General features: G+C 69.4%; 47 protein-coding genes and 1 riboswitch (1 of these 48 running past the window's edge). Of the genes, 20 read left to right on the top strand and 27 right to left on the bottom strand.

From position 1 onward, the window contains the following. The 3 genes from IJ15_RS0120250 to IJ15_RS0120240 form a co-directional block, all read right to left on the bottom strand. Positions 1 to 515 carry the 5' portion of a YdcF family protein gene (locus IJ15_RS0120250; RefSeq protein ID WP_031940163.1) on the bottom strand. 106 nt of this gene lie to the left of the window's left edge, so the window shows 515 of its 621 coding nt (coding positions 1-515); the start codon lies at positions 513 to 515; its stop codon lies beyond the left edge, outside the window. 103 nt (positions 516 to 618) lie between these two features. After that, on the bottom strand, positions 619 to 1,302 hold the full coding sequence (locus IJ15_RS0120245; protein ID WP_051919286.1) for an O-methyltransferase: 684 nt from the start codon (positions 1,300 to 1,302) through the stop codon (positions 619 to 621). 9 nt (positions 1,303 to 1,311) lie between these two features. Next, complete coding sequence (locus IJ15_RS0120240) at positions 1,312 to 3,051, bottom strand: acyl-CoA dehydrogenase family protein (RefSeq protein WP_031940161.1); 1,740 nt, start codon at positions 3,049 to 3,051, stop codon at positions 1,312 to 1,314. 201 nt (positions 3,052 to 3,252) lie between these two features. On the opposite strand from IJ15_RS0120240, the gene IJ15_RS0120235 reads away from it, so the two are divergent. From IJ15_RS0120235 to IJ15_RS0120210, 6 genes are read left to right on the top strand one after another with little or no spacing between them, the layout of a single operon-like run. Next, positions 3,253 to 4,206 (top strand): oxygenase MpaB family protein, encoded by a 954-nt coding sequence (locus IJ15_RS0120235; protein ID WP_031940160.1) that lies wholly within the window; start codon positions 3,253 to 3,255, stop codon positions 4,204 to 4,206. Between the two features lie 9 nt (positions 4,207 to 4,215). Further along, positions 4,216 to 5,559 (top strand): cytochrome P450, encoded by a 1,344-nt coding sequence (locus IJ15_RS0120230; RefSeq protein WP_031940159.1) that lies wholly within the window; start codon positions 4,216 to 4,218, stop codon positions 5,557 to 5,559. Positions 5,560 to 5,580: 21 nt separating this feature from the next. Continuing rightward, a complete protein-coding gene (locus tag IJ15_RS0120225) occupies positions 5,581 to 6,171 on the top strand; it encodes a TetR/AcrR family transcriptional regulator (protein ID WP_031940158.1) in 591 nt (196 codons plus the stop codon). A 13-nt stretch (positions 6,172 to 6,184) separates the two neighbouring features. Next, positions 6,185 to 7,729, top strand: a complete 1,545-nt coding sequence (locus IJ15_RS0120220; RefSeq protein ID WP_051919282.1) for a succinic semialdehyde dehydrogenase — start codon at positions 6,185 to 6,187, stop codon at positions 7,727 to 7,729. An 8-nt stretch (positions 7,730 to 7,737) separates the two neighbouring features. Next, positions 7,738 to 9,327 carry an AMP-binding protein gene (locus tag IJ15_RS0120215; protein WP_031940156.1) on the top strand — a complete coding sequence of 530 codons (1,590 nt, stop codon included), beginning with the start codon at positions 7,738 to 7,740 and terminating at the stop codon, positions 9,325 to 9,327. Further along, the gene (locus IJ15_RS0120210; RefSeq protein WP_031940155.1) at positions 9,324 to 10,139 is read left to right on the top strand and encodes an SDR family NAD(P)-dependent oxidoreductase; all 816 of its coding nucleotides are present in this window, start codon (positions 9,324 to 9,326) and stop codon (positions 10,137 to 10,139) included. Before IJ15_RS0120215 ends, IJ15_RS0120210 begins: the two co-directional genes overlap by 4 nt. Before the next feature lie 34 nt (positions 10,140 to 10,173). On the opposite strand, the gene IJ15_RS0120205 is transcribed toward IJ15_RS0120210, so the two are convergent. Continuing rightward, positions 10,174 to 11,919 carry a proline--tRNA ligase gene (locus IJ15_RS0120205; RefSeq protein ID WP_031940154.1) on the bottom strand — a complete coding sequence of 582 codons (1,746 nt, stop codon included), beginning with the start codon at positions 11,917 to 11,919 and terminating at the stop codon, positions 10,174 to 10,176. 298 nt (positions 11,920 to 12,217) lie between these two features. Between IJ15_RS0120205 and IJ15_RS24930 the strand changes: the two genes are divergently transcribed. From IJ15_RS24930 to yaaA, 3 genes are all read left to right on the top strand, one after another. Then, positions 12,218 to 14,347: a hypothetical protein gene (locus tag IJ15_RS24930; protein WP_231569611.1), complete on the top strand. Its 2,130-nt coding sequence runs from the start codon at positions 12,218 to 12,220 to the stop codon at positions 14,345 to 14,347. A gap of 190 nt (positions 14,348 to 14,537) precedes the next feature. Beyond that, entirely contained in the window at positions 14,538 to 15,893 is a 1,356-nt protein-coding gene (locus IJ15_RS0120195; RefSeq protein ID WP_031940152.1) for a hypothetical protein, read from the top strand. 93 nt (positions 15,894 to 15,986) lie between these two features. Further along, positions 15,987 to 16,730 (top strand): peroxide stress protein YaaA, encoded by a 744-nt coding sequence (yaaA, locus tag IJ15_RS0120190; RefSeq protein WP_031940151.1) that lies wholly within the window; start codon positions 15,987 to 15,989, stop codon positions 16,728 to 16,730. Positions 16,731 to 16,748: 18 nt separating this feature from the next. Here yaaA and IJ15_RS0120185 read toward each other — a convergent pair whose 3' ends face one another. From IJ15_RS0120185 to mqo, 9 genes are all read right to left on the bottom strand, one after another. Continuing rightward, positions 16,749 to 19,277, bottom strand: coding sequence for a polynucleotide kinase-phosphatase (locus IJ15_RS0120185; RefSeq protein WP_031940150.1), 2,529 nt, complete (start codon positions 19,275 to 19,277; stop codon positions 16,749 to 16,751). Beyond that, entirely contained in the window at positions 19,278 to 20,678 is a 1,401-nt protein-coding gene (locus IJ15_RS0120180; protein WP_031940149.1) for a 3' terminal RNA ribose 2'-O-methyltransferase Hen1, read from the bottom strand. It abuts the gene before it with no gap. Between the two features lie 68 nt (positions 20,679 to 20,746). Further along, a complete protein-coding gene (locus tag IJ15_RS0120175) occupies positions 20,747 to 22,150 on the bottom strand; it encodes an MFS transporter (RefSeq protein WP_081880841.1) in 1,404 nt (467 codons plus the stop codon). Positions 22,151 to 22,236: 86 nt separating this feature from the next. After that, positions 22,237 to 23,463 (bottom strand): uroporphyrinogen-III C-methyltransferase, encoded by a 1,227-nt coding sequence (gene cobA / locus IJ15_RS0120170; protein WP_031940147.1) that lies wholly within the window; start codon positions 23,461 to 23,463, stop codon positions 22,237 to 22,239. Between the two features lie 66 nt (positions 23,464 to 23,529). After that, a complete protein-coding gene (locus IJ15_RS0120165) occupies positions 23,530 to 23,892 on the bottom strand; it encodes a cobalamin biosynthesis protein (RefSeq protein WP_031940146.1) in 363 nt (120 codons plus the stop codon). Continuing rightward, positions 23,885 to 25,267 carry a cobyrinate a,c-diamide synthase gene (locus IJ15_RS0120160; protein ID WP_231569610.1) on the bottom strand — a complete coding sequence of 461 codons (1,383 nt, stop codon included), beginning with the start codon at positions 25,265 to 25,267 and terminating at the stop codon, positions 23,885 to 23,887. Before IJ15_RS0120160 ends, IJ15_RS0120165 begins: the two co-directional genes overlap by 8 nt. Continuing rightward, on the bottom strand, positions 25,264 to 25,878 hold the full coding sequence (cobO, locus tag IJ15_RS0120155) for a cob(I)yrinic acid a,c-diamide adenosyltransferase (RefSeq protein WP_031940144.1): 615 nt from the start codon (positions 25,876 to 25,878) through the stop codon (positions 25,264 to 25,266). The genes IJ15_RS0120160 and cobO overlap by 4 nt, the downstream gene beginning before the upstream one ends. Positions 25,879 to 25,906: 28 nt before the next feature. Next, the gene (locus IJ15_RS0120150; RefSeq protein ID WP_031940143.1) at positions 25,907 to 27,850 is read right to left on the bottom strand and encodes a VWA domain-containing protein; all 1,944 of its coding nucleotides are present in this window, start codon (positions 27,848 to 27,850) and stop codon (positions 25,907 to 25,909) included. Positions 27,851 to 27,901: 51 nt separating this feature from the next. Then, a riboswitch (adenosylcobalamin-variant (AdoCbl-variant) riboswitch) is annotated at positions 27,902 to 27,999 on the bottom strand. 134 nt (positions 28,000 to 28,133) lie between these two features. After that, the gene (gene mqo, locus IJ15_RS0120145; RefSeq protein WP_197059873.1) at positions 28,134 to 29,672 is read right to left on the bottom strand and encodes a malate dehydrogenase (quinone); all 1,539 of its coding nucleotides are present in this window, start codon (positions 29,670 to 29,672) and stop codon (positions 28,134 to 28,136) included. A 224-nt stretch (positions 29,673 to 29,896) separates the two neighbouring features. Here mqo and IJ15_RS0120140 point away from each other — a divergent pair, with 224 nt between their 5' ends. The 4 genes from IJ15_RS0120140 (at position 29,897) to IJ15_RS0120125 (ending at position 34,234) form a co-directional block, all read left to right on the top strand. After that, on the top strand, positions 29,897 to 30,916 hold the full coding sequence (locus tag IJ15_RS0120140; protein WP_031940141.1) for an alpha/beta hydrolase: 1,020 nt from the start codon (positions 29,897 to 29,899) through the stop codon (positions 30,914 to 30,916). Next, complete coding sequence (gene mtr, locus IJ15_RS0120135) at positions 30,913 to 32,316, top strand: mycothione reductase (protein WP_031940140.1); 1,404 nt, start codon at positions 30,913 to 30,915, stop codon at positions 32,314 to 32,316. Before IJ15_RS0120140 ends, mtr begins: the two co-directional genes overlap by 4 nt. Before the next feature lie 146 nt (positions 32,317 to 32,462). After that, the gene (locus IJ15_RS0120130) at positions 32,463 to 33,767 is read left to right on the top strand and encodes an alpha/beta hydrolase (RefSeq protein ID WP_231569609.1); all 1,305 of its coding nucleotides are present in this window, start codon (positions 32,463 to 32,465) and stop codon (positions 33,765 to 33,767) included. Between the two features lie 98 nt (positions 33,768 to 33,865). Beyond that, positions 33,866 to 34,234 (top strand): hypothetical protein, encoded by a 369-nt coding sequence (locus IJ15_RS0120125; protein WP_031940138.1) that lies wholly within the window; start codon positions 33,866 to 33,868, stop codon positions 34,232 to 34,234. Positions 34,235 to 34,305: 71 nt separating this feature from the next. Here IJ15_RS0120125 and IJ15_RS0120120 read toward each other — a convergent pair whose 3' ends face one another. From IJ15_RS0120120 to IJ15_RS0120090, 7 genes are all read right to left on the bottom strand, one after another. Beyond that, positions 34,306 to 34,974 carry a methionine ABC transporter permease gene (locus tag IJ15_RS0120120; protein ID WP_031940137.1) on the bottom strand — a complete coding sequence of 223 codons (669 nt, stop codon included), beginning with the start codon at positions 34,972 to 34,974 and terminating at the stop codon, positions 34,306 to 34,308. After that, entirely contained in the window at positions 34,971 to 36,005 is a 1,035-nt protein-coding gene (locus tag IJ15_RS0120115) for a methionine ABC transporter ATP-binding protein (protein WP_031940136.1), read from the bottom strand. Before IJ15_RS0120115 ends, IJ15_RS0120120 begins: the two co-directional genes overlap by 4 nt. Then, positions 36,005 to 36,838, bottom strand: coding sequence for a MetQ/NlpA family ABC transporter substrate-binding protein (locus tag IJ15_RS0120110; protein ID WP_031940135.1), 834 nt, complete (start codon positions 36,836 to 36,838; stop codon positions 36,005 to 36,007). The genes IJ15_RS0120115 and IJ15_RS0120110 overlap by 1 nt, the downstream gene beginning before the upstream one ends. Before the next feature lie 31 nt (positions 36,839 to 36,869). After that, positions 36,870 to 37,868 (bottom strand): isopenicillin N synthase family dioxygenase, encoded by a 999-nt coding sequence (locus tag IJ15_RS0120105; protein WP_031940134.1) that lies wholly within the window; start codon positions 37,866 to 37,868, stop codon positions 36,870 to 36,872. 365 nt (positions 37,869 to 38,233) lie between these two features. Continuing rightward, on the bottom strand, positions 38,234 to 39,730 hold the full coding sequence (locus IJ15_RS0120100; protein WP_031940133.1) for a SulP family inorganic anion transporter: 1,497 nt from the start codon (positions 39,728 to 39,730) through the stop codon (positions 38,234 to 38,236). A 56-nt stretch (positions 39,731 to 39,786) separates the two neighbouring features. Beyond that, entirely contained in the window at positions 39,787 to 40,353 is a 567-nt protein-coding gene (locus IJ15_RS0120095; protein ID WP_031940132.1) for an alpha/beta fold hydrolase, read from the bottom strand. 41 nt (positions 40,354 to 40,394) lie between these two features. Beyond that, the gene (locus tag IJ15_RS0120090; protein ID WP_051919292.1) at positions 40,395 to 41,657 is read right to left on the bottom strand and encodes a serine hydrolase domain-containing protein; all 1,263 of its coding nucleotides are present in this window, start codon (positions 41,655 to 41,657) and stop codon (positions 40,395 to 40,397) included. A 202-nt stretch (positions 41,658 to 41,859) separates the two neighbouring features. Between IJ15_RS0120090 and IJ15_RS0120085 the strand changes: the two genes are divergently transcribed. Genes IJ15_RS0120085 through IJ15_RS0120075 form a run of 3 tightly spaced genes read left to right on the top strand, consistent with a single transcriptional unit; the run spans position 41,860 to position 43,882 of the window. Next, positions 41,860 to 42,225 carry a GntR family transcriptional regulator gene (locus IJ15_RS0120085; RefSeq protein WP_407984096.1) on the top strand — a complete coding sequence of 122 codons (366 nt, stop codon included), beginning with the start codon at positions 41,860 to 41,862 and terminating at the stop codon, positions 42,223 to 42,225. Continuing rightward, a complete protein-coding gene (locus IJ15_RS0120080; protein WP_031940129.1) occupies positions 42,222 to 43,142 on the top strand; it encodes an ABC transporter ATP-binding protein in 921 nt (306 codons plus the stop codon). The genes IJ15_RS0120085 and IJ15_RS0120080 overlap by 4 nt, the downstream gene beginning before the upstream one ends. Further along, positions 43,139 to 43,882 carry a hypothetical protein gene (locus IJ15_RS0120075; protein WP_031940128.1) on the top strand — a complete coding sequence of 248 codons (744 nt, stop codon included), beginning with the start codon at positions 43,139 to 43,141 and terminating at the stop codon, positions 43,880 to 43,882. The genes IJ15_RS0120080 and IJ15_RS0120075 overlap by 4 nt, the downstream gene beginning before the upstream one ends. Here IJ15_RS0120075 and IJ15_RS0120070 read toward each other — a convergent pair. Together IJ15_RS0120070 and map are read right to left on the bottom strand one after the other, a co-directional pair. Then, positions 43,863 to 45,389, bottom strand: coding sequence for a cobyric acid synthase (locus tag IJ15_RS0120070; protein WP_031940127.1), 1,527 nt, complete (start codon positions 45,387 to 45,389; stop codon positions 43,863 to 43,865). The genes IJ15_RS0120075 and IJ15_RS0120070 overlap by 20 nt on opposite strands. A 1-nt stretch (position 45,390) precedes the next feature. Beyond that, on the bottom strand, positions 45,391 to 46,248 hold the full coding sequence (map, locus tag IJ15_RS0120065) for a type I methionyl aminopeptidase (protein WP_031940126.1): 858 nt from the start codon (positions 46,246 to 46,248) through the stop codon (positions 45,391 to 45,393). Between the two features lie 139 nt (positions 46,249 to 46,387). Between map and murJ the strand changes: the two genes are divergently transcribed. Both murJ and IJ15_RS0120055 read left to right on the top strand, forming a co-directional pair. Further along, positions 46,388 to 47,995 carry a murein biosynthesis integral membrane protein MurJ gene (gene murJ / locus IJ15_RS0120060; RefSeq protein WP_269321488.1) on the top strand — a complete coding sequence of 536 codons (1,608 nt, stop codon included), beginning with the start codon at positions 46,388 to 46,390 and terminating at the stop codon, positions 47,993 to 47,995. 105 nt (positions 47,996 to 48,100) lie between these two features. Continuing rightward, the gene (locus IJ15_RS0120055) at positions 48,101 to 48,418 is read left to right on the top strand and encodes a hypothetical protein (protein WP_031940124.1); all 318 of its coding nucleotides are present in this window, start codon (positions 48,101 to 48,103) and stop codon (positions 48,416 to 48,418) included. Here IJ15_RS0120055 and IJ15_RS0120050 read toward each other — a convergent pair. The 5 genes from IJ15_RS0120050 to ppk2 form a co-directional block, all read right to left on the bottom strand. Beyond that, complete coding sequence (locus IJ15_RS0120050) at positions 48,351 to 49,685, bottom strand: diacylglycerol/lipid kinase family protein (RefSeq protein WP_231569607.1); 1,335 nt, start codon at positions 49,683 to 49,685, stop codon at positions 48,351 to 48,353. The genes IJ15_RS0120055 and IJ15_RS0120050 overlap by 68 nt on opposite strands. 29 nt (positions 49,686 to 49,714) lie before the next feature. Then, positions 49,715 to 51,130: a DUF2252 domain-containing protein gene (locus IJ15_RS0120045; protein ID WP_031940122.1), complete on the bottom strand. Its 1,416-nt coding sequence runs from the start codon at positions 51,128 to 51,130 to the stop codon at positions 49,715 to 49,717. Between the two features lie 113 nt (positions 51,131 to 51,243). Next, positions 51,244 to 52,950, bottom strand: coding sequence for a SulP family inorganic anion transporter (locus IJ15_RS0120040; protein WP_031940121.1), 1,707 nt, complete (start codon positions 52,948 to 52,950; stop codon positions 51,244 to 51,246). A 1-nt stretch (position 52,951) separates the two neighbouring features. After that, positions 52,952 to 55,735, bottom strand: a complete 2,784-nt coding sequence (locus tag IJ15_RS0120035) for a cation-translocating P-type ATPase (protein WP_031940120.1) — start codon at positions 55,733 to 55,735, stop codon at positions 52,952 to 52,954. 33 nt (positions 55,736 to 55,768) lie between these two features. Beyond that, positions 55,769 to 56,572: a polyphosphate kinase 2 gene (gene ppk2, locus IJ15_RS0120030; RefSeq protein WP_031940119.1), complete on the bottom strand. Its 804-nt coding sequence runs from the start codon at positions 56,570 to 56,572 to the stop codon at positions 55,769 to 55,771. Between the two features lie 403 nt (positions 56,573 to 56,975). Here ppk2 and IJ15_RS0120025 point away from each other — a divergent pair, with 403 nt between their 5' ends. Further along, on the top strand, positions 56,976 to 57,425 hold the full coding sequence (locus IJ15_RS0120025; RefSeq protein WP_031940118.1) for a DUF6325 family protein: 450 nt from the start codon (positions 56,976 to 56,978) through the stop codon (positions 57,423 to 57,425). Between the two features lie 16 nt (positions 57,426 to 57,441). After that, positions 57,442 to 57,671: hypothetical protein (locus IJ15_RS26770; RefSeq protein WP_081880838.1), on the top strand; the 230-nt coding region annotated here is incomplete at its 3' end.

The raw sequence follows: 57,671 nt of genomic DNA, 5'->3' as shown, positions 1-57,671 counted from the left end.
CCGTCCGCACCGGCCGCCGAGAGGATCTCGGTGGTGTTGCGGGCATTCTCGACCGTCGAGTACGAGGCGTTCTCCAGCACGATGCTCGCCGGATTGACGCCTCGCAGAACGAGACCGGCGAACATCGCCTGCGATTCGCTGTAGGGCAGCGCTTGCGTCGGCCCACCCGAGACGATCACCTTGTTCTGCGGGTGGATGCGCGCGATCGCGGCCGCGGCGTCCAGTCGCGCGTTGAGCACCGCCGGCAGCAGTCCGTCGGCGTTGAGGCGCGCCCCGAGCACCACGATGTAGCGGGACGCCGGGTCGCCGGTCGTGAGGTAGGCGTGCGCGGCGGCGTACTGCCCCAGTGACGAAACGGTGTCCGAGACACCGGATGCGGCCGTGTACTGGAGGGTATCGATGCCCTGATCGATCAGTCCCGGGATGTTCAGCGCGGCCGCGTTGGCCGGTGCGGTCGCAAGGAACGGGATCACGGCCAGGCCGGCCGCGGCAATAGTGGTTCTCAGCTTGTGCATTCGCCTGCGTCTCTCGAGGTTCGACGGTCAGATGGTCGCGCGCGTCACACCCTACGTGGACGACGCCGAACCGTCAGCGCAAGCGGAAAACGTGGGGCCGGTTTCAATTCACCACCAGCGCAAGAGCGAAACCGTCCCATCCCTTCGAGCCGACCGTCTGCAGCGCGGTGGCATCGAGGCGCGGTTCGGCCGCCAGCAGTTCGAGGACCTCGCGACTGGCGCGGACGGCCTCGTCGTCGAGGTCGGGGTTGGACACCGATCCGCCGCGCACGACATTGTCGACGACGATCACCGTGCCGGGCCGCGACAACCGCAGGGCCCACCGCACGTAGTTGGAGTTGTTCACCTTGTCGGCGTCGATGAACACCAGGTCGAAGGGCGCGATGCCGTCGGCCTCGACACCCGGCAGCACGTCCAGCGCCGCACCGACCCGGATGTCGACCCGGTCGCCGACACCGGCCCGGTCCACGTTGTCCCGGGCGACGGCGGCGTGGCGAGGTTCGTACTCAACCGTGACGACCCGCCCCGACTCCCCGACCGCGCGGGCGAGCCAGATGGTGCTGTACCCACCGAGCGTGCCGATCTCGAGCACCCGCGTCGCACCGGCCATGCGCGCCAGCAGGTTCAGCAGCTTGCCCTGCGCCGGCGACACGTCGATCGGCGGCAGCCCCGCCGCGGCGTTGGCCGCGAGGGCGCGCTCGAGCGCCTCGTCCGCACCCAGAACCGTCTCGGCCAGATAGTGGTCGACCTCGACCCACCGATTCACGTCATCCATGCTGTCCGTCATACCGACAGCCTAGGGCCGCATCTCGTATGCGCCGTCGTACCCGACGACCTGCTCCCACACCCGATCGAAGCGGTCGGTGTCGGGCACGGGCTTGCGGATAGCACCGATGGACCACTCCTGCTGGGCCGCCGTCGACGACGGCTTACCGTGCAGGGCGACGGCGTACCGGGAGAAGTCACGGATCTGAAAGTCGAAGATCTGCTCGAGCAGATCGCGGTCGAGACCGACGATGTCGGCCTGCTCGAGGATCAACTGCCCGTAGACGACCAGCTCGAACAGATGCCCGACGGTGAGCAGGAAGTCCAGGTCCTCCCGCTGCACTGCGTCCGGCGCCGCCGTCGCGAGCAGCTCCCGGAGTTCGAGTGCCTGCTCGTGGAACCGGGCGACGTTGGGGATGTCGGCGTGGGCGTCGTACACCCGGGTCCAGTCCTGGAACTGCACGTTGCCCGCACCCCGGGTGGGGCCCTGCCTCCAGAAGAATGCGTCGTCGGTGGGGTCGGTACGGGTGGCGACATCCGGATACGACGCCGGATCGAACAGGTACTTCGGCATGAACTTGAGGATCAGCGCGACGTTGACGTGGACGGTGCCCTCGAGTTTGGGCAGCGTGCCGATCAACTCGGCGGCCTCCCGGAAGTACGTGTCCTTCTCGTAGCCCTTGGCCGCGATGACGTCGTGCAGCAACGCCATCACCGTTTCCCCCTCCGAGGTGACCTTCGCCTTCGTCATCGGGTTGAACAGCAGGTACCGGCGATCCTCCGGTCCGGCACTGCGGAAGTAGTCGACGGCGCGGGCACTGAACAGTTTCATCGCGACGAGCCGGGCGTAGGCGTCCACGAAGTTGGCCCGCACGTGCGGGAAGTCGGTGACTCGCTTGCCGTACAGAATTCTGTTGTGGGCGTGCGTGATCGCCTCGAAGAAGGCGTGCTCACAGATCCCGATCGAGGCCGTGCACAGGTTGAACTTGCCGACGTTGACGGTGTTGAGCGCCGCCGAGAACGCGTCCGGTCCGGTGTGCAGGATGTCCTCCTCCCGCACCGGGTAGTCGCGCAGCGCGAAAGTGCTGACATACATCTGCCCGTGCACGACGTTGTCGATGAGGCGGTAGTGCAGGTGCCGACTGTCGACGGTGAAGAAGACGTAGCCGTCGGCGCCCTCGACGTCGGTGCGGCGCCCGAACACCGACACCGTGCCGGCGACGTTGCCGTTGCCGATGTAGTACTTGGTGCCGTTCGCGCGGAACGCGGCGGTGCCGTCGGCCGTGCCGACGCACGGGGCGAGCAGCATGTCGGTCGAGTAGACGTCGGCGCCGTGCTCACGCTCGGACAGGCCGAACGCCATGACCCCACCGGCGTCCAACTGGTCGGCGGCGCGCCGTCGGGCCGCCGGATTGTCGCTCATCCAGACCGGCCCGAGGCCGAGCACCGTCACCTGCCACAGGTACCAGTAGGACAACCCGTAGAACCCGAGGATCTCGCTCAGCGCGGCGTTTCGCGCGGCGTCCCACCTCTTGTTGGGATCGCCGTTCGCCTCGGCGGCCGGGGTGAGGAACGTCGCGAACAGACCCTCGCGCCCGGCGAAGTTCATGAAGTCACCGGTCCAGATCGCATGGAGGTCGTCCTGCAACAACCGGCGTTTACCCCGGGCCTCGAACCAGTCGATCGTCGCGCGCAGCAATCGGCGCGTGTTCGGATCGAAATCCTTGGGGTCGTAGTCGTGCGGATTCAGCAGTAGCTCGCCCACTGTCATCACCCTCCGGGTCACGGAAGCGGCGCCCCAGGAAGGGGCTCGCCGTCCACTCTTCCCGACACCCGCCGCACGCGGGGAGGTTCTCGCGAAGCCGATCACCGGACGCCACCGACATCCTTGTGTCGTGGGTCACTCGGTGCTAACTTCTGACACAGCGAGACAGTTTTGTTCCACCGTCCCACCGCAGACAGGGAACCACCCATGCCGCTCGAGCCGCTCGACTTCGATTCCGCCATCCGTGAGGCGGTCCCCATGCTCGTAGACAACCCAGACAACCCAGACGCCCCAGACGCGCCGCGGCTGGGTCCCGATTCGCTGATCTGGAAGTACTACGGCGACATCCGAGGACTGCTGGGGTTCCAGCGGCTGGCCGGTACCGAGAACTGCATCGAGCAGCTCGGCAAGGCTGTCGAGGACCATTCGGTGATCTTCTCCGACACCCTCGGCCGGGCCCGCCGCAGTGGCCCGCCGATCATGAAGACCGTCTACAGCGACGCCCCCCACCACTGGGGTCGCACGGTTCGCGACTTCCACAAGCCGATCAAGGGCACGATCGACGACGGCTCGCGCTATCACGCCCTCAACCCGGAACTCTTCTACTGGGCGCACGCCACCTTCGTCGACCAGGTCCTGTACGTCACCGACACCTTCATCCGCCGGCTGTCGCACGAGGAGAAGGTGCAGATCTTCGAGGAAGGCCGGACCTGGTACCGGATCTACGGGGTCAGTGACCGGAGTCAGCCGCAGACCTACGAGGAGTTCCAGGAGTACTGGGCGCAGATGCTCGACCGGTTCGTGCCGACCGCGACGATCGTCTACGCCACCGGGTACATCCGCAAGGGCGTGCCGGGCCCACGGCGGATTCCGGCGCCCGTGTGGAACGTGCTGTCCGCCCCGATCAACGCCTTCATGCGAACCGTCGTCGTCGGCACTCTGCCCCCGCAGATGCGCGAGGTGTGCGGTCTCGACTGGAATCCGAAGAAGGAGAGGCAGTTCCAGCGTTTCGCGGCGTTCTCCCGCCGCATCAACCCGCTCGTCAACAGGTTGCCGTTGCGCGCGTTGTATCTGCCCTGGGCGGCCGAGGCCTGGCGCCGGGTCGGGATCGACCCACGACCGTTGATGAACTCCCGGGCCGTATCCGCCCCCACCCGCTAGGAGACTTCCGTGCGCACCAAGCAGTTGGCACCACCACCGGCCGGCAGTGGTCTCCGGCCGATCAACGGCACCGGCGATCCCGGCGTCGTCGAACTCCTGCGGTTCTTCCGCAACCCGGTGCGGCTCGTCGCGCAGCGACGGGAAGCCTTCGGCGACATCACCTACATCAACGCATTCGGCCAGAAGTTCGCGGTGCCGCTCACCGCCGACGGCGCCGAGGCGGTTGCCGCGAACCGGCAGAAGGCGCTGGCCGCGGAGCCGGCCTGGGGGTTCCTGATCGGGCCGTTCTTCCGCCGCGGGATCCTGTTGATGGACTTCGAGGAGCACCGACACCACCGCCTGATCCTGCAGCAGGCCTTCAACAACAAGCACCTACGCGGCTACCTGGACGACATGCAGCCGATGCTGCGTGACGGTGTCCGGAGCCTGCCCGTCGGCGAGAGCATCCCGATTCTCGACCGGTTCAAGGAACTGACCCTCGATCTGGCGCTGGAGATCTTCCTGGGCATGGATCTGCCGCGCGCGGAGGCGGATCGGATCAACAGGGCGTTCATCGACTGCGTCAACGCCGGGATGTCCCTCGTCCGCAGGAACATCCCCGGGACCAAGTGGTCCCGCGGTCTGGCCGGGCGCACCGTGCTCGAGGAGTTCTTCCGCGAGCACCTCCCGGCCAAGCGCGCCACCGAGACCCCGGACCTGTTCTCCGTGCTGTGCCGGGCACGGTCCGAGGAGGGCCACACCTTCACCGACGAGGACGTCGTCAACCACATGATCTTCGTGTTGATGGCCGCGCACGACACCTCGACCATCACGCTGACCACCATGGCCTACTACCTGGCCAAGAACCCGCAGTGGCAGGAGAAGGCCCGCGCACAGTCCCGCGCGCTGCCGCGCGAGATCACGTACGACAACCTGCCCGAGTTCACGGTGCTCGACGCCGTCATGAAGGAGTCACTGCGCCTGAACTCGCCGGTGCCCGGTCTTGCCCGGCGCGCGTTGGAGGACACCGAGATCGACGGTCACTTCGTCCCGAAGGGCACGTACGTCAGCGCGATCGGGATGGTCAATCACCACAACCCCGCCCTGTGGACGGACCCCGAACGGTTCGATCCGGACCGCTTCTCCCCCGAACGTGCGGAGGACAAGTCGCACCGGTACGCGTGGATGCCGTTCGGCGGCGGCGTGCACAAGTGCATCGGCCTCTACTTCGCGCAGATGGAGATCAAGACGATCATGCACAACCTCCTGCTCGACTTCGAGTGGTCGGTGCCCGACGGCTACACGTGGAAACTCGACAACACCACGCTGCCGGTTCCGAAGGACCGCCTCCCGGTGACGCTGCGGGCGATCTGACGATGGATATGCTGACCCGTGATGACCACGCGCCGCACCCCCACCGCACCGCCCGCCTCCTCCGCGGAGCAGGCGATGCTCGACGCCGCGCGGGAGGAGTTCGAGCGCTACGGGATTCGGCGCACCAACATGGACGACGTCGCCAAGCGTGCGGGGATCAGCCGCAGCACCCTCTACCGGCGGTTCCCGAACAAGGACGCGCTGGTCGAGGTGCTGGTCCTGCGCGAGGCGGGACTGTTCTTCGATCAACTCGACGCCCTGGCCCGCAATCTCGACCCGGCGCAGGCCGTCGTGGAGTGCTTCGCCCGGGGAGTTCAACTGACTCGCGAGATCCCGCTGATCGGCCGGATCCTCGAGAGCGAACCGGAAATGATGGTCGAGGTGACCTCCCGCACCGAGGGTGCACCGATCGCGGTCACCGCCGCACGGGTCGCCGCCACGCTGCGCCACAGCGGGGCGTCGATGCCCGAGGAGGATCTGCTGGCCGCGTCCGAGATCCTCATCCGCATCGCGATGTCGCTGATGCTGCACCCCCACGGGCAGTTGGACACGGCCGATCCCGCTGCGGTACGCCGCTACGCCGAGAGGTACCTCACCCGCCTGGTGTGGTGACCGCCGCCGGCACGTGCGCAGGTACGCCGTGCTGATCGCCGGGTACGACGACCTGCTGGCCCAGCTGCCGCCCTCCACCGAATACTCGTGCGCCACCGCACCGTTTACCGGCGAGTCGCTGCCGCCCGTCCCGCAGACGTCCGCCGGGTCGGTCGCCGCGGTTGCCGCGGTCGGCCGGTCGGCGCAGCCGGACTGGGCGGCGCGGCCGATCCGGGAGCGCCGGGCCGTCGTGGCGCGGTTCGCGCGCCTGCTGGTCGACCACCACGACCGCCTGTGCGACCTCATGCAGTGGGAAACAGGCAAGGCCCGCGTGCACGCCGCCGTCGAGGTGCAGGGCGTCGTGTCCACGGCACTGCACTACGCCGCCCACAGCGCCGACTACCTGCGCGAACGCCGGGTCCGGGGCGCGGTGCCGGGGCTGGTGTCGGCCCGGGTCGGCTACCTCCCCAAGGGTCTCGTCGGGGTGATCGCGCCGTGGAACTATCCGCTGTTCCTGGCCGTCGGCGACGTTATCCCGGCCCTGCTCGCCGGCAATGCGGTGCTCAGCAAGGCCGATTCGCAGGCCCCGCTCACGCTGCTCCACGCCCGCCGCCTGGCGGTTCGGGCCGGGGTGCCCGAGGCGGTGTGGCAGGTGGTGGCCGGTCCCGGCCGCCGCATCGGTCCCGCGGTGGTGGACGAGGTGGACTACGTGAGCTTCACCGGGTCGACGGCGACGGGCCGGGAGATCGCCCGCAGGTGCGCGGACCGGCTGATCGGGTCCTCGCTGGAGTTGGGCGGGAAGAACCCGATGATCGTCTGCGCCGACGCCGACGTCCCGGCGGCCGCCCGCGGCGCCGTGCAGGCGGTCTTCTCCAACGCCGGGCAGATGTGCATCGGCATCGAACGGATCTACGTGCACGAGAGCGTGTTCGACCGGTTCGTGCGCGACCTGGCCACGCGCACCGAGCGGCTTCGGGTCGGCGCCGGGTACGGCTACGACGTGGACATGGGGTCGCTGACCTCCCGTCGCCAGCTCGAGACGACCGAGAAGCACGTCGCGGACGCACTGGCCAAGGGCGCCACCGTCGTGACCGGAGGCCGAGCGCGCCCCGACCTCGGCCCGCTGTTCCACGAACCGACCGTGCTCACCGGTGTGACGGCCGAGATGACGGTGCACACCGAGGAGACCTTCGGCCCGGTCGTCTCCGTCTACCCGGTGACATCGGAGGAGGAGGCGGTGCGCCGCGCCAACGAGGGCGAGTACGGGCTGAGCGCGAGTGTGTGGACCCGCGACGTGGAACGCGGACGCGGGATCGCCGCCCGGGTGGTCGCGGGTTCGGTGAACGTCAACGACGGCTACCTGTCCGCGATCGCGTCGTTGGGCGCCCCGATGGGCGGCATGCGGTCCAGCGGGACCGGCCGCCGGCACGGCCGCGACGGCATCGTCCGCTACACCGAACCGCAGACGGTCACCACCCAACGCGTCCCGACGGCCTACCCCGACCGACTCCGCGGCGCCCTGCTGGCCGCGATGAATACCGGCACCCGTGCCCTGCTCGCGGTGCGGCACCGATCGTGAGGAGAGCGATGCGCATCGTCGACGAGGTGGCCTCGGCCGGGGTCCTGTGGCGGGCGGGCATGGTCCCGCGAAACCCGAGGGCCGCGGCGGTCGGGGCGCGGGCGGTGGCCCGCCTCGGACCGTTCGGCGGGTTGGCGGCCTTCGGCGCGGCCGTGTACCCGGACCGCGTCGCGATCGTCGACGAGCGGGTTCGGTTGACGTTCGACGACTTCGCCCGGCGCACACACCGTCTGGCGCACGCGCTGCGCTCGCGACTGCCCGGGCCGCAACCGGGGATCGGGATACTGTGCCGCAATCACGCCGACGCCGTCGTCGCGCTCTGCGCGGCATCGGCCGCCGGCGCCCGTGTCGTGCTGCTCAACTCGGACTTCGGGCGCCGTCAGGTGTCCGAAGTGGCCGCCCGTGAACGCCTGGACGCGATCATCCACGACGAGGAGTTCGCCTCTGCGGTAGAGGGATTCGACGGGCCGTGCTGGCGCGCGTGGTGCGCCGATCCCGACGCTCCGGACACGCTGTCCGCGCTTCTCGCGAACGTCCCGGACACGCTGCCGCCCAGGCCGGCGCGACCGGCGTCTCTGGTGATCTTGACCAGCGGCACCAGCGGCACCCCGAAGGGGGCACCGCGCGGGGAGGCGCCGACGCTGCTCCTGCCGGCGGGTCTGCTCTCGAAGATCCCCCTGCGTGGTGGCGAACGAGTCCTGGTGGCGGCGCCGATCTTCCACGGCTGGGGACTGCTGGTCGCGACACTGACGCTGACCCTCGGATCGACGCTGGTGCTGCGGCGACGTTTCGACGCCACGAAGACGCTGCACGACCTGCAAGCCCACCGCTGCGCCGCGTTGATCGCGGTGCCGACCATGCTGCGCCGACTTCTCGGCGCGTCGGATGCCGAGCCGTCAGCCGACCTGTCCGCGTTGCGAATAGTCGCCAGCGGCGGCGCTCGACTGGACACCGCCCTGGTCACGCAGATCACCGACGCGTGGGGATCGGTGCTGCACAACCTGTACGGGTCCACCGAGGCCGCATACATCAGCATCGCGACACCCGCGGACCTCGCCGAGTCCCCGGGGTGCGCGGGGATTCCACCGCGCGGCAACACCGTTCGCATCGCCGACGACGACGGCCGCCCGCTCCCGGCCGGAGCCGAGGGCCGGATTCTGGTGCGCACGCCGGGCCAGATCGAGGCCTACACCGATGGCACCCGCAAGAGCGGCACGGGCGGGTTCCTCGACACCGGCGACCGCGGCCACCTCGACACGGCCGGCCGCCTGCACGTCGCGGGCCGTTCCGACGCAATGATCGTCTCCGGCGGCGAGAACGTCTTCCCCGAGGAGGTAGAGACGACGCTGCTCGCCCACCCGCATGTCACCGACGCCGTGGTCACCGCGGTCCCGGACCCCGACTTCGGCCGGCGCCTGCGCGCCTACCTGGTGTGCACCGACGATCTCGACGAACAGGCGGTCCGCGAGTACCTCGCGGCCGAACTCCCCCGCTCCCGGATGCCACGCGACATCGTGTTCGTCGACGCACTCCCCCGAGGATCGTCCGGAAAGGTCCTGCGCCACACGCTCGACGAACTGAAGGAGAGCCACACGTGAGAAGAACTGACATCGCCGGTCGCGTCGTCGTGGTGACCGGAGGGGCGCGCGGGATCGGCCGGGCGACCGCGATCGCCCTGCGCGACGTCGGCGCGCGGGTCGCCATCGGCGACATCGACGAGGCCGAGGTACAGCACACCGCCGACGCCCTCGGCGTCCTCGGTGAGGTGCTCGACGTCACCGATCCGCGGTCGGTGCAGGCCTTCCTCACCCGGGTGCAGTCGACACTCGGTCCGCCGTGGGGCTGGATCAACAACGCCGGCGTGATGCCGCTCGGCCCGCTGCTCGACCAGGACGATGCGACCGTCGACGCCGTGGTGGACGTCAACTTGCGCGGGGTGGTGCACGGGACCCGCGCCGCGGGGCGGGCGATGCGCGGGTCCGGAGGCGGCCGGATCGTCAACATCGCCTCGATCGCCGGGTGCATCCCGGTGCCGGGCATGGCCGTCTACAACGCCACCAAGGCCGCGGTGTCGTGCTTCGGTGACGCCGCGGACGCCGAACTGTCCGCGCACGGGATACGGGTCGGGACGGTGCTGCCGACGTTCACGAGCACCGGCCTGCTCGCCGGGACCCATCCGGGACGGTTGATCGCCCCGATCGAGCCGGAACAGGTCGCGCACACGGTGGTGCAGGTCCTGCGGACCGGGCGCCGGCGGGCCGTCGTACCGGGCCGGCTGTCCGGGGCGCTGTTGTGGCCGCTGATCCCGAGACCGGTCGCCCACCTGTTGCGGCGGGCAACCGGACTCGAACGGGTGTTCCTGGACGTCGATGCCGGGCGCGCGGCGTACGACGCCCGGATCAGGCGCTGATCCGGGCGTCGGACGACGCGCGAAACCTGCTGCGTCAGCCGCGGATCGCGGTGAGGATCTCCGCGAGCGCGCCCTCGACGGGCACCTCGCGGGACTCGCCGGTGAAGCGGTCGCGCAGTTCCACGTTGCCCTCGGCGAAGCCGCGGCCCACGACCACGACCAGCGGGACGCCGATCAGCTCGGAGTCCTTGAACTTCACGCCCGGCGAGGCCTTGCGGTCGTCGAAGAGGACCTCGACGCGGGCCTTGTCGAGCTCGGCGGCCAGGGCCTCGGCGCCCGCACGGGCGGCGTCGTCCTTGTTCGCGATCACCAGGTGCACGTCGAACGGGGTGACCTCGGCGGGCCAGCGCAGACCCTTGTCGTCGTGGTGCTGCTCGGCGATCACCGCGACCAGACGGGACACACCGATGCCGTACGAGCCCATCGTCGGGCGGACCGGCTTGCCGTTCTCGCCCAGCACGTCGACGCCGAAGACGTCGGTGTACTTGCGGCCCAGCTGGAACACGTGGCCGACCTCGATGCCGCGGGCGGCGACCAGCGCGCCGGCGCCGTCGGGCGACGGGTCGCCGTCGCGCACCTCGGCGGCCTCGATGGTGCCGTCCGGGGTGAAGTCGCGGCCGGCGACCAGACCCACGTAGTGCTTGCCCTCCTCGTCGGCGCCGGTGATCCAGCTGGTGCCGTCCACGACACGCGGGTCGACGAGGTAGCGGACACCGTTCTCCTGCAGCGCCTTCGGGCCGATGTAGCCCTTGACGAGGAACGGGTTGTTCTTGAAGTCGGTCTCGGTGATGAGCACGTACTCGGCGGGCTCGAGCGCGGCCTCGAGACGCTTCTCGTCGACCTCGCGGTCGCCGGGGATTCCGATCGCGAGCAACTCCCACTCGCCGCCGGGCACGCGGGTCTTCACCATGATGTTCTTCAGGGTGTCCGCGGCGGTGACGGTTCTACCGAGGTCGGCGCCGTTGGCCCACTCGACGAGGGTGTCGATGGTCTCGGTGCCCGGGGTGTCGCGCACCTCGGCGGCCGGCTGCCCCTCGAACGGGATCGGCTCGGGGGCAAGCGTCTTGACGGCCTCGACGTTGGCGGCATAGCCGGACTCGAGGCAACGGACGTAGGTGTCCTCGCCGATCGCGCTCTCGGCCAGGAACTCCTCCGACGCGCTGCCGCCCATCGCACCCGAGGTGGCGGACACGATGACGTACTTGACGCCGAGGCGGGCCAGGATCCGCTCGTAGGTGTCGCGGTGCGCCTGGTAGGACGCCGTCAGGCCCTCGTCGGTGAGGTCGAACGAGTACGAGTCCTTCATCACGAACTCGCGGCCGCGCAGGATGCCCGCGCGGGGCCGCTCCTCGTCGCGGTACTTGGTCTGCACCTGGTACAGGGTGACCGGGAAGTCCTTGTACGAGTTGTACTCACCCTTGACGGTGAGCGCGAACAGCTCCTCGTGGGTGGGACCGAGCATCATGTCGTTGCCCTTGCGGTCCTTGAGGCGGAACAGGCCGGCGCCGTACTCGGTCCAGCGGTTCGACGTCTCGTAGGGATCGCGCGGCAGCAGCGCGGGCAGCAGAATCTCCTGCGCGCCCATCGCGTTCATCTCCTCGCGGACCACCCGCTCGACCTCGCGCAGCACGCGCAGACCCAGCGGCAGCCACGAGTACACGCCTGGCGCGATACGCCGCACGTAGCCGGCGCGAACCAGCAGCTTGTGGCTGGCGACCTCGGCATCGGCCGGGTCGTCGCGAAGTGTACGGAGGAACAGGTGCGACATGCGAGTGATCACGGGGCACCAGCGTAGTCGGTTGTCCAGCACAGACGCGCCCAGGGGACGGCCGCGGGGCACTCGACGACGCCGTGCCGGGCCGGCTGCGGCGGCAACCGCGCCGCCGTCGAAGTGCACCCCGAATTCGTAGCGACCCCAAACAGACCAGCACTGATGTAGCTTAGGCTCGCCTGAGCATACTTAGGCTTAGCTGATTCGTCGGTCAGGTCGCCCCAGGACGCCGAGACCGCGGCTGTGACCAGGAAGAAGGAAGATGCGCGCGTTCAGCAGAGCTGCGTTCGCGACCATAGCGGTCGCCATGGCATTGACGACACCGGTCGGCATCGCCATCGCCGCCCCCGAACCCACCGGCGGCAACGACCCCGCCACCCAGACCGATTCCGGCATCCCGGTCACGTCCGAGGCCGGCGCCCCGGTCACGACCACGAGCGCTCCGACCACCACGACTCCGACCACGGTCTCGACCACCGTCCCGACCACCACGGTCTCGACCACGTCCGCCGTCCCCGGCACCGCGTCCACGACCGTTTCCGCGAGGACGGGCCTGAAGGACGGTGACACGATCACCGTGACGGGCACCGGATTCTCCGGCGCGGGCGCCGGCATCTACGTCGGACTCGTCCAGGACGACCAGTTCTCGGCCACCGACGGCAGCGTCTGGCTGACCCAGGAGTTCATCCGGTCGGCCGGCATCGTGGGCGGCGCATGGTCGACCGACATCACCGTCCCCGCAGTCAAGGGCACCTTCGACTGCATCGAGAACGCCTGCTCGATCTACACCGTCGCGGCGCACGGTTCGCCGGACCGCAGCCAGGACACCCGGGTCTCGGTGACGTTTGCGGCGCTCCCGCCGACCACCACCGTGCCGCCGACCACCACGGTGCCGCCCACCACCACGGTGCCGCCCACGACGACGACGAAGCCGCCCACGACCACCAAGCCGACCACGACGACCAAGCCGCCGACGACGACCAAGCCCACGACGACCAAGCCGACCCCGGGCAGCGGACCCCGGGTCGATGCCAGCAAGACCAGCGGACTCGATGCCGCCGGCGACACGATCACCGTTCGCGGCAGCGGGTTCTCGACCACCGGCATGGGCATCTACGTCGGCATCGCGCAGACGAACCGGTACTCGGCCACCGACGCGTCCGTCTTCTACGGCACGCAGTACATCAAGGCATCCGACATGTCGGGTGGTTCCTTCTCCACCTCGATCGACGTCCTGGGCGCGTTCCCCGGCGGCGACTGCATCGCCAACGCGTGCGCCCTCTACACGCTTGCCGCGCACGGGTCGAGCGACCGCAGCCAGGACACCACGACGCCGATCAGCTTCGTCGGCACCGCGCCCCCGGTCACCGGGGGCGGCGGAACCGGCCCTGGAACCGGTGGGGGCGCAACGGGGCCCGGCGCCGCCGGTGCCGCACCCGGCGCCGCGTTCACGGCCAACGGCAACCTGTCGGTGTCGTTGTCGAAGACGAGCGACATCAACCCGGCCGGTGAGACCGTGACGGTGTCCGGCTCCGGGTTCTCCGGCGCCGCACCCGGCCTCTACGTGGGTCTGGTGCAGGACAACGTGTTCTCCGCCGCCGACGCGTCGGTGTGGATGACCTCGGCGTTCGTCAAGCCGGAGCAGATCTCCGGCGGCAACTGGTCGCTCCCCGTGGAGATGATCGCCACGCAGGGCGCGTTCGACTGCATCCGGAATGCGTGCTCGATCTACACCGTCATGGCGCACGGTTCCTCGGACCGCAGCCAGGACACCAAGACGCCGGTGAGCTTCGTCGGCGGAGTCGCTCCGGGCACCGTCACCGCACCTCCGGTGCTGAATGCGGCCGGCGCTCCCGGCGCGGCGAAGACCGTGGCCGTCACCCTGTCGAAGGCGAAGGGCCTGAAGGTCGACGGCGACGAGATCACCATCTCGGGCACCGGCTTCTCCGGTGCGCAGCCCGGCATCTACGTCGGGCTGATCCAGGAGAGCAAGTTCTCCACCACCGACGCCGGCGTCTGGATGACCACCGCATTCATCACGCCGAGCCGGATCAAGGATGGCGCGTGGTCGACCACCATGAAGGTGCAGGCGGTCAAGGGTGACTCGGACTGCACCAAGAACGCGTGCTCCATCTACACGATCGCGGCCCACGGCTCGAGTGACCGCAGCCAGGACACGCAGACTCCCGTCAGCTTCGGCGACGACCCGAACGCCCCCAACGCCGACAAGGCCGAGGAATCGGCGCTGACCGCGGCCGGCGGCGACTCGGGCGACGGGGGCGCAGCCTCCTCGGACAACGCGACCGCCTCGGCGATCCGCAATCTCTCCGACGCGTTCACCGACGGCACCGCATGGATCGCTCCGCTGCTCGTCGGCGGCGTCGTCGGAGCGGGAATTGCAGTGGCCGCAACCTTCGCACTGCGCCGCCGAGCCTAGCGCCATCCCCCGTTCGGTGAGGGCATCCGATCCGGATGCCCTCACCGAAACATGCCCGGACTCAGGCACATTCGCAGCTCGTCGGCCGTGGAGTCCACGTCCGAGCAACCCCTTTACCGCGAACAAAACTAAGGCTAGCGTTACCTAATCGTTCGCCGCGTTTCGGCGACCCACATCAGAAAGTAGGAACATGCGCGCGTTCACAAAGTCCGCGATCGTGGCGGTTGCCGCCACCGTCGCCTGCACGCTGCCGCTGGGCGTCGCGGCGGCGCAGACCAGCCCGTTCGGTTCGCTGGGCAGCCTCGGCTCCAGCAACCCGGGAACCGAGGAACCCGGAGAGGCGACGCCCCTTGTGTCGCTGTCGAAGGCCACCGGGATCGCGGCCGCCGGTGAGACCGTCACCGTCACGGGCAGCGGCTTCTCCGGCGCCGGAGCCGGCCTCTACGTCGGGCTCGTCCAGGACAGCAAGTACTCCGCCACCGACGCCGATGCCTGGATGACCACCAAGTGGCTCACCGCCACCGACATCGTGAACGGCGCCTGGACCGCCGACATCGACCTCGCCGCTCTCGCGGGCGACTCGAACTGCCTCGAGAACACCTGCTCCATCTACACCGTCGCCGCGCACGGTTCTCCCGACCGCACCCAGGACACCAAGACCCCGGTGAGTTTCGCGGCGCCCGTCGTCGTGCCGGCGGGCCCGGCCGTGACGGTCTCGAAGTCCACCGGTCTGACGGACGGGGAGAACATCACCGTCACCGGCACCGGCTTCGGCCGTGACGGCCAGGGCGTCTACGTCGGCCTCGCTCAGGTCGACAAGTACTCCACGTCGAGCATGGCGGCCTACAACTCCGCCGCATGGCTCAAGGCCGCCGACATCGTCGACGGCGGTTTCACCGCCACGGTGAAGGCCACCGCGATCAAGGGCGACGCAAACTGCTTCGAGAACGCGTGCTCGATCTTCACGTTCGCCGACCGGTACACGCCCGACGACCGCAGCCAGGACACCGCGACGCCGGTCACCTTCGCACCGCCGGTCGTCGTGCCCTCCGGGCCCGCGGTGACCGCGAGCAAGACCGCGAACCTGACCGTGGGCGAGACCATCACGGTGTCCGGCACCGGGTTCGAGGGCGCCGCGGCCGGCACCGGCCTGTACTACGGCATCGTCCAGGACGACCAGTACTCGACGACCAATGCCGGCGCGTGGATCACCACCGGATTCGTGACCAAGGCTCAGATCGTGAACGGTGCCTGGACCGCCACCATCAGCGCGACCGCGGTCAGCGGCGCATCGAACTGCTTCGTGAACGCGTGCTCGATCTACACCGTCATGGCGCACGGTTCCCAGGACCGCAGCCAGGACACCAAGACTCCGATCACGTTCGCTCCGGCGGCCCCCGCGAACCTCGTCGTCGATGCTCCGGAGATCGAGAACGCCGCGAGCGTCCAGTCCGACTCGGGCTCGGGCCTGCCGATGGCTCCGCTGGCGATCGGTGGCGCCATCGCCGCCGGCCTGGCAGTGACGGCCCTGCGTCGTCGCGCCTGACCTGACCCAGTAACGCCCAGCGGTCTGGCCTTCGCCCCACGGGGCGGAGGCCAGACCCGTTTGCGGTCGCCGGCACCGGTACGGTTACCCACTGTGCTGGTGCTGCTCCCCCCTTCCGAAACCAAGTCCGACGGCGGCAAGGGTGCGCCGCTCGACCTGGGCGAACTGTCGATGCCGCAACTGACGGAGACCCGCGAGATGCTCGCGGCCGCACTCGTCGACCTCGCGGCGGACACCGAGGCATCGAATCTGGCGTTGGGACTGGGGCCGAAGCAGGCCGACGAGATCGAACGCAACGCCAAGCTCTGGGTCTCCCCCACCCGCCCCGCGCTCGAGCGGTACACGGGGGTGCTGTTCGACGCGCTCGATGCGAAGTCGTTCACGAAGGTGCAGCGGGAGAAGGCGTACCGACGGCTGGGTATGGGCTCGGCCCTGTTCGGCGCGGTGCGGGCCGGGGACCCGATCCCCGCGTACCGGCTGTCGGGTGGATCGAAGCTGCCAGGCTTCGGCACGCTGCAGTCGCTGTGGAAGCCGGAACTGTCCGATGCCCTGGTGGCAGAGGCCGACGGCGGCCTCGTCGTCGACCTGCGCTCGGGCACCTACCAGCAGTTGGGCCCGGTGCCCGGGGCGCTGATCGCGACGGTGCTCACCGAGCAGCCGAACGGCTCCCGAAAAGTGGTGAGCCACTTCAACAAGCACCACAAGGGTCTGCTCGCGCGGGCGCTGACCGTCTCGCGCGCCGAACCGTCCGACATCAGAGGCGTGGCCCGCGTCGCAGCCAAGGCGGGACTGCGGGTGGAGATCGCGTCGGATGCAGAGTTGACCATCCTCACCTGACGACACCTCGTCAGTGGCTCACAGCCGCGGGTCCACCGGCTCCGACTCCAGCGCGAGGACGGCGAACACCGCTTGGTGGATCTTCCACAGCGGCTCGGCCTTGATGAGCCGGTCGATCGCCTCCATCCCGAGCGCGTGCTCGCGCAACGCCATCGACTGTTTGTGGCCCAGGCTCCGGTTCCGCAGCCGGGCCAGGTTCTCCGGCTCGGTGTAGTGCGGACCGTAGATCAGTCGCAGGTACTCGCGTCCGCGCACCTTGATGCCCGGCTGCACGCGTCCACGACCGTCCTGGTTGCGGAACGGTTTGACCACCATGCCCTCACCGCCCGCCGAGGTCAGTTCCTCCCACCAGACGATTCCCGCCGCCTCCGACTCGGGAAGTGTCGTGTCCACGACCATCCGTCGCGTCGTCGTGAACAGCGTGGGTGCGACGTCGACGAGTCGATCCGCGAGGCCGAGGTGCCAACCGTGGTCGCGGTCGCCGTAGCTCGCCCCTTCGGTCGCCAGCAACTGGAACGGCGCGAGCCGTACCCCGTCGAGCCCGTCCGTCGGCCACACGTATCTCCGGTAGGCGTCGACGTAGCGCGCGACGTCGTCGGCGCGGGACCTGGTCCCCGTCAGCAGCGCATCGACGTCGAGTCCCCGCCCGGACGCGGCATCCAGCACCGCCTCGCGTGCGGACAGGGCCGCGGTCGCCGCTGCGCCGACGGCCGCGTACTGCGAACGCAGCAGTGTCTCCGACTTCGCCGACCAGGGCAGCAGTTCGGTGTCGAGCAGCACCCAGTCGGTGCCGAGTTCCTCCCACAGCCCGGCGGCCCCGACGGCATCCGCGATCCTGGCGACCAGCAACTCTGTCTGTGTCTCGCCGAACATGCGCCGACCGGTGCGGGTGTGCACCATCCCCGACAGCCCGTCGCCGACGCCGAAGCGTTCCGCGGCCACGGACGCGTCGCGGCACACCAGCGCCACGGCGCGCGAGCCCATGTGCTTCTCTTCGCAGATCACCTTGTCCACCTTCGCCTTCCGGTAGGCGGCGAAGGCTTCGGCAGGATGTTCGAGAAGCCCCGGAAGGGCTGAGGTCGCGCACGGCGACATCGTCGGCGGAAGATAGGTGAGCCACCGCGGATCCACCGCGTAGCGGCTCATCACCTCGAGTGCGCCGGCCGCATTCTCCGGGCGGACCGAGATTCGCCCGCGAGTCGAGGTCTCCACTCCCCCGATCCGGAGGATGTCGTCGATGTCGAGGGCCTGCGGATCCGGCTCCGACCGGTGCAGCGGCTTCACCGGTCGGTACCACTCCCGCTCGGCCGGCACCGACACCACTTCGCGTTCCGGATATCTCATCGCGGTGAGTGCGCCACCGAAGACGCATCCGGTGTCGAGGCAGGCGGTGCGGTTGATCCAACGCACCTCCGGGACCGGGGTGTGCCCGTAGAGCACGATTGCCTCACCCCGATAGTCCTCGGCCCAGGGATAGCGCACCGGGAACCCGAACTCGTCTGTCTCCCCGGTCGTCTCGCCGTAGAGCGCGAAGCTGCGCACCCGGCCCGACGCGCGGTTGTGGTATTCCTCCTTGAGTCCGGCGTGCGCGACGACCAGTCGGCCGCCGTCGAGGACGAGGTGCGCGACCAGTCCGTCGCAGAAGTCCACGACCTGTCTGCGGAACTCCTCGGTCTCACCGGCCAACTGTTCGAGGGTGCGTTCGAGACCGTGCGTGACGCTGACCTTCCTGCCGCGCAATGCCTTGACCAGTTTGTTCTCGTGGTTCCCGGGCACACCGAGCGCATGGCCGGCGGCGACCATGCCCATGACCAACCGGAGCACACCGGGCGAGTCCGGACCCCGGTCGACGTAGTCGCCCACGAAGACCGCGGTCCGGCCGGTCGGCGGAACCGCGTCCACCGCCCGCCCCAGGTCGTCGCGCAGCACCGTGTATCCCAGTGCGCCCAGCAGTGTTTCGAGCTCGCCGAGGCAGCCGTGCACGTCACCGATCACATCGAACGGCCCGGTCAGGTCGCGGCGGTCGCTGCGCAGGGGCTGCCGGACGATTCGAGCCGACTCGACCTCGTCCACGCCGTCGAGCACGTGCACGACCCGGAAACCCTCACGGGAGAGTCCGCGCAGCGACCGGCTCAGTTGCTGGTGCTGACGCCGCAGCACGGCGCGATCGAAGGCCCGGTCTCCGCGGGCCGCGTTGCGCTCGGCACACACCGGCTCCGGGACGTCCAGGACGATCGCCACCGGAAGCGCATCGTGGCTGCGGGCCAGATCGACCAGCTTCTTCCGGGCCGCCGGTTGGACGCTGGTCGCGTCGACGACGGTCAGCTTGCCCGCGCGCAGGCGCTTGGCCGCGATAAACTCGAGCACCTCGAACGCGTCGGCGGTCGCGGCCTGCGCATTCGGGTCGTCACTGACGAGCCCCCGGCAGTGGTCGCTGGAGATCACCTCGTAGGGCCCGAAGTGCCGGGCAGCGAACGAGGACTTGCCGGATCCGCTGATCCCGACGAGTACCACCAACGACGGTTCGGGAATCTCGACGAGACTCATCTACGAGTCCGCCTTTCGGATGAATTCGGCCATCTGGGTGGGCGCGCCGTGGCTGTCGTCGGGCTCACCGATCCCCGTGAACTGCACGTCGTAGCCGTGCGTGGCCGCGATTTCCGCCGCCCAGGTCTCGAACTGTGTCCGCGTGTACTCGAACCGGTGATCCGGATGCCGGAATCCGCCGGCCCCGAGGCCCGGGTAGAGCACGTTGTACTCCGCATTGGGGGTCGTCACCAGCACCGTCCGGGGCCGCATGTCACCGAACACCGACTGCACCAGCGCCGGCAGTCGCGGCTCGTCGATGTGCTCGACGACCTCCATCAGCACCACGGCATCGAAGCCGCGCAACCGGGCGTCGCGGTAGGTGGCCGAGGACTGCAGCACCGTGATGCGTTCCCGCTGGGCGTCCGACATCTCGTCGAGGCCGAGGCGGCGCTCCGCCCTGCGGAGGGCCCGGTCGCTGACGTCGACGCCGACGATCCTGGTGAACGACGGTCGGGCCACCAGGGCTCGTAGCAGTCGCCCCTCGCCGCAGCCCAGATCCACGACGCGGGCCGCACCGAGCTTCTCGAGAGTCGCCAGCACCGTGTCCTGGCGCAGCTGCGCCAGGCTCGTATCGGGTGCGGGGGCGTCGGCGTCCCGCTCTGCCGCGCCGTCGTCTTCGGCCAGTCGATCGACCACCGACGACACCAAGTCCCGCCTGTGCGCGAGATATCGCGATGCGATCGGCTCGGCCTCGGGGTGCCCGGCGAGCCATTCGCCGGCCATCCGAACCAGCTTGTCTGCCTCGTCCTCGCCCACCCAGTAGTGCTTGACGTCGTCGAGTACCGGCAGCAGCACGTACAGGTGCCGCAGGGCGGACGACAGCGTCGAGACTCCCGTCAGCTCGAGGCGCACGTAGTCGGCGTCACCCCACTGCGGAATGGTCTCGTCGAGGGGCAGCGGAGCCGCCGTCACGTCCCAGCCGAGGGGGCCGAAGAGTCGGCCGGGCAGATCGGCACCGCCGCGGGCCGGCATCGCCGGGATCGTGATCCGCAGCGGCAGCGCGGCCTCGGCAAGTTCCGGTCGCGTCTTGCAGACGCCCGCCAGCGCCGACTTGAACACCCGCGAGAGGGCGACCGCCAGCATCGACGACCCCGCGTACGGGCGGTCGTTGACGTACTGGCCCAGGGCGAATCCGTCAGTGCCGCGGCGGAACCTGCTGCGTGCGAGTTCGATGGGATCGACGTCGAGAAGCAGCGCCGCGGTGCAGCGCGCCTGGGTCGACTCCGGGTAGAGCACGGTCGCGGTGCCCACGGACAACTCGAATGTCTGCACCCGATCAGGGTGCTTGTGCAGCAGGTGGCCGAGGTCCGAGGCGTCCGGGACGTCGTCCGTGGCGGTGGCGGTCAGAGTGAGCAGCACCGAAAGCACGTTACGGGGCAGCGGACCGTTCAGCCAGGACATTTCGGGCGCTACGCGCCCGCCGTCGCCTACACCTCCTGGGCGGCCTTCTCCGCGGCCTGTGCCTGCGCCACCTGTCCGGGAGTGAACCTGATGAACAGGGCGGCCACGCCCGCGAGGAGGGCGAGGACGGCGCAGCCGAGGAGCGCGAACGTGTAGCCCTCGCTGAGCGCGGACAGCTGCTCCGGCGTCATGTGCACCGCGACACCGGAAATCCCTCCGAGCGACAGGGTCTTCGACGTGGCCATGGCGCCGACGATCGCCAACCCGACGGGCCCGAACAGTGTCTGCGCGACCTGCGCGATCGCGGCCAGCGGGCCGATCTCGTGCGGGCCGACACCGGCGATCGCGCACAGCGGCAGCGGCACCACCGCGAGGCCGACGCCGAAGCCGACCGCGACCACGAGAAGGAACAGGTTGCCGACGTAGGTGGCGGCGGCGTCGAGAGTGGACCCGTACAGCAGGCCTACGAACGTGATGACCATGCCCGTCACGACGAGCCAGCGGGCCTGCACCTTCACCGCGAGCTTGGAGGCGACGAAGGCCGCGGCACCGAGGCCGAACGCGAACGGCACGAACGCGAGACCCGCGTGCAGCGGCGTGTATCCGAGGATGTCCTGGACGAACAGCGCGACGAACGGGGCCAGCGAGAACATCACCATGCCGACGAGGGCGATGGAGACGAAGGTCGCGACGCGACTGCGGTCACGGAACAGCGAGAACGGCAGCAGCGGGTTCTCGGCGCGCCGCTCGACCGCGAGGAAGGCCACCAGCAGTCCCAGCCCGCCGATCAGCCCGGTGAGCACGAGCGGGCTGCCCCAGCCCATCTCGGGGCCCTCGGTGAATCCGAAGACGACGGCGGCACAACCCAGGGTCGCGAGGATCGCCCCCGGCACGTCCAGCTTGAGCCGCTCGGCCCCGGTCTCGGTCAGCGCGCGGAACGCGAACACCAGGATCACCAGGCCGATCGGCACGTTGATGAGGAAGATCCACCGCCACGACACCTCGGTGAGCGCGCCGCCGATGATCAGGCCGGCGACCGAGCCGACGCCCGTCATCGCCGCGAAGATCGCGATCGCCTGGTTGCGCACCGGTCCGGGGGCGAACGTGGTGGCCACCAGCGCAAGCGCGGTCGGTGAGGCGATCGCGGCGCCGACGCCCTGCAGGGCACGGGCCGCGACGAGGGTGGCCTCGTTGACGGCCACCCCGCACAGCAGCGACGTGATCGTGAACACCGCGACGCCCGCGATGAAGACCCGTTTGCGGCCGAACGAGTCGCCCAGCCGGCCGCCGAGCAGCATCAGGCCGCCGTAGGTGAGCGCGTACGACGTGATCACCCAGTTCCGCCCGGAATCGCTGAGCCCCAGGTCTTCCTGGATCTTGGCGAGCGCGAGCGAGGCGACGGTGCCGTCGAGCACCATCATCAGCTGCATGCCGCTGAGGACGATGATCGCGAGGCCGAACGCCCGCGTGGTCACGGGGTACTTCACGACGGTGGAGTCAGACACAAGAGTTCACGTTACCGAGGGTCGGCGGAAAACCCGGCGACCGGACCGATCACGACGATCGCCGGCGGGCGGATGTTCTCCTCCCGCACCCGGGACGCGACGGTCGCCAGGTCGGCGCGCAGCACCCGCTGGGTGCGCAGCGTGCCCTCCTGGACGACCGTGACCGGGGTGTCGGACGGGCGGCCACCTTCGGCGAGCGCGGTGGCGAACTTCTCGATCCGTTCGACGCCCATGAGGATCACGATGGTGCCGCGCAGCCGGGCCAGCGCCGACCAGTCGGTCAGCGAATCCGGGTGGTCGGGCGCGACGTGTCCGCTGACGACGACGAATTCGTGCGTGACCCCGCGGTGGGTGACGGGGATCCCGGCCGCCGACGGCACCGAGATCGCGCTGGTGATGCCCGGGACGACGGTCACCGGAACCCCCGCGGCCGCGCACGCCTCGAGTTCCTCGAAGCCGCGGCCGAACACGTACGGGTCGCCGCCCTTGAGCCGGACCACGAACTTGCCGGCCTTCGCGCCCTCGATGAGGGCGGTGTTGATCGCCTCCTGCGCCATGGCGCGGCCGTACGGGATCTTCGCGGCGTCGATCACCTCGACGTGCGGGCCGAGTTCGGCCAGCAACTCCGGCGGAGCGAGGCGGTCGGCGACGACGACGTCGGCGCGGGCGAGCAGGCGGCGTCCGCGCACGGTGATGAGATCGGGGTCGCCCGGTCCGCCACCGACCAGCGCGACACCGGGGGTGGGTGCCTCGTCGGTGTCGGAGACGGTGCCGGACTGCAACGCCTCGACCAGCGCGGTCCGCACGGCGGCCGAGCGGCGGTGCGCACCGCCCGCGAGGACACCGATGGACAGCCCGTCGAACATTCCGGTGGCCGGGGTGACGGCCGTACCCTCGCGGGCGCTGTCGGCGCGCACACAGAACACGCGTCGGCGCTCGGCCTCCGCGACGATCGCGGCGTTGGTCTCGGGCTCGTCGGTGCAGGCGATGGCGTACCACGCGCCGTCGAGGTCACCGTCGGTGTAGTCACGCAACTCGAGCGTGATCTGACCGGCGGTGGCCATGCCCTCGACCGCGGGCGTGACCTCGCGGCTGACGAGGTGCACGCGGGCCCCGGACGCGATCAGCAGACCGAGCCGGCGCTGCGCGACCGTACCGCCCCCGACCACCACGACCCGACGGTCCGTCAGGTTGAGTCCGACCAGGTAGCTGGTCTCGTCACCGGCGACAGCAGACACTGCGTACTCCCTGTTTCTCGAATTGCGGATTGTTCTTCATCTCGGCTGATCCCGATACATGACAGATCACGGAACATTACGGGCAGCGGCGACGGTGACGCCATTCGCGACCCGCTTCGGCAGGACCAGACGCCCGCCGTCCGCGGCGAGGACCGCGGCGGCCTCGGCGACGCTCGGCGTCCCCACCGCCCCCGCCACCCCGTCCGCCGGATTCGGCACCGGCACCGCGGCCAGCCGATCGGCGGGGTACCCGACGAGCGTGGCCCCGAGCACCTCGGCGGCGTCGACGAAAGGATCCTGCGCCGCTCTCCGGTCGAGCGTGGCGAGCACGCGCACCGGTTCCTCGCCGCACGTCTCGAGGACTGCGGCGACGATGTCCGCGGCGCCCACTCGGCTGCCGGCCCCCACCCCCACGCACAGCTCACCCATGCGCGGCCTCGACGAATCGGCGCACGGATCCCGGGTTGCCGGCGGGATGGGTGTGCAGGTACGACGCGTGCACGGCGCCCGACGGTCCACCGACGAACCCCTCACGGGTGGCCCCGGCGTCCCACGCCCGCCAGCCCCACGCCGGACCGGTTCCGGTGGCGGTGTCGGTCGTCAGGGACGTGCGGTGGAACTCGTGGCCCGTCACCCGGGTACCGGCGGCGAACAGCGTCGACTCGGTCAGCGCTACCGCCTCGCGGTAGCCGAGGGTGAGCCGGGACCCGAACCGCGCGTCGACGTCGACCACCCCGGCCATCGGATGCCCGTCGAGGCTCCGGGCCAGGTACAGCAGCCCCGCACACTCCGCGTGGATCGGAGCGCCGTCCGCGGCCAGCTTCCGGACCTGCTGCAGTAGTGCAACATTCGACGACAGCGCCACGGCATGCTCCTCCGGGAAGCCGCCGGGCAGCACCAGTCCGGCAGTCCCGGAGGGCAGTTCGTCGAGAAGCGGGTCGAAGGTGACGACGTCGGCGCCCGCCGCCTCGAGCAGTTCACGGTGCTCGGCGTAACCGAACGTGAACGCGACGCCACCGGCCAGCGCGATCATCGGCCGCGATCCGGCGGCCACCGGACCGACCTCGCTCACCGGGTCCCAGGCGGGCGTGTCGACCGACGAGCGCGCGAGCGCGCGGATGGCGTCCAGGTCCAGGTGCGCCGCCGCCAGTTCCGTCATCGCGCCGACCGCGTCGAGCGCGGCCCGGCCGTGTTCGACGGCCGGCACCAGACCGAGGTGCCGGGACGGCACCTCGAGTTCGGCCAGGCGCGGCACCGACCCCAGCACCGGCAGGCCCACCCGCTCGCACGCCTGCCGCAGCACCTGCTCGTGCCGGGCACTGCCGACCCGGTTGAGGATCACCCCGCCGATCCGCACCGCGGCGTCGTACGTCGAGAAGCCGTGCAGCACGGCGGCGAGACTCTGACTGTGGCCGCGGGCGTCGATCACCAGGACGACGGGAGCACCCAGCGCGGCGGCGACCTGCGCGGTGGACCCCTCCGCCGACGGCTCGGTCGACCCGGGGTCGATCTTGCCGTCGAACAGTCCCATGACGCCCTCGACCACCGCGATGTCGCAGTCGTCGCTGCCGTGCCGGAACAGCGGCCCGACCCGGTCGGCGCCCACCAGGACGGTGTCGAGGTTGCGGCCCGGCCTGCCCGCGGCGAGAGCGTGGTAGCCGGGGTCGATGTAGTCGGGCCCCACCTTGAACGGAGCGACCCGGTCCCCCGCGGACCGCAGCGCCCCGACCAGTCCGGTCGCGACGGTGGTCTTGCCGCTACCCGACGCCGGGGCCGCGATCACGACTGCGGGAGTGGACCTCACCACTCGATGCCGCGCTGGCCCTTGCGGCCGGCGTCCATCGGATGCTTGATCTTGGTCATCTCGGTGACCAGGTCCGCGGCCTCGATCAGCGCCTGCGGGGCGTCCCGGCCGGTGATCACGACGTGCTGGTTGCCGGGCCGGTTACGAAGGACCTCGACAACTTCCTCCGTGTCCACCCAGCCCCACTTGAGCGGATAGGTGAACTCGTCGAGCACGTAGAAGCGATGCGTCTCGGCCGCGAGCCGACGGGCGATCTCCTGCCAGCCCTCGGCCGCCGCGGCGGCGTGGTCCTCCTCGGAACCCTGCTTCCGGGTCCACGACCAGCCCTCGCCCATCTTGTGCCACTCCACCGCGCCACCGACGCCGCTGGTCGCGTGCAACTCGCCGAGCGCGCGGAACGCCGCCTCCTCGCCCACCTTCCACTTCGCGCTCTTGACGAACTGGAACACACCGACGTCGAAGCCCTGGTTCCACGCGCGCAGCGCCATGCCGAACGCGGCCGTCGACTTCCCCTTACCGGGGCCGGTGTGCACCGCCAGGACCGGCTGGTTGCGGCGCTGCCGGGTGGTCAGCCCGTCCACGGGCACGTTCTCGGGTACGCCCTTGGGCATGATGAATCCCTTTCTCTGGCTGTGAGGTTCAGGCGGCGGCGCGGACGACACCCGCGACCTGCTGCGCCGACAGTTCGGCCAGACGCACGCAGCCGCCGCGCAGGTCCCGCGCCAGCTCGGCGGCCAGACCGAGCCGGACCATGCCGGTCTCGCAATCCACCACGATCGAGGCCGCACCGGTGTCGGCGAGCATCGCGGCAGCGCGCTTGGCCCGCCGGACGGCGTCCGAGGTGCCGGTGGCGCGACCGTCCGTCAGGGACACCACCAGCGCGCGGCGCTTCGGATCCCGGACGCGTTCGCGCAGCACCACCTCGCGGGCACGCAGGAAACCCTCCGCGAGCGGCGACTTGCCTCCGGTCTTCATCGCCCGCAGTCGACGGACGGCGACATCCACCGACGACGTCGGAGGCAGCACCAGTTCGGCCTCGCGGCCGCGGACCGTGACGACGGCGACCTTGTCGCGCCGCTGGTAGGCGTCGCGCAGCAACGACACCACCGCACCGGTCACCGCGGACAGCCGGTCCCGCGCTGCCATCGACCCGGACGCGTCGACGACGAACAGCACCAGGTTGCCCTCGCGCCCCTCCCGGATCGCACCGCGAATGTCACTGGGCGCCAACCGCATCGGACCGTCCCACCGCCCGCGATCGGTCTGGTGTTCGGCAGCGGCGAACAGCGTGCCCACCAGATGCAGACCGTGTCCGGGCTCGGTGGTGGTCCGGACGGTGCGGCCGCGGGTGGAGCGGGAGCGGGACCGTCGGCCGGGAGCGCCGTCGCCGACGCCGGGAATCTCGAGCATCCGGGTCCGGAACTGCGGGCCCGGCGCACCTGCGCTGCGCTCGGCCCCCGGACCGGATCCCGGTGCGGGCGAATCCTGTTCGGGCGACTCCGAGGTCGAATCCCCCGCCGGGGACTGCGGCTCCGGATCCGGGTCCGACGGGGAGCCGCCGCCACCGGGCCCGTCCGGATCGGGGTCGGGCTCGGGCTCCTCGTGCGCCTTGACGTCGGCATCGGCCTGCGTCATCGCGTCGTCGAGTTGCTGCTGGTCGAGTCCAGGCTCGTCGAAGGGATCCCGCCGACGCCGGTGCGGCAGAGCAAGTTCCGCGGCCACCCGCACGTCTTCCTCGGCGACCGCGGCGGCACCCCGCCAGGCGGCGTGCGCGGTGGCGGTGCGAGCGAGAACCAGATCGGCGCGCATGCCGTCGACATCGAACGAGGCGCACAGCGACGCGATCCGGCGCAGTTCACCGTCGGACAGCTCGATGTCGTCGATGCGGCCGCGGGCGTGCGCGATCCGACGGGCCAGTTCCTCGTCCTGCTCGGCGTAGCGGGCGGCGAACGCGTCGGGGTCACGCTCGTAGTCGAGGCGGCGGCGCACCACCTCCATGCGCACGTCGACGTCGCGGGACGCGGCCACGTCCACCGCGAGCCCGAACCGGTCCAGCAGCTGCGGGCGCAGCTCCCCTTCCTCGGGGTTCATGGTGCCGACGAGCACGAACTTCGCCGGGTGCGAGTGCGAGACCCCGTCCCGTTCGATGTGGACGCGGCCCATCGCGGCGGCATCGAGCAGCACGTCCACCAGGTGGTCGTGCAGCAGGTTGACCTCGTCGACGTACAGCACGCCCTGGTGCGCGTCCGCGAGCAGCCCCGGCTGGAAGGCGCGCTCGCCGTCGCGGAGCACCTTCTCGAGATCGAGCGATCCGACGACCCGGTCCTCGGTGGCACCGACGGGGAGTTCGACGAGCCGGGCCCGGCGACGCTCCCCCACGTGCTCGATCTCGGGCAGCAACGCGGTGAGCGCACGCACGACGGTCGACTTGGCGGTGCCCTTCTCGCCGCGGACCAGCACACCCCCGATACCGGGGTGGACGGCGCACAGGGTCAGCGCCAGGCGCAGGCGATCCTGTCCGACGACGGCACTGAACGGGAAGCCGGCAGGCTCGTGAGCTGCCAGGTCATGACTGTGACGCAACGATCGAATCCCTTCACGTCTCGGTTTCCTCGCCGAGAGCTTGGCGGTGCGAAACGTTGCGGCATTCTGGCTTCGGGGTCGCTCGGATCGAGCACCCTCACAGTGGCGGGACCGCGCCTGATTCTCACAGGACTTCCCCGCAGACGTTTCTCAGCAGCACCCTACCGTGCGGACACCGGCAGCACGCCGCCGCACACCTGATACGACACACTGCCGCGGCCCGGAGTTTCCTCCGGGCCGCGGCAGTTGGTGTTTGTGGATGTGTGTGGATGCGGTGCGATCGTCAGACGGACGCGGACTCGACCGCCGGCGCGGCGTGCGCCGGGACGGTCGCGGGGGCACCGCCGAGCTGCAGCGAGCGCGTGCTCCAGTCCCAGACCTGCTGGAACAGGTCGGCGTTGTCGGACAGCTTCAGGCCCAGCGACGGGACCATCTCCTGCAGCTTCGGCTTCCACGCCGCGAACTCGCGCGGGAAGCAGCGCTGCAGGACATCCAGCATCGCCGGCACGGCAGTGGAGGCGCCGGGCGAGGCACCGAGCAGACCGGCAATGGTGCCGTCCTCGGCGTTGACCACGGCGGTGCCGAACTCGAGGACGCCGCCGTTGCCCTTCTTGCGGATCACCTGGACGCGCTGACCGGCCGTGATCAGCTCCCAGTCCTTGCCGACCGCCTTCGGCACGAACTCGCCGAGGGTGCCGATGCGGTCGGCGGGCGACTGCATGAGCTCACCGATGAGGTACTTGGTGAGGCTCATCTCGGTGAGGCCGACACCGAGCATCGACATCAGGTTGTTCGGCTTGACCGAGCCGGGCAGGTCGGTGATCTTGCCCTGCTTGAGGAACTTGGGCGACCAGCCGGCGTAGGGGCCGAACAGCAGGCCCGGCTTGCCGTTGATCACACGGGTGTCGAGGTGCGGCACCGACATCGGGGGCGCACCGACGGCCGCCTTGCCGTACACCTTGGCCCGATGCTGGTCGATCAGCTCGGGGTTGGTGCAGCGCAGGAACTGGCCGCTGACCGGGAAACCGCCGAAGCCCTTGGCCTCCTTGATGCCCGACTTCTGCAGCAGGTGCAGCGCGCCGCCACCGGCGCCGACGAACACGAACTTGGCGTTGACGGTCTTCTTCGCACCGGTGCGCAGGTTCTCGACCTTGACGATCCAGCTGCCGTCGGACTGCTTGGTGAGGTTGCGGACCTCGTGGCCGAAGTGGACGGTGCCGCCGGAGGAGGCGACGTAGTTCAGCAGCTGCTTGGTGAGCGCACCGAAGTCGACGTCGGTGCCGGACTCGGTCCAGTTGAGCGCGACCGGATCGGAGAAGTCACGCCCCTTGGCCATCAGCGGCAGGCGCTCGGTGAAGAAGTCCTCCGACTCGGAGTACTCCATGCCGGCGAACAGCGGGTGCCCGGCGAGCGCGTCGTAGCGCGCGCGCAGGTACTTCACGTTGTCGGCGCCGTGCACGAAGCTCACATGCGGGATCGGGTTGACGAACTCCTGGGGATCGGTGAGGACCCCGGTGTCGACGGCGTGCGCCCAGAACTGGCGGGAGACCTGGAACTGCTCGTTGACGTTGATCGCCTTGGTGATGTCGACGGTGCCGTCGGACTTCGCGGGCGTGTAGTTGAGCTCACACAGCGCGGAGTGGCCGGTGCCCGCGTTGTTCCACGGGTCGCTGCTCTCGGCGGCAGCGGCGTCGAGTCGCTCGAAGGTGGTGATCGACCAGTCAGGCTGCACCTGGCGCAGGATCGCGCCGAGCGTTGCGCTCATGATGCCCGCTCCGACGAGCACTACATCGGTCTTCGCCACTACGTTCTGCTCTGACACTGGAGAATCGACTTCCTTGTCTGTTCACACGCGACCTGTTCGCACGCATCGCCGGCGCAGAATCCTCGCTGTCACCGGAGTTCCGAAACCGACGACCGAATCCACTGAAGGCATCACGTGCACAGACCGCAATTCGCGCGCCTGTGGCGCTTAGGTTACCTGTGCGTCACCTCCCCCAATTGTGCCCCTCGCAAACGACTCTGTTCGCCCAATAGAGTGTGATGGTGACTACTTGGGCTCCCGACGTCCTCGGCGATGGATACCAGCAGCTGACAATCCCTTTGGGGACCGATCCCGACGGGGAGGGAGACGTCGAGGCCACACTGGTCCGCTACCAGCCCGCCTCCACCCCCGCGAACCGGGCCGTGCTCTACGTCCACGGGTTCACCGACTACTTCTTCCAGCAGCATCTCGCCGAGCATTTCGCCGAGCAGGGATTCTCCTTTTTCGCGCTCGACCTGCGTAAATGCGGCCGGTCACGGCGTCCAAGTCAGACACCGCACTTCGTGACCGACCTGCGGATGTACGACGCCGAACTGAACGAGGCGCTGCGTGTGGTGCGCGAGCAGATCGGCGGCGGCCAGGTCCTGCTCGTCGCGCACTCCACGGGCGGGCTGATCGTGCCGTTGTGGCTCGATCGACTCGAACGCAAGCCGGGCGGGTCCGCCGGTGCCGGTGTGGCGGGTCTCATCCTCAACAGCCCGTGGTTCGACCTGCAGGGCCCGGCCCTGCTGCGCACCGCCGGCACCACCGCGGCCATCGACGCGCTGGGCCGGGTGTCGAGCAAGACCCCCATCCCCGGCCAGAAGCTCGATACGTACGGCTCGAGCCTGCACGTGGGTTCGGGGGGCGCGTGGGAGTACGACCTCGACTGGAAGCCGCTGACCGGGTTCCCCGTCACGTTCGGCTGGCTGCGCGCGATCCGCCGCGGCCACGCGCAGCTGCATCGCGGCCTCGACATCGGGGTACCGTCACTGATCCTGAGGTCGAAGAACACGGTCTTCGCGTCCCGCTACAACCCTGCCGTCGACGCCGCGGATGCCGTCCTCGACGTCGACCAGATCGCGAAGTGGGCCGGCTGCCTCGGCAACCGCACCACGATCGTGCCGATCGACGGCGCCCGCCACGACGTGTTCCTGTCCACCGAGAAGCCCCTCGCGGCCGCGTTCACCGAGGTGAATCTGTGGCTCGACTGGCTCGACGCCCACCACCTGTCAGACCGAGAGTCCGGAGCCCCCGCGTGAACCACCCCGATACCCACTTCGACCTCGCGATCATCGGAAGCGGATCGGGCAACTCGATCCTCGACGAACGCTACGACGGGATGAAGGTCGCGATCCTGGAGGAGGGCACGTTCGGCGGCACGTGCCTCAATGTGGGCTGCATCCCCACCAAGATGTACGTCTACGCGGCCGAGGTCGCCCGCACGATCACCGAATCCTCCAAGCTGGGGATCGACGCGACCCTCGACGACGTGCGCTGGCACGACATCGTCAAGCGTGTGTTCGGCCGGATCGATCCGATCTCCGTCGGCGGCGAGCGGTACCGCTCCGAGGACTGCGCGAACGTGACCGTGTTCCGCGGGCACGCCCGGTTCGTCGGGCCCCGCACCATCGACACCGGAACGGGTGAGGTCATCACCGCCGACCAGGTGGTGATCGCGGCCGGTTCACGGCCGACGATCCCGCAGGAGATCCTCGACGGCGGAGTCCGCTTCCACACCAACGACGACATCATGCGCCTGCCCGAACTGCCGGAGCGTCTGGTGATCCTCGGATCCGGCTTCATCGCCGCGGAGTTCGCGCACGTGTTCTCGGCGCTCGGCGTCCAGGTGTCGATCATCGGCCGCAGCGAGCGCCTGCTGCGTCACCTGGACCGGGACGTCTCGGACTGGTTCACGGAACTGGCCCACCGCAAGTGGGACGTCCACCTGAGCAACCCGATGGTCGCGGCCCGGCCGGCCGGGGGCGGCATCGAGATCGAACTGGCCGACGGCACCGTCGTCGCCGGCGACGAACTGCTGGTCGCCGTCGGCCGCACCCCCAACGGGGACCTGCTCGACGCGGCGCACGGCGGGGTGGCCGTCGACGACAACGGACGGGTCATCGTCGACGAGTTCCAGCGCACCACCGCGGAGGGCGTGTTCGCGCTCGGGGACGTGTCGTCGCCGTACCAGCTCAAGCACGTCGCGAACCACGAGATGCGCGTCGTCCAGCACAATCTGCTGCACGACGCCTGGAACGACACTGCGGTCCACCCGATCTCACGTTTGCGCCGGACCGACCACCGGTTCGTGCCCGCGGCGGTGTTCACCGACCCGCAGATCGCCGACGTCGGCATGACCGAGGAGCAGGCCCGCGAGGCCGGCCTCGACATCACCGTCAAGGTGCAGAACTACGGCGACGTCGCGTACGGCTGGGCGATGGAGGACGACGAGGGCTTCTGCAAGGTGATCGCCGAACGCGGCACCGGACGCCTGCTCGGCGCGCACGTCATCGGCGCACAGGCCCCGACCGTCATCCAGCCGCTGATCCAGGCCATGAGCTTCGGCCTGTCGGCGCAGGACATGGCCACCGGCCAGTACTGGATCCACCCGGCGATGCCCGAGGTCGTCGAGAACGCGCTCCTCGGCCTCGACATCTGAGTCGTCGACGCTCGTCGGATCGTGAAGGATTCCCCTCGGAGTCCGAGAGGAATCGGAGAGGAATCCTTCACGATCGGAACCCGCACCTACCTCCCGGTTCCTGCGAATCACCGCGACGAGTGTTGGCGCTGAGCTAGATTCCGCGGATGACGAGCACCGGACTCGGCCGCCGCATCGGCACTGCGATCGCCATCGCCCTGATCGCCGTTGCACCGCAGATCATCACTCCCACGGTTTCGTCCGTGCAGGCGACGCCGGTCGCGGCGCCGGCCCTGGACGATCCCGGGACCGTCGTCGAGTCGGCCCCACTGCCGCAGGAGTTCTGGCTACCGGGTACGGGCGCCGCGTACCGGATCACCTATGTGACCACAGGCCCGACCGGCCGGACGCCCTCCACCGGAATGGTGTTCGTCCCGGCCGGTCCGCCGCCGTCGGGCGGCTGGCCGGTCATCGCCTGGGCACACGGAACCATCGGCAATTCCGACGCGGACGCCCCGTCACGCAACGGTGTCGACTCCGGGAGCAGTCGCTACGTGTCGAACTGGCTCAGTCGTGGCTATGCCGTGGCGGCCACCGACTACATCGGGCTCGGCACCCCCGGCGTCCCGCCCTATCTGGAGGGGAAGTCCGCGGCGCACAGTGTGATCGACTCGGTGCGTGCGGCCCGCGCCGTCGACGACCGGCTCTCACCGCGGTGGGCGGTCGTCGGCCTGTCCGAGGGCGGGCAGGCCGCGGTGTTCACCGCGCACGCCGCCACCCGATACGCACCCGAGTTGGACTACGTGGGCGCGGTCGCCGTCGGCGTGCCGTCGAACATCGAGACGATCGCCCCGCTGGCCGGACCGGGCTTTCCGCCGGAGGGCCTCGCCGGGCTCACCAACTTCATGACCTTCGTGATCGCCGGGTTCCGCGACATCCATCCCGAGCTCGACGTGAACAGCTATCTGACGCCGATCGGACGCACCCTGGTCGACGCGGCACCGGAGCTACCCTATCGGGAGTTCTCCCGACTGTCCGCGAATATTTCTGTGGGCCAGATGCTTTCGCGTTCCCTCAACGAACCGGCACTGATGGCCGCGTTGCGCGACTACCTGCAGGTGCCGACCTCCGGATACGACCGGCCGCTGATGATCGCGCAGGGAGCCGAAGACCTCACCGTGCCACTGCCGTTGACGATCAAGCTCGTCGCGGACATGGGTCTGGCCGGCACCTTCCCGGAGTTCGAGGTGTATCCGGCCGATCACATCGGCAGCATGTACGCCAACGAGGCGGACGCAGTCGACTTCATCGCCACGGTGTTCCAGTGCGAGCCCGGATCGGGCGATCCACGGTGCGGGCCCGCGTCCACGGGATCCCTCGGGTCCAGCGGCTCCCTCGGGTCGAGCGGATCGAGCGGGTCGAGCGGGTCCGTCGGATCCAGCGGATCGAGCGCCTCCCTCGGGTCGAACTGACCGCGGGGATCTGACACAGCAAGGCAGGGACGCCGGAGCAGAAGACGTCGTCGCGCCCGTGGCGCCGGGCCGCTTCTCGACCATTGTTATCGTGTGCCATGCCATTGCTGGTTCGTCGCGCGTCGAAGATCGGCGCGGCGGTGCTCGTGACCGCCGTCGCGGCGGTCTATCTTTATCTGGCTTTCGTCTACCACAGCGTCAATGTCTTTGCGCCGCCGGAACGAATCACGTCCCTGGATCGAACCTACGTGCAGGGCCGGTTGCCGCCACTCAGTCGTGAGGACGTCGACGGGCGGTACCCACCGGGTCACCTCGATCGCTACACCCTCGAACGGGTCGGATCCCTGCCGCCCGGGCACCCCGTCTACCAGTGGCAGAACGACGAGATCCGTGGTCAGGCGACGACCAGCGCCTTCCTGAAGTGGGGCGACAAGTACGTCGTCTACTCGCTCTCCGGCGCCCCCTGATCGCGACGCCGCCGATCGTGGAGGATTCCTCTCGCCCGGCGGAAGGAACGCTCCACGATCGGAGCCGACGCCTACTTGCGGTGCTTCAGTGCCCGGACGATACCGTCGCCGATGGACTGCAGGATCTGCACCAGGACGATGAGCACGACGACCGCCACCAGCAGTACCGGCGTGTTGAACCGCTGGTAGCCGTAGACGATCGCGAAGTCGCCCAGTCCGCCGCCACCGATGACACCGGCCATCGCCGAGTACCCGACGAGCAGCACCACGGTCAGGGTCGCGCCGGCGACCAACGCCGAAACCGACTCCGGCAGCAACACTTTTCGGACGATCTGACCGTTGCTCGCGCCCATCACCTGCGCGGCCTCGACCCGGCCGACGGGTACCTCACGCAGGGCGGATTCGACGACCCGCGCATAGAACGGGATCGCGCCGATCGTCAGCGGCACGATCGCGGCGGTCGGACCGATCGCGGTGCCGACGATCAGCCGTGTCAGGCCGATCAGCGCGATCATCAGGATCAGGAACGGCAGTGAACGGAAGACGTTGACGATGGCGCCGAGCACCGCGTTGACGGCGCGCTGCGGCCACAGTCCGCTCGGCGAGGTCACGTGCAGCACCACGCCGAGGACGACGCCGCCGATCACCGTGAGCACGAACGAGATTCCCACCATGTACAGGGTTTCCTGCGTCGCCTCCCACACCTCGGGGAGCGAGTCGGTCCAGGTCAGCTTGTTCATGCGGTTGCCCCCTGCGCCACTGCGCCGGTCGTTTCCGGTCGTGCACCCCATGCCAGGGTGGTACCCGGCTGTGTCTCCACGAACGCCTCGACGTCGGCCCGGTTCACATCGGGACCGAAACGCAGACGCAGTCGGCCGACCGTGACACCGGAGACCTGTTCGACGCGACCGCCGACGACGGAGATGTCGACGTCCAGCTTGCGGACGAGTTGCGCGAGCCACGGGCCGTGCGCGTCGTCACCGATCGTGGTGACCATCGCGGTATCGGCGTCGTCGCCCACGGACGGGTCGTCCCCGACCGGGACGATCGCCGCGCCGAGCACCGAGCCGGGCGTTCCGACCAGGTCGAGGATCCGTCCGGTCTCCGCGATCCGGCCGTCCTCGAGCCGGGCTGCGGAGGTGCAGATCCGGCGCAGCACCCCCAGTTCGTGGGTGATGAGCACGACTGTGACGCCGAGCCTGCGGTTCAGTTCGGCGAGCAGATCCAGCACCTGATCGGTGGTGTCGGGGTCGAGCGCACTGGTCGCCTCGTCACACAGCAGCACGTCGGGCTCCGACGCCAGGGCACGGGCGATGCCCACACGCTGCTGCTGACCACCCGACAGCTGCGACGGGAACGACTTCTCCTTGCCGGCGAGACCGACCAGCTCGATCAGTTCGTCGGCGCGGGCCCGGCGCTGCTTGCGGTCAAGTCCGGCCAGTTCGAGCGGAAACTCGATGTTGGCCCGGACGGTCCGCGAGTGCAGCAGGTTGAACTGTTGGAACACGGTGCCGATGCGGCGACGTGCCTGCCGCTGACCGGCACCGGTCAGCTGCGAGACGTCGTCGCCGCGGAGCACGATGCGTCCGCTGGTGGGACGCTCGAGCAGGTTCAGGCATCGCAGCAGCGTCGATTTACCGGCGCCCGACGGCCCGACGATGCCGAAGATCTCGCCGTCGGCGATCTCGAGGTCGATGCCGCGCAGAGCCGAGACCTTCCCCGCGCCGGCAGCTGCGGGGAAGGTCTTGACCAGGTTCTCGACGGTGATCATCAGCTGCCCGCGTGGACCGGGATGACGGCGCCGGAGTAGTTCTCCTGGATCCAGGCGGCGGTCTCCGGCGACTCGAGGGCCTCGGCGAGGGCCTTGACGCCGGGATCGTTCTCGTCGGCGGCGCGGACGACGAGCAGGTTCGCGAACGGGTTGCCCTCCGCCTTCTCCGCGATGAGGGAGTCCGCGGTCGGATTCAGGCCGGCCTCGAGCGCGTAGTTCGAGTTGATGATCGCCGCGGTGATCTGCGGGTCGCCCAGGTTGCGGGCGATCTGCGAGCGCTCGATCTCGACGAACTTCAGGTTCTTCGGGTTGGCCTTGATGTTCTTCTGCGTCACGACCGACAGGTTGGCGTCGGCGAACGGCACGTCCATCTCGATCAGACCGGCGGACTCGAGCAGGTACAGCCCGCGCGAGAAGTTGGTGGTGTCCTTGGGCAGCGCGATGGTCGACCCGTCGGCGATCTGGTCGACCGCGGTGACCTTCTCCGAGTACAGGCCCATCGGCTCGAGGTGGACGTCGGCGACCGCGACGAGATCGTCCACGCCCTTCTGCTTCTGCCAGTCCGCGAGGTACGGGGCGTGCTGGAAGTAGTTGACCTTCACGTCACCGGCGACGAGCAGCTCGTTGGGGTCGATCTCGCCGGTGACCGGCTTGATGTCGAGGGTGACGTCGCCGAGGGCGCCGGAGTCGGCGATGTGCTCGAGGATCTCCACGTGCGGGGTGGTGGACGCGGAGATCACCAGCTTGTCCCCGTCACCGCCCGACGAGCAGGCGGCCAGGCCCACGGTGAGCAGAGCGGCGGCGGACAGGACAGCAGTGCGGCGCAAGAACATTGGGAGGAGCCTTCCGATCGGGTCGAGATGGTCAGCCGCGCAGGGCGGGCAGGTCGAGCAGGTCGCGGTGGTACCGCTCGGTGACGTTGGGGTGCGCGCGCAGGCGCGACTTGAGGGCGTTGAGGCCGTAGCGGGCGTGCAGGGTGCCGCCGTGCTGGTCGGGGCCGACGCCGGCGGCCTCGGCCGCGAGCTCGGGCGCCAGCGGCACGGTGGGCAGGGCGTGGTCGTAGCCGGGGTTGAGGAAGAACGGCAGCGAGACCCGGTCGGTGCCGGCGGCCGGCGGCAGCACCCGGTGCACGGTGGCCTTGAGGTAGCCGCCGGTGGCGACCTCGAGCAGCTCGCCGATGTTGACCAGCAGGTGGCCGGGGATCGGTGCGACGTCGAGCCAGCCGCCGTCTGTTTCCACCTGGAAACCGCCGCTGCCGGGCTCGGGGTAGAGCAGGGTCAGCGCCCCGACGTCCTTGTGGCTGCCGACGCCCTGGCCGGTCACCGAGCCGTCGTGACCCGGGTAGCGGGCGATCTTCAGCAGCGGATCGGGGTCCGAGAAGGCGGCGTCGAAGAAGTCCGCGGGGGCGCCGAGCGACACCGCCCAGGCACTGATCAGGCGGAGCCCGGCGGCCTGCGCCTGAGCCGACCACTCGAGGGCCAGCTCCCGCAGCTTCGGGATGCGCGTGGGCCACAGGTTGGGTCCGTGCAGGACGTCCCACGCACGGTCCGGGTCGATCGGGTCGACCGCGGCCCGCTCGGGTCCGATGTCGAGCTGCTCGCGCCAGTCGATGTAGCCCTGGGTGCGCTCACCGCCGACGCGGGTGTAGCCGCGGAAGTGGGGCGAATTGCTGTTCTCGATCTCGAGCTTGTCCGCCTCGGGCAACGCGAAGAACGCACGGGACGTGGCGATCAGGTCGTCGGTGAGCTGCTGGTCGATGCCGTGCCCGGTCAGGTAGAAGAACCCGATCTCGTGCGTGACCTTGCGGAGCGCGTCGACGTCGAGGTTGTCCAGATCGATGATCGGGAGAGCGTGTGCGGACATGGCATGGATCCTTTCCCCACGGGCACCGGCGGATAACTCACGCTGCGACGTTTCGGTGCCCGGTGGGAAGAATCAGCACGGGGATGCGGGACGGCCTTCGAGGGGACGTCGCGCGGGGATCTCGTCTCAGCTCACGCGCATGCAGCGACAACACACGCAACGCATTCGCGTCGCGGTGGCCGTGACTGCAGTGCCGCGCATCGAGGTCCTTCCCGGACGAGATCGAGAATCGGCACACCGGGGTTCGGCGTGTCCGTGTGAGCAGGCTAACGCGCCTTCCGCCCCGCGACCAAATCGTGCGTATACGCGCGGCGACGAACGGTGACATCTGTGAGACGAGCGGTCGACGGCGGCATTCCCGGGGCCTACCCGAGCTTCCCGGACAACCTCTCGAGCCGGTTCAGGCTCGCCCCGTCGAGGCCCACGATGCGCGCGGATACCCCCTCGGCGGCGTACTTCTGCAGCACCGCATCGAGCGTGGCCACGGTGGAGGCGTCCCACACCTCGGCGTCGGTGAGGTCGACGACCACCGAGTCCGGGCCACCGGCGTAGTCGAAGCGATGAATCAGGTCGTTGCTCGACGCCCAGAACAGTTGCCCCGTCACCCGGTAGGTCCGCACGGTGACGCCGTCGACGTCCCGGTCGTCGACGTCGACGCGGGCCGTGTGCGCGACGCGACGCGCGAACGCGACCATCGCCGTCAGGACACCGAGCACGACACCGACCGCGAGGTTCTCGGTGGCCAGGGTCCCCACGACCGTCACGACCATCACGAGCGTCTCGCTGCGCGGCATGAGCCGCAGCGTGCGCGGGGTGATGCTGCGCCAGTCGAACGTGGTGGCCGCGATCACCACCATCACCGCGACCAGCGCGGCCATCGGGATCGCACCGACGACGTCGCCGACGGTCACACACAGCACCAGGAGGAATGCGCCGGCGAGGAACGTCGAGATCCGGGTCCGGGCCCGGCCTTCCTTCACGTTGATCATGGTCTGGCCGATCATCGCGCAGCCTCCCATGCCCCCGAACGCGGCGCCGGCGATGTTCGCGACACCCTGCCCCCACGCCTCGCGGGTCTTGTCGGATCCGGTGTCGGTGATCTCGTCGACGAGCTTGGCGGTGAGCAGCGATTCGAGCAGGCCCACGAGCGCCAGCCCGAGCGCGAACGGCGCGATGATCGTGAGGGTCTCCCACGTGAGCGGGACGTCCGGGATCATCCAGGTGGGCAGGCCCGACGGCAGCTCCCCCTGGTCGGCGACGTCGGGGACGTCCAGATGGAACAGCGTGACGACCGCGGTGAGGACGACGATCGCGATCAGCGGCGCCGGCACCGACGTCGTCAGCTTCGGCACGAGCACGATCATCACCAGGCCCGCCACGACCAGTGGATACACGAGCCACGGCACGTCGAACAGGTGCCGTAGCTGGGCGCTGAAGATGAGGATCGCGAGCGCGTTGACGAAGCCGATCATCACCGACCTCGGAATGAACCGCACCAGTCTCGCGATACCCGCCACCGCGAGCACGATCTGGAGGGCGCCGGCCAGCCACACCGCCGCGATGAGGTAGTCGATTCCGTGCGACGCGACGAGGGGTGCGATCACCAGTGCGGTCGCGCCCGCCGCCGCCGACACCATCGCCGGACGTCCGCCGACGAACGCGATCGTCATCGCCATGATGCACGAGGTGTACAGCGCCACCCGGGGATCGACTCCCGCGATGACCGCGAACGAGATCACCTCGGGGATCAGCGCGAGGGACGTGACCAACCCGGCCAGCACCTCGGTGGTGAGTCGGCGTGGCGACCGCAACGCGGTGCGAACGGAGGTGACGTCGGGCGGGGCGGCAGCGGTGTCGAGCACCGGAGGAGTCTAGAAACCTCGCGCCGGTCGACCCGGGTCACCCCGCCCGCCGGGCGTCACCAGGAGCTGGTGCGGAGGACGATCTCGCTGGCCAACTCCGGGGCGGCGTCCGCGGGGACGTTGCCGATGCTGTCGAGCTGGACGATCCGGAAATCCGAATACGCATACCGGCCGCTGGCGTCCGCGCAGGGACGTCCGAGCGCGGTGCCGACGACCACGGTGGTCGGCAGTTCGACGGCGGGGCACGCCGCGTCCCGCACCGCCCCGTCCGCCCCCGGTACCGCGGGATGGCCGCGGTCGGCGACGACGAGGCTCGCGAACCGGCCGAACGTCTTCGCGGCCAGCGACCACGCCAGCTCGGCACCCGACCCGGCGCCGACGAGGTTCACCCACGGCAGCTTCAGTTCGTCGAGCATCGCGATCACCGACGGCTCGTCGAGCCCGTCGACGTTCTCCGGGACCACGGTCCGCAGATCGGAGTCGTGCAGGCGCGCGCAGACGGCGTCGAAGACGTCCGCCGAATCGCCCGTATCGGGAAGTAAGAGGACGGTGTGCCGGCTCTCGGGCCCACCGATACGGACCGCCCAGGTTCCGCTTCCCACCTCAACACGCGTCGACTCCATGGCTGGAAACGGTACGCGATCCACGTCACGGAATCGGACACCTATGCGGGATAGACCTTGCCGATGATCTCCTTCGCCATGGTGGTCGCCGGATCCTGCCCGTTCGCCGCCGGAGCCAGGTTGGCCCACACCACCAGCGTCACCTTGTTGACGGGGTCGTGACCCATGAAGGAGTTGAAGCCGGGCAGTTCGCCGGTGTGCCCGAACATCGGACCCATCTTCGCTATGCCCCAACCGTATTCGGCCGATCCGGGTTCGGGGGCCGTGGGCTGGACGCTGGCGAGGCGCTGGGCCTGCAGGTCGGTGCCCAGCAGTTTCCCGGCGACCAGCGCCTGCACCCAGGTCACGAGATCGTTCGCGGTGGAGATGCCGGCTCCGGCCGCCCACGCCCACGACGGGTTCACGTCGGTGACGTCGTTGGGCTGGAGGGTTCCGTCCTTCGCGGCGGCTTGCATGGCCTCGGGCAGCGCCGGCTCGGTCAACGTGTCCATGTTGGTCCCGAACACGTAGCCGCGCGAATAGGGCGCCGGGATCGTGTTGTCGGCGGTGTCCGGGAACGACGTGCCGGTCAGTCCCAGCGGACCGAACAGCCGAGACTGGAAGATCTGCGGCAGCGGCTTGCCGTCGAGGCTCTCCGCGATCAGGCCCAGCAACACGATGTTCGTGTTCGAGTAGTGGTAGCCCTGCCCCGGCGGGAAGTACGGCGGATTCGAGAACGCGAGCGCCAGGAGTTCGTCCGGCTTCCACTGCTTCTGCGGGTCGTTGTCGAGAGCCTCGTTGAGCTCGGCGGTCTCGGTGTAGTTGAACAGGCCACTGCGCATGTCGAGCAGCTGCTCGATGGTGATGTTGTCGCCGTTCGGCACGTCCGGCCGAAACTTCGAGACCGGGTCCGTCAGCGCGATCTTGCCCTCCTGCACGAGCTGCAGGATCACGGTGCCGGTCATGGTCTTGGTGTTGGAGCCGATGCGGATGTGCTCGACGGTGTCGACGGGAGTGTTTTGCCCCCGAGTTCCGTTGCCGTACTTCACCGTCAGGTCGCCGTCGGGGGTCTTGAGGATCGCGACGGCGCCGGGGATCTGCAGATTCTCGGCGACACTCGCGACGATGCCGTCCAGCGTCGCCTGGTCGACCTTCTGCAGCGTCACCGTGGTGGTCGCGGGCACCGAACTGCTCGACGGTGCACTGCTGGAGGCCGCGCCGTCGGATCCCGAATCCCCGGAGGAACATCCGGCGAGGGCGAGCGCCACCGCCACCGCACCGCACGCGACACGAATTCCTGTCCCGGTTTCGAATCTGCTGCGCATGTCGGCTCCCGTCATCGCGAGTGTCCAGGCCGTTCGGCACCGCCCCGGATTTTAGGTGCCGGAACACTCCTCCCCGTGCCGAACGCGCGAAACGGTCTCCCGCACGGCGCGATCTCGATGCCGGATTGACCGGCCCCCACGCCAGTTATATGGTTCATTACATGAGTAATGAACCAAGCAGCCTCGCGGCGGGCGGGGCGCAGTGCTGAACGAGGAGGGCAAGCCCCTCTTCCAGCAGATCGCGGAGCTCGTGGAGAACGCGATCATCGACGGTTCACTGCCGGAGGAGTCGCAGGCGCCGTCCACCAACGAACTGGCCGCCTTCCACCGGATCAACCCGGCGACGGCGGCGAAGGGCCTCAACCAACTCGTCGCCGACGGAGTTCTCTACAAGAGAAGAGGGATCGGCATGTTCGTCACCACCGGCGCCCGGGACGCGCTCCGATTCCGCAGGCGCGAACAGTTCGCGGCGCAGTACCTCGCGCCGCTCGTCCGCGAGGCGGACAAGCTCGGAGTGAGCATCGCCGAGCTGAAATCCATGCTGGACAAGTGGGAGGAACGTCCATGACCATCACACACATCGACCGGGACACCGTCGTCTCGGTGCGGGCGATCGGGAAGCGGTACGGCGACGTCACCGCACTCGAGGACGTCACCTTCGACCTGCGGGCGGAAAAGATCTACGGCCTGCTCGGCCGCAACGGCGCGGGCAAGACCACACTGATGAAGATCCTCACCGGCCAGGAACTGCCGAGCGCCGGGGAGGTCAGCGCTTTCGGTGGAGCACCGTTCGAGAACGCGGATGTACTGCGGAATCTGTGCTTCATCAAGGAGAGCCAGCGGTATCCGGACGACCTCAAGGTCAAGCACGTTCTCACCGCGGCCGAACTCCTGCTGCCGGGATGGGACGGCGACTTCGCCGGTCGATTGATGGACGACTTCCAGCTTCCCGAGCGCCGCCGGGTCAAGAAGCTCTCGCGCGGCATGACGTCGGCACTCGGCATCGTCATCGGACTGGCGTCCCGCGCCCCGCTGACCCTGTTCGACGAGCCGTACCTGGGGCTCGACGCGGTGGCCCGCGAGTTGTTCTACGACAGGCTGCTCGCCGACTACGCGGAACACCCGCGCACGGTGGTGCTGTCCACGCACCTGATCGACGAGGTCGCCGATCTGCTCGAGCACGTCATCGTGATCGACGGCGGCCGCGTCACCACCGATGCCGACACCGACGACCTGCGCAGCCGGCACGTGCTGGCCAGCGGACGGGCCACGTTGATCGACGCCTTCACGGTGGGCAAGACCGTCCTGCATCGCGAGGACCTCGGCGGCTTCGCGCGTGCCACCATCCGCGGCACCATCACCGCGTCGGACCGCGCCGAGGCCGCCCGCTCCGACATCGAACTGTCACCGGTGTCCCTGCAGCAGATCACGATTCGCGATGCCCTCGACAGCCGACCCGATTCCGGCAAGGAGACCCGACCATGACCGTCGCCACCCCCACCGCCGCTCCGGCGCGCCCGCCGCGGACCGATTCCCGGCGCCTCCTGGCGGTCTGCCGACTCCATGCGGTGTCGTGGCCGCTGCTGCTGGCGGCGCCCGCCGCGATCCTCGCCGTCACGTTCGCCATCAACCTCACGATCTTCGCGCTGATCGACACCGGCGACGACACCCAGGTCACCGGCGCCGTGCTCGCGCTGTACGGCTTCGTCGTGGCGTTCTATGCGCAGGCGATGACGCAGACATTCCCGTTCGCACTCGGACTGGGCGTGACGCGGCGCCAATTCTTCGCCTCGACCACCGTCGTCGCGGTGGTCCAGTCGGCCGCGTTCGCTGCAGTGCTTCAACTACTGTCGGTGATCGAGGCCGCGACCGGCGGGTGGGGCGTCGGGATGCGCATGTTCGGCATCCTGCGCTTCGCGACGGATTCGAGTGTGCTGCAGACCGCCGCCTTCTTCGCGAGCCTGCTGCTGACCACCTCGATCTCGATGCTGCTGGGCGCGGTGCACCAGCGCTGGCGGACCATCGGATTCCTCGTCGCTGGCATCGGCACGATCGGGGTGTCGGGCCTCGCCGCCGTCGTCATCACCTGGGCACAGTGGTGGCCGGCGATCGGGTCCTGGTTCGTCGACGCGCCCCGCGCGATGACGCTCGCGGTGGTTCCGGTGGCCGCCGCCGCGGCGGCGATCGCCGCGACCTGGGTGGTTGTCAGGCGAGCGACGAGCTGATCGTGGGCATTCCGCTCGGCGCGCCGCCTGCCAGCAGCGCGTCGAGCGCGCCGATGTCGAGGTGCTGCTCGACGAGGTCGGCGAGCAGATCCAACTGCGACTCCCGCACCTGCGCGACGTCGGTGTCCGGGGCGACGACGAAGCCGCTCCGGCCCGCCGCCTTCGCCACCTCGGCCAGGTACCGTCGCCGGAACTCGTCGCTCTCGAACAGTCCGTGCCAGTGGGTGCCGCGGACACTGCCGCGGACACTGCCCTCCTTGGCGCCGTCGGCGCCGCTCAGCAGCGGCGCGTCACCGTTGCGGCGGACCCGCCCGTGGTGGATCTCGTAGCCGCGCACCGGAACTCCGTCGGCGTCACCGTCGACCTGCGCGAGTACCTTGTCGGGTGCGAACTCGATCTCGAGGTCCAGGATCCCCAGCCCGGGCACCTCCCCGACACCGGATTCGACGCCGTCGTCGATCACGGCGCCGAGCATCTGGTACCCGCCGCAGATGCCGAGGATCGCACCGCCCGCCTCCGCGCGGCGCACCAGGGCGTCTCCGATTCCGCTGCGCCGCAACCACTCCAGATCGGTGACCGTCGACTTGCTGCCGGGAACGACGACGAGGTCGACGTCGGCCAGGCGTGACGGTTCACTCACCCAGTGCACCGCGACGCCCGGCTCGCACGCGAGCGCCTCGACGTCGGTGGAGTTGGAGATGCGCGGCAGCCGGATCGCGGCGACGCGCAGCCATTCGTCGCCGACCGGCGAACCGGGCCGGCCGACGGACGCGTCCCCGACGACACCGAGGGAGTCCTCGGCGTCGAGCCACAGGTCCTCGGCGAACGGGATCACCCCGAGGGTGGGGCGCCCGGTGAGCGCCGTCAGCTGGTCGAGTCCGGGTTCGAGCAGGCTGACGTCGCCGCGGAACTTGTTGATCACGAAACCGGCGATCAGCGCCTGGTCCTCGGGCGCGAGGACCGCGACGGTGCCGAACAGGTGCGCGAGCACTCCCCCGCGGTCGATGTCGCCGACCACGATCACCGGTAGCTGCGCGGCCTGCGCCAGCCCCATGTTCGCCAGATCGGTAGCCCGCAGGTTGATCTCCGCGGGCGATCCGGCGCCCTCGCAGATCACGACGTCGAACTCTCCGCGCAGCGCGGACAGCTCGTCGGCGACGATCTCCCGCAGCCATTCGCGGTGGGTGATGTAGTCGCGGGCACCGACGGTGGTGACGGCCTTGCCGCGGACCACGAGCTGCGAGGTGCGGTCACCGCCCGGCTTGAGCAGTACCGGGTTGAACCGCACACTCGGCTCGAGCCCGCACGCCCGCGCCTGCAGCGCCTGCGCGCGTCCGATCTCCCCGCCGTCGAGCGTGACGACGGAGTTGTTCGACATGTTCTGCGCCTTGAACGGCGCCACCTTCACTCCGCGCCGCGCCAGCATCCGGCACAGTCCGGCGACGAGGACGCTCTTGCCGGCGTCGGACGTGGTGCCCGCGACCAGCAGGGATCCGCTCAGTCCCATGTCAGGGCAGCGTCAGGATCTCGTTGCCGGTCTCGGTGACGACGATCGTGTGCTCGAACTGCGCGGTCCACTTGCGGTCCTTGGTGACGACGGTCCAGCCGTCCTCCCAGATGTCGTAGTCGACGGTGCCGAGGTTGATCATCGGCTCGATCGTGAACACCATGCCCGGCTCGATGACGGTGTCGACGTTCGGCTGGTCGTAGTGCAGGATCACCAGGCCGTTGTGGAAGGTCTCACCGATGCCGTGGCCGGTGAAGTCCCGCACGACGCCGTAGCCGAAGCGATTGGCGTACGACTCGATGACGCGGCCGATGACGTTGAGCTCGCGGCCCGGCTTGACCGCCTTGATGGCACGCATCGTGGCCTCGCGGGTGCGCTCGACCAGCAGGCGGTTCTCCTCGGAGACGTCACCGGCGAGGAACGTCGCGTTGGTGTCGCCGTGGACACCGTCGATGTAGGCGGTGACGTCGATGTTGACGATGTCACCGTCCTGGATGACGGTCGAGTCGGGGATGCCGTGGCAGATGACCTCGTTGAGGGACGTGCAGCACGACTTCGGGAAGCCGCGGTAGCCGAGCGTCGACGGGTAGGCGCCGTGATCGCACATGTACTCGTGCGCGATGCGGTCCAGCTCGTCGGTGGTGACGCCGGGCGCGACGGCGTTGCCGGCCTCCTGCAGCGCTCGCGCGGCGATCCGGCTCGCCACCCGCATCTTCTCGATGGTCTCGGGCGTCTGCACCCACGGCTCGTTGCCCTCCCTGGCCGTCGCCTTCCAGACGTACTCGGGACGCTCGATGCTCTTGGGGACATCGAGGACGGGCGAGACGGTTCCGGGGACGAGCGCAGTGCGAACAGACATGGGTTCAGGGTAGACCGCGCCACCCGGCGGCCCGTGCGCTTACCTCCCCCAGACCCTCCCCGACGCCCTCCCCACGTTCTCGTGACGGCCACCCTGCAAGGTCCGGCCGGCCCGTCTCGGGCTGTGAGAGCCTGACATCGTGGGGAGACATCGCAGGCAGGATGACGGCCCGGAACGCCACGTCGCACAGGCAGGAGGACGGGTCGCGGTCGCCGGGACGGTCAGCCGGGTGACGGGGTTCGTCCGTACGGCGGCGCTGGCCGCCGTGCTGGGCACTGCCATGGTCGGCGACGCCTACAACGGCGCGAACAGTTTTCCCAACATGGTCTACGCACTGCTGCTCGGCGGTGTGCTCACGAGCGTGCTCATCCCGGTCCTGACGCGCTCGCGACTGCGCGGCGGGCGGGTGGACACCCGGTTCACGCAGCGCCTGATGGCGAGCGCGACAGTCGCGATGGCGGCGGTGACCGTGCTCGCCGTCCTGTCCGCCCCGTTGATCGCGTCGGTGTTCGTCGACGACGCCGCGCAGCGGGAACTGACGACGGTGTTCGCGTACCTGCTGCTGCCCGAGATCTTCTTCTACGGACTGGCCGCCCTGGCGACGGCGGTGCTCGATGTCCGCGGTGTCCACGGCCCCGCGGCGTGGGCGCCCGTGGTCAACAACATCATCGTCCTGGTCACGGCGGCGGTGTTCGTCCTGCTGCCCGGACCGGTCACCCTCACCCCACAGTCCATGACCGTCGCTCAGGTGGCAGTGATCGGCGCCGGCACCACACTGGGCATCGTCGGACAGGCGGCCACCGTCGTGCTCGCGCTGCGGCGCAACGGTTTCCGCTGGCGTTGGAGGGTGCGGCTACTGCCGTACACGTGGCGTCCCGTCCGCGTCGGACTGCCCCTGGTCGGCTGGGTCCTCGCCTACGTCGTCACGAGCCAGATCGGTGTCGTGGTGGTGCTCCGTGTCGCGTTCAGTCACGGTGGCGTGTCCACCTACACCTACGCGGACCTCCTCTTCCAGGTGCCGTACGGAATTCTGGGTGTGTCGCTCCTGACGGTGCTGATGCCCCGCATCGCGCGCGCCGTCGCGAAGAACGATCACGCCGCGGTCCTCGCCGACCTCGGCCGCGGCGCCCGATACTCGGTGGTCGCTCTCGTCCCGGTCACCGCCGCCCTGATGGTCCTGGGGCCGACGTTGGCGACCGTCATCTTCGTGGGCCGCGTGGACCCGGCCGACGCGCACCTGATCGGAACGGCTCTGGCCGTTTCCGCGTTCGGGTTGGCGCCGTTCGCGATCGTGATGCTCCAACTCCGGGTCTTCTACGCCGACCAGGACACCCGCACGCCCGCGTTGATCAACATCGCGATGGTCACCACGAAGATCGCGGCCATCGGGGTCGCCACGACGACAATGCCCGATCAGGGCGTGGTCCTGATGCTGTGTGTGGCCGGTTCCCTGTCCTACGTCGTGGGAGCGATGCTCGGACACATCCTGCTGCGACGACGATTCGGGCTACTGGGCTTCCACCATGTACGCGACACCGCGGTCCGGGTCGCCGCTGCAGCGGCGCTCTCCGGTGCCGTCTGCCTCGCGGCCACCTACGCGACGAAAAACCAACTGGGGGATCCCCGAACCGGAGCGGTCGTCGCCCTGGCCGCCGGAACGGTCACCGGCGTCGCGGCCTTCGCGCTGGCGTCCAAGCTCATCGGGATTCCGGAGATCCGTCATGCCCGCAGGATCCTGTTGCCCTGACCCCGATCGCCCCGACTGCAGCGCCGTGACCTGCGTCGATGCTTTGTTGCTTTTGCCCGGAAGTTGGATATGGTGGGCGGTCAACCTGATCAGAAGTGAGGGGCAATGGGCCAGCAGTCGCGGGCCACCGAACGTCGGTGGGCTCCGGTCAAGGTCAGCAATGTCGTTTCGACCGTGTCGGGCGACATCGTCCGTGTCGACGCCGAACTCGACGGCGACATCCGCCGCGAGTGGGCCGAGGCCTTCGAACGCATGAGTGCGAGCAGGCGCAGCGATCTCACGCTGCACGCCGACGCCGAGCCGCCCCGGATCTCGCTGACCGCGCGCAGCGATCACCGGGACAGCCTCGAGGTCGTCATCCTGTACGCGGTGGAGGAAGTGAACCTGTACGTGCGCCTGGCGCTCGAACTCGTCGGCCAGTAGGGCCGGTCGGCCACCCCGTCAGCCGGTACAGTCGCGCCAGTTCCATTCCCGGCTGCGGCGGGCGTACACCGGGACGGTGCCGAGGCACCCGCACCCGCAGGGCCGCGGGGGCAACGGTGCACCGCACCGGAGTGCGGACCATCCGGGATTCGCCGTCGACACCGACCGGTATCGACGACCGGTCGGCATCGACGACGACCTCGGTCGCGCGGGCCGTGTCCACGCCCCGCGCGTGGACGCCCTGCAACAGTCCGACGGCCTGTCCGGCACTGTTCACCGACACCGTCACCACCCCGAGGACGCCGCTGTCCAGGCTCTCTCGGCGTCCCAGTCCCGCGAGGTCACCGGTGCGGTAGGGCCCGTTGCTCACCAGGACCGCCTGCGGACCGGTCGCCGTCACGTCACCGAACTGCACGGTGAGCCGACAGGCCCGATGGCTGTCGAGCAGCTCCGGCAGCATCTGCAGCACCGTGCCGGTCTTGTCGTCCCGGTAGGCCGGGCTCTGCACCAACTCGGCGTACACCCCGAACGAGGCGTTGTTGACGAACGGGTGCCCGTCCATCCAGCCCAGGTCGACACGCAGTTCGACACCGTCGTCCAGCGCATCGAGGCACGTGGCGGGGTCGTCTCGGTCCAGCCCGAGGTCCAGCGCGAAGTGGTTGCGGGTTCCGGCGCTGATCACCAGGAACGGCACATCGTACTCGGCGGCGACGGCGGCCACCAGCGCCTGGGTGCCGTCCCCGCCGGCGACGCCCAGCAGATCCGCGCCACGCTCGACGGCGGCGCGGGCCAGCGCGGCCACGTCGGCGGTGTCCGGCCCATCGAGCAGAACCACCTCGGCGCCGAGGTCTTCGGCCTTGCGCTGCAGATCGAATTTCGCCACCTTGCCCCCGCCCGACCGCGGATTCATCAGGAGGAACGGCCGCCGCGGTGCCGGCGCGCGCCCCTCCGGCATCGCGTCCTTCCCGGGCTCCCGCAACGCGACCCGGGCGCACAGCACGGCCACGAGCAGCAGCGCGCACGAGAGGACCACCACCCACACCAGACCGGCACGGAGAAAGAGGACGAGCACGACGACCGGCGCGAGCACCGCCAGGCCCGCCGAGATCGCCCGCAGCACACCGCGACTGGTGAGGAACCGGTACGACGCCGCCACGGTCGCGGCGACGCCACCGACCCCCACTGCCAGCATCGCGACGGTACCGAGCAGGCCGGCGACCGCGATCGGCGCCGCGGCCGCACCGAAGGCCGCCACGAATGCGGCCATGGCCCACCACCTGCGGCCGCGCGGCCGGGTCATACGCCGAACCGTGCCGCGATGCGGCGTTCGTCGATGGCCTCGAGCAGGACCGCGTGATCGCGGGTGTTCCGGTCGGCGTACGACTCGGCGAACTCGCTGACGGCCTTGTCGAATTCGCTTCCGGAGTCGAGGTAGGCGGCGATCGCGATCCGGTCCCCGGACCGGGCGTGAGCGTAGGCCAGCACCCGCCCGCACAGACGCCCGTACAACTCCATCCCGGACGGCGTCATCGCTTCGATCACCGCCGAGCCCTTGCCGTCGCGCAGTTGGCGGACATAGAAGTCCCGGACCACCCCGTCCGGGCCCGCCCCCTGCTGCCATCCGAGGAAGATGTCGCTCGCGGCCTGCATCAGCCGCTGGCCCGCCACGACCCGCTCCCCCTGATTCGCGAACGACGGGCCGTCCACATAGCTCGCGAGTACCGACGGCCGCGCTTCCTTCGCCTGCAGGAACAGCGGATCCCCGTCGACGCCCTGCAGCAACAGAATCCACGCCCGGGTACCGACGCTGCCGACACCGACCACCTTGCGGGCCGCCTGCACGAACTCGAACCGGCGCAGCAGCACCCGGCGGTTGTCCTGCAACGTCTCCCGATAGTCGTCCAGCCGTCCGCGCAGTTCCTCGAACAGGGACTCGGCGTCCGCCTCCGCGAAGACCTCCTCGATGGGGACGATCAGCGGCGGCGTGCTGACGATGCTCCGTCGGCCGTCGACCACCGCGGTCAGTTTCGCCAGCGCGTGGACACTGTCCCGGTGCCACGACTTGTCGAGGGTTCGGCGCACACTCTTCTTCGAGGACGTGTCGAGTTCGTCGCGCAGCGCCACCAGTTCGGCGGAGGGCTCGATGTGCGAGTACCAGACCACGAGATTCCCGCGCTCCGCCTGCCGCAGCATGGTTTCGCGGTACTCGGCGGCGCACGCTCGGACGATCTTCGCGCGCTGTTTGCCGCCGAACCCCCGCTCCCGGCCCGCGATCGCGAGGCTCGCGACGAGGCGCTTGACGTCCCAGTCGAACGGGCCCGGGTACGTCTCGTCGAAGTCGTTGATGTCGAACGCCTGCATCCGTTCGGGCGTGGCGAAGATCCCGAAGTTGCACAGGTGCGCGTCCCCGCACAACTGCACCGTCAGCCCCGACCCGGGGGTGCTGGACAGGTCGTCGGCCATGATCAGTGCGGAGCCGCGGTAGAAGGCGAACGGACTGCTCGCCATGCGCCCGTACCGGACCGGGACCAGGTCGGGGATCCGGTCCGCGGACTGCTGTTCGAGGAGGCGGATCGGATCGCGCCGCGCGCCGGTCGTGCATTCGGCGAGGGCGGTGAACGGAGTCGCGCGTCTGGCGGCCAGACCACGCTCGGCGCGCTCGGCGCGGCTGAGCATCGCCACTCCGGGGTGATGTCTGTCGGTGTCGGGCATCGTGAACCGTCCTGCCGCGCGGGTCGGGCCCGAGCATCGGGTGCGATGAAGACATTGTCCGCCGATCGTCGGTGCGCCCGCGGCGGTTTCCCGTATCCGGGTCCGTCGCGGCGTCAGATGCCGCCGCCTGGACGGGCCCTCCGATGGAAGGCGTCGACTGCGGCGTCGAGTGTGGGATAGAAGTGGGTGGAATCGAACCGATCGCCGACACCGAACCGGACGAGCTGGTCCTTGATCGGCCCCTTCATCTCGGCGAACGCCAATCGGATGCCACGACCCTCGAGGTAGCGGTCGAGATCGACGAGTTCGTCGACGGCGGTGGTGTCGAGGCCGGTGATCGGTTCGGCGGCGATCACCACCCACTCGACCGGGGCCTGTGCGCGCGCCACGACGGACCGCACATAGTCGTCGAAGATCCCGCCGTTCGCGAAGAACAGTGGTGCATCGAATCGGATCAGGACCAGACCGGGGACACGGCGGCCCTCCGGGTGCCGGGCGACATCGTGGAATCCGGTCCCGGAGGCCAACTCGACCAACTCCGTGCGGTACGGCTGCCACGCCCGCGCGACGACCGCGACGAACGACAACCCGATCGCGACCAGGATGCCCTGTAGCACCCCCACCAGTGCGACACCGAGGAAGGCGGCGACGGCGAGTCCGGTCTCCACCCGGCTCATCTGCCACATCGCGATCATGCCGCGCACATCGATCAGCGCCGTGGCCGCGACGATCACCACCGCCGCCAGGGTGGCGTCGGGCAGGTAGGCGGTGATCCCGGGAGCGACCAGCACGAACACCAGCACCGCCACGGCGCCGACCGCGCCCGCCAGTTGGGTGTGGGCACCGCTCTGCTCGGCCACCGGGGTCCGCGAGCCACTGGCCGAGATCGGGAATCCGCCGAACAGGCCGCTCGCCACGTTGGCGGCGCCGATCGCCTTCATCTCGGTGCTGCCGTTCACCTCCTCACCACGACGGGCCGCGAAGGTCCGGGAGAGCACGCCGGTGTCCGCGAAGGCGATGAGCGCGATGCCGGCGGCCGGACCGATCAGGGCGAGCACGTCCTGCCAGGCGATGCCGCCGAACTGAGGAAGGGGCAGGCCCTCGGGCAGCGCACCGACCATCCCGATCTTCTCGTCGAGGCCGGTCGCCGCGGCGACCGCGATCGATCCGACGACGGCGACGAGGACACCGGGAACGCGGGGCAACCACAGCCGGAAGGCGACGATCACGGCGAGCGACCCGATGCCCATCGCGGCCGCGACCGGGTCGATGTCACCCGCGAGGATCGACGTGCCGATCTCACCGATCTCGCCGATCAGACCTGACGCGTCGACGGAGAAGCCGAGCAGTTTCGGAAGCTGGCCGACCACGACGATCAGCGCTATCGCGTTGAGGTACCCGAGCCGGATCGGCTTCGACAGCAACTCCGTGACGAACCCCAGATTCAGGAATCCGCCGAGGACGAGGATCGCCCCGACGAGGATGGCGAGCACTCCGGCGAGGGCGAGGGCACTCTCCGGGTCTCCGACGACCGCGAGCGGCAGGACCGCCGCGGCGATCAGCGGCGCCAGCGACGAATCCGGTCCGAGCACAAGGATTTTCGACGGCCCCACCACGGCGTAGACGAGCAGTGGCACGATCGTCGCGTAGAGCCCGGCATACGCGGGGAGTCCGGCGGCCTCGGCGTAGCCCATGCCGGCCGGGATCAGCAGCGCGGTGAGGACGAGGCCGGCCGTGACGTCGGTGCGCAGCCAGGAGCGCTGGTACTCCCGGGCCGTCGCCACCCCGGGTAGCCGTCCGACACTCTCCCTCCAGACCATGTCAGTGCAGACGGGCGCGCTGCGGATCGACGGCGACGGTCGCGGGAATCGGTGCGGGCGGCGCCGACCGCTGGCGGCGCCGGCGCCGCAACGCCTTCTCCGCCTCGATGACGACCGGGACGATCAGCGACCAGCCGAGGCACGCGAGCCACTGACCGCCGGTCAAGGACGTGGTGCCCAGGAGGTCCTGAAGGAATCCGAGTTCGACGGCCAGCACCGTCACCACGATCGGAATCGACAGGATCTCGAGCGCACCGAGAATCGGCGCGGCGACACCGGAGTCCGGATCACGCCGCAGAACCAGTCCGGCGAGGATGGAACCGAAGGACAGCACGACGAACGCCGTCGTCATCGGCACGTTCGGTTCGGTCGGACTCATCGGCCCCGGGGCCAGCAGCATCGCCGCGAGCGCGACCGCGAACTGGAGGGCACCGTACGCGAACCACTGCACGAACGACTTCCGGTTGGCGATCGGCTGTTTCGGGTCGCGGGGCGGGTTGTCCATCAGATTGGGCGGCGGCGGATCCCGCATGATGACGACGACCGGGAACAGCGTGATGAAGAAGTGCTGGAACAGCACCATCAGCGGGGTCAGGGCGACACCGTCGTTGATCCCGAAGACGCTGGCCACCAGGAACAGCAGCACCAGCGAGAACAGTTTGGACATCTGATAGCGGATGTACGCCACGATCTTGTCGTAGATGCTGCGGCCCAGACGGATCGCGGTGACCAGGGTGCCGAAGTTGTCGTCGGTGAGGATGAGCTTGCCCGCCTGTTTGGTCACCTCGCTGCCCGACCCCATCGCGACCCCGATGTCGGCCTTCTTCAGCGCGGCGGCGTCGTTGACCGCGTCCCCGGTCATTGCCACGATCGCGCCGCCCCGCTGCATCACGTCGGCCAGCCGCAGCTTGTCCTGCGGTGTGACGCGGCCGAAGACATGGAGTTCGGGCAGCGCCGCCGTAAGTTCCTCGTCGGTCATCGCCTGGAGTTCGGCGCCGCCGATCGCGCCCGGCCCGAGTCCGAGCTCGGCACCGATCGCGGAGGCGGTCACCGCGTGGTCCCCGGTGATCATCCGGACGTCGATCCCTGCGGCATGCGCGGTGCGGACCGCATCGACCGCCTCCGGCCGCAGCGGATCGATGATGCCCACCATGCCGACGAACACGAGGTCCTCCACGAACGCCATCGGATCGGCGGTCACCGCGCCCTCCGAGCCGTCGAGGATACGAACCGCGAACGCCAGGACCCGCAGCCCCTTCTCGGACATCCCGCGGGTGGCGGCCGTGATGTCGTCGCGCACGTCGTCGAGGGGAACCAGTTCGCGCCCCGGTCGGAAGGCGGACCCGCACCGCGCCAGCACCACGTCCGGACCGCCCTTGACGAGCTCGACGAACCGGACGTCCCCGTCGACCGGAAGGTGGTGGTAGGTCGCCATGAACTTGTACGCGGAATCGAACGGCACCTCCGCCACCCGCGGATACGCCCTCCGAGTACTCGGGGCGTCGACCCCCAGCTTGGCCGCGAGCACCACGAGCGCCGCCTCGGTGGGATCACCGACCACCTCGCCGGTGTCGGAGACGGTGGCATCGCTGTCGAGGCACAGCCCGTACGCCAGCAGCGTGAAGTCCGGCGCCGGCTCCCCCGCGACGTGCGCGACGGTCCCGGTCTTGCTGTAGCCCTCACCGTCCACCGTGAACCACCGGCAGTGGAAGTACAGCGACCGGACCGTCATCTGGTTCATCGTCAGGGTGCCGGTCTTGTCGGAGTTGATCACGCTTGTCGCACCGAGGGTTTCGACATCGCTCAGGTTCTTGACGACGGCCTTCGCATCGGCCAGCTTGCGCGCGCCGAACGCCAACATGGCCTGCACGAACGTCGGCAGGCCGGTCGGGATCGCCGACACCCCCATCGAGATCCCGAGCAACATGACCGTGGCGAGGTCCTGCCCACGCAGCAGTCCGATGACGACGATGATCGCCACCGCGACCCACGCGATGACACCGAGCACCTTGGTCAGCGAATCGAGTTCTCGCTGCAGCGGCGACTTGCCGGGAGCGATGCTGGAGAGCATCGACGCGATCCGGCCCATCTCGGTCCGCATGCCGGTCTCGGTCACGACCATCGCCGCGGTGCCACGGGTGACGGAGGTGTTCTGGAACAGCATGTTGCTGCGATCACCGAGAGCGACATCGACGGAATCGAGGGTCTGCGGGTCCTTCGGGACGGGCGCACTCTCCCCGGTCAGCGCCGCCTCCTGCGTCTCCAGTGTGGCCGAGCGCAGCAGACGGCCGTCGGCGGGGACGAGATCCCCGGACTCGAGTTCGACGATGTCGCCGGGCACGAGATCCGTTGCGGGCAGTTGGACGAGGGTGCCGTCGCGGACCACCCGGGCCTGCGGAATCTGCATCCGGGCGAGGGCGTCGACGCTCGCCCGCGCCTTCAACTCCTGTTGCGTGCCCAGCACGACGTTCAGGACGACCAGTGCCACCACCACGAGCGCGGTCGGGACCTCCCCGATGATCAGGCTGACGATCACCACCGCCACCAGCATGAGGTTCATCGGATCCCTCAGTTGCACCAGCGCGACAGCCCAGATCGACGGGGCAGGCTCGGACGCGATCTCGTTGACGCCGTATCGACGGCGCCGTGCATCGGCGTCGGCGGAAGTCAGCCCGGACAGACGGTCCGAGCCCAGCGCCGACACCACGGCGTCGGCGTCACGGCTGTGCCAGTCCGACCGGGTCTCCCCGGCCACCCGGTCCGGCGCGGGATGATCGGTGGCCATCGCGGCTCCTCCTTGCCCGGTGAATCGGCGACGTCAGAACGGTGTCGGAATCCAGTGCAGCGGCTGCGTCGGCGGCTGATAGCCCTCGGCCTTCTGCCGCTCCGGCAGCGAAACCGCGTGCTGCTCCAACGGCTCGTAGGGCACCTGGCTCAGCAGGTGGCTGATGACGTTGAGCCGTCCCCGTCTCTTGTCGTCGTTGAGCGCGACGAACCACGGCGCCCAGCCGGTGTCGGTGAACCGGAACATCTCGTCGCGGGCCCGCGAGTAGTCGAACCAGTGGCTGTACGACGCCAGGTCCATCCGCGACAGCTTCCAGATTTTCCGCGGGTCGTCGATCCGGCTCTGCAGACGCAGCGTCTGCTGCTCCTGACCGACCTCGAGCCAGTACTTGAGCAGGATGACACCGGACTCGACGATCGCGCGTTCCACGGTCGGAATGATCTGGAGAAACTGGCGTGTCTGGTCCTCGGTGCACAGTCCGAGGACGCGCTCGATGCCCGCGCGGTTGTACCAACTGCGGTCGAAGATGACGACCTCGCCGGCCGCCGGCAGATGCGGCACGTACCGCTGCACGTACATCTGTGTCCGCTCCCGCTCGGTCGGCGCGGGTAGCGCCACGACCCGGAACACCCGGGGCGAGACCCGCTCGGTGATCGCCTTGATGACCCCGCCCTTGCCGGCCGTGTCGCGCCCCTCGAACACAATGCAGACCTTCGCGCCGGACGCCTTGACCCACTCCTGCAACGCCACCAACTCGGCGTGGAGCGGTTTGAGCTCCCGCCGATAGTCCCTGTTCTTCATCGGTGGAGCAGATTCGGGGGCGCCCGCCTCCGTCAGCTCACCGCCATCGGTGGTCCGGCCACCGGCCGAACGTGCACGCTCGGTCGCCTTCCCGTCCTTGCCCTTCTTGCTCACGGCATCCACGGTCCTCAGTCGTCGTCCGGCAGACACGCCCTCGGGACATGACCGCCGTTCTCCACCGGCCCGGCCGGACCGGACACCCATTCTCTCCCCATGCGGCGCTCGCTCGTCGCGGAATGCGACACGATCACGGAGCGATTCGTGTCCGGTCCGGGGCACTCGGGCCACTCGCATCGTTCGCCACGAATTGCTCTGACTTCGATGCGGTTTCGAGCTTGACCGCCGGCCGCGCAGAACCAGACGATGAGTGGGCGAACGGGGACGGTGCGCCCCACATCGAGCGAGCGGTCCACCCGCTTCCTGGAAGAGAGGCTCCGCAGTGAACGACACCGAACTCGACGACATCGGGCCCATCGACTACCTGGTGGTGGAGTTTCCCGCCGATCGACAACCCGACGGCTCCGCCCTGCCGATCCTCCGCGAACTCGTCGAGCGGGGCATCATCCGCGTGCTCGATCTCGCGTTCGTCCGCAAGGAGGCCGACGGTTCGCTCGCGGGCATCGAGATCGACGACGTCGGCTTCGCGGGCGAGATCGACGTGACGTTGTTCGCGGAGGCGTCCTCGGATCTGCTGAAGGAGACCGACCTCGAGGAGGCCGCCTCCATTCTCGAACCAGGCTGTTCCGCAGCAGTTCTCGTGTACGAGAACCGCTGGGCCACCCCCTTCGCGGCAGCGCTGCGCCACAGCGGTGCCCGACTCGTGGCCACGGGGCGGATCCCCGTGCAGGGACTGCTCGACAACCTCGACTCGCTCGACACCGCCAACTGAGATCAAGGAGCACACCATGCCCGGACTTCTCCGCGGAATCGCACGCACCGCAGCCGTGGCCGGAACCGCGACGGCAGTCTCGAATCGAGTGTCCCGACGCCAGGGACAGCGGTGGGCTGCCGAGCAGCCGGCACCGCAGAACACGGCACCGCAGGCGCCACCGCCGCCCCCTCCGCCTCCGCCACCCGCCGCCGGTACCGACCGAATCACCGCGTTGACGCAACTCGGCGACCTCCGAGACCAGGG

It is taken from the genome of Prescottella defluvii, from assembly GCF_000738775.1.
Lineage (GTDB): Bacteria > Actinomycetota > Actinomycetes > Mycobacteriales > Mycobacteriaceae > Prescottella > Prescottella defluvii.
Note: the sequence above shows the minus strand (reverse complement) of the source record. Positions and strands in the feature narration are given on the sequence as shown.

What these genes read in the sequence shown, in the direction of transcription:
- IJ15_RS0120080 (WP_031940129.1), top strand. Translation starts at nt 42,222, where the DNA reads ATGACCATCACACACATCGACCGGGACACCGTCGTCTCGGTGCGGGCG.
- IJ15_RS0120095 (WP_031940132.1), bottom strand. Translation starts at nt 40,353, where the DNA reads ATGGAGTCGACGCGTGTTGAGGTGGGAAGCGGAACCTGGGCGGTCCGT.
- IJ15_RS24930 (WP_231569611.1), top strand. Translation starts at nt 12,218, where the DNA reads ATGGCATTGACGACACCGGTCGGCATCGCCATCGCCGCCCCCGAACCC.
- IJ15_RS0120040 (WP_031940121.1), bottom strand. Translation starts at nt 52,950, where the DNA reads ATGGTCTGGAGGGAGAGTGTCGGACGGCTACCCGGGGTGGCGACGGCC.
- IJ15_RS0120245 (WP_051919286.1), bottom strand. Translation starts at nt 1,302, where the DNA reads ATGACGGACAGCATGGATGACGTGAATCGGTGGGTCGAGGTCGACCAC.
- IJ15_RS0120185 (WP_031940150.1), bottom strand. Translation starts at nt 19,277, where the DNA reads ATGAGTCTCGTCGAGATTCCCGAACCGTCGTTGGTGGTACTCGTCGGG.
- IJ15_RS0120075 (WP_031940128.1), top strand. Translation starts at nt 43,139, where the DNA reads ATGACCGTCGCCACCCCCACCGCCGCTCCGGCGCGCCCGCCGCGGACC.
- map (WP_031940126.1), bottom strand. Translation starts at nt 46,248, where the DNA reads ATGTCTGTTCGCACTGCGCTCGTCCCCGGAACCGTCTCGCCCGTCCTC.
- IJ15_RS0120195 (WP_031940152.1), top strand. Translation starts at nt 14,538, where the DNA reads ATGCGCGCGTTCACAAAGTCCGCGATCGTGGCGGTTGCCGCCACCGTC.
- IJ15_RS0120105 (WP_031940134.1), bottom strand. Translation starts at nt 37,868, where the DNA reads ATGTCCGCACACGCTCTCCCGATCATCGATCTGGACAACCTCGACGTC.
- IJ15_RS0120130 (WP_231569609.1), top strand. Translation starts at nt 32,463, where the DNA reads ATGACGAGCACCGGACTCGGCCGCCGCATCGGCACTGCGATCGCCATC.
- IJ15_RS0120235 (WP_031940160.1), top strand. Translation starts at nt 3,253, where the DNA reads ATGCCGCTCGAGCCGCTCGACTTCGATTCCGCCATCCGTGAGGCGGTC.
- IJ15_RS0120120 (WP_031940137.1), bottom strand. Translation starts at nt 34,974, where the DNA reads ATGAACAAGCTGACCTGGACCGACTCGCTCCCCGAGGTGTGGGAGGCG.
- IJ15_RS0120240 (WP_031940161.1), bottom strand. Translation starts at nt 3,051, where the DNA reads ATGACAGTGGGCGAGCTACTGCTGAATCCGCACGACTACGACCCCAAG.
- IJ15_RS0120045 (WP_031940122.1), bottom strand. Translation starts at nt 51,130, where the DNA reads ATGCCCGACACCGACAGACATCACCCCGGAGTGGCGATGCTCAGCCGC.
- IJ15_RS0120055 (WP_031940124.1), top strand. Translation starts at nt 48,101, where the DNA reads ATGGGCCAGCAGTCGCGGGCCACCGAACGTCGGTGGGCTCCGGTCAAG.
- IJ15_RS0120165 (WP_031940146.1), bottom strand. Translation starts at nt 23,892, where the DNA reads ATGGGTGAGCTGTGCGTGGGGGTGGGGGCCGGCAGCCGAGTGGGCGCC.
- IJ15_RS0120225 (WP_031940158.1), top strand. Translation starts at nt 5,581, where the DNA reads ATGACCACGCGCCGCACCCCCACCGCACCGCCCGCCTCCTCCGCGGAG.
- cobO (WP_031940144.1), bottom strand. Translation starts at nt 25,878, where the DNA reads ATGCCCAAGGGCGTACCCGAGAACGTGCCCGTGGACGGGCTGACCACC.
- IJ15_RS0120090 (WP_051919292.1), bottom strand. Translation starts at nt 41,657, where the DNA reads ATGCGCAGCAGATTCGAAACCGGGACAGGAATTCGTGTCGCGTGCGGT.
- IJ15_RS0120115 (WP_031940136.1), bottom strand. Translation starts at nt 36,005, where the DNA reads ATGATCACCGTCGAGAACCTGGTCAAGACCTTCCCCGCAGCTGCCGGC.
- IJ15_RS0120215 (WP_031940156.1), top strand. Translation starts at nt 7,738, where the DNA reads ATGCGCATCGTCGACGAGGTGGCCTCGGCCGGGGTCCTGTGGCGGGCG.
- IJ15_RS0120125 (WP_031940138.1), top strand. Translation starts at nt 33,866, where the DNA reads ATGCCATTGCTGGTTCGTCGCGCGTCGAAGATCGGCGCGGCGGTGCTC.
- IJ15_RS0120050 (WP_231569607.1), bottom strand. Translation starts at nt 49,685, where the DNA reads ATGGCCGCATTCGTGGCGGCCTTCGGTGCGGCCGCGGCGCCGATCGCG.
- IJ15_RS0120175 (WP_081880841.1), bottom strand. Translation starts at nt 22,150, where the DNA reads ATGCAGCTGATGATGGTGCTCGACGGCACCGTCGCCTCGCTCGCGCTC.
- IJ15_RS0120110 (WP_031940135.1), bottom strand. Translation starts at nt 36,838, where the DNA reads ATGTTCTTGCGCCGCACTGCTGTCCTGTCCGCCGCCGCTCTGCTCACC.
- IJ15_RS0120070 (WP_031940127.1), bottom strand. Translation starts at nt 45,389, where the DNA reads ATGGGACTGAGCGGATCCCTGCTGGTCGCGGGCACCACGTCCGACGCC.
- IJ15_RS0120035 (WP_031940120.1), bottom strand. Translation starts at nt 55,735, where the DNA reads ATGGCCACCGATCATCCCGCGCCGGACCGGGTGGCCGGGGAGACCCGG.